We start from the raw sequence: 46009 nt of genomic DNA, 5'->3' as shown, positions 1-46009 counted from the left end.
AATCCACTTGTTTTCCAATCCTCTACATGAGAGTACATTATTTCTTGTTTGCTCATCTCTTTATTATTTCAAGCAAACTTACTACCTTACGTTAGCTTATGAAATATGGGCTTGGTCGGGTGGATACAAAGGAGCTAAAGTAGCTAGCTATTTTGAGAATTCGCGTAATTGGGGTAGTAAAAATTTATCAAAATCAACCAATCCAGATGAAGTGTATGTAAGAAACATCACCGCCTCTTTAAAAAACAAAAAAGCGGAAAAGGAATACTTGATGCAATTGATCAACCCAAGCTTTAGTAGTCAAATAGAAGTATATGCAGATCCAATGGCTTCTGAAACATCCTCTATTAGCTTTGGTGGAGGACCTAGCATCGGTGGGGGAGTAATTAAATCCTATTACGTTAAAAAAGGTGAGGAAGTGATTTGGCTTAAAAAAGGAGAATTTGAAGAACACTACAATTTCCTTTTTGGAGACAACCAAGAATTTCTACAGAAATTCCCATATAACTCAATCAAATGGGATCACTTAAGCTATTTAATCGCTGAGTACACAAAAATGGCAGAAGAGAAAAACGCATAAGCGAAGCAGCAAAGGATGTCCAATAGGGCATCCTTTTTGCTTTTAAAAAGGTGAGGTCATAGACATTGGGTTTTTCTGAACCCGTTTTTTTGCTTAGTTTTAAAAGGAACTATCCGCTCTTGTTCAGTGTACGTATAGAAGTTGAAGCAGCAAGTCTTAGAATTGGATGTGTTGTAATGTATTGATATATAGTTGTTTAATATAATTTTATTGCGCTATATTGATTTGTCCACCCTTTTGTCCACCCCGTATTTTTTCATTTTTTTAACTAAAGAGATAATTTTATAAAAATTTGGTTCTTCATTTTGACTGGATTGCCAATTAAACTCGATCTCTATCCTATGAAAAAAGCACCCCTTACTTTTTTACTTCCACTATTTTTGTTGTGGAATGTTGTTCTTCATGCACAAACCTATCAACCGCTAAGTCTAGATGGGTTTAATGAAGATGTGATTGCCAATGGAATTGGAACCGCTGTGTCGAGTACAACAAATGATATAGATGGTGTGTCCTATTGCCTTCGCAGTTTGGATTGGAAGTTAACCGCCGAATCACAACCAATGACAAGTGGCTTGCCAACGAATGGAAGCATTACTTCTCAAGACTCGACGACACCGAATTTGCTGTTTCAACTTCAAGATTACAGTAGTAATAATGTTATTCGGTTGAAAACTACTGTGAATACGATTACATCTAACGTAGGTGGGCAAGTAAAATCCCAAAATATCTACATTTTAGCTACTTCTACTTCTGGTTCTTCTGTTTTGGAATGTAAGGTGATTTTTGAAGATGATTCATTTCAAGTGATGAGCATTACTTTACCTGATTGGTACAATGGAACAAATCTGTCAGTTGCTTTTCAAGGATTTGGAAGAATCAATCGAATGAATAATATGTTGGAAAATTCAACAACCAACCCTAGATTGTATCAATTTCCGATACCTATTACGCTTGAAAATCAAACGAAAGCAATTAAGTCTATTGCGTTTTCGCATGTAGAAGGACAGGGAATTAGTAGTGTTTTTGGCGCCACAGCTGAGTTGGTTCCTTCTTGTCCGAATCCGACATCAATTATCATCAATCAAATTACTTCCTCTACGGCTAAGGCTAATATCACTCCACCGAACATAGCACCGGATAGAGGATATGATTTCCAAGTGAGAAGCTATGGAAATCCTAGCGATGGAAATACAGGATTCGTAGTAAGTGGATCTACTATTGCAAGCAATTTAACCGTTGAATTGCCGTTTTTAACTAGTGGAGAAACCTTCTATTTTTATGTGAGATCTAAATGTAGTACAACAGAATTTGGAGATTGGCTAGGTCCCTTTGTTTTCACTACCTTGTGTGAAACTCGAGGCGCTTTTATTGAAAACTTTGAGTCCCAACCTGTAGGGACAGTTAACAATGCTAGTTTGCCTGGGTGTTGGGGAAAAATCAGTACTGGTAATGGGTATCTATACACCAGTAGTGCTTCTGCTTATTCCGGAAATCACAGCTTATATTTATATAATAGCAACCAAAATACGGGTGATTTACTGGTGGTTTCTCCTCCAACAAATCATTTGGGTAATGGAGGGTATCGCGTTCGATTTCGAGCGAGGAGTACAGCTTCTGCTCTATCAACCTTAAACGTAGTTACCTTAGAAGATCCCAATACGACTGTCGGAATGCAATCTTTAGCAACCATACCATTGACTACGTCATTCAAAGAGTATTTCGTCAATTTTCCGGCTGGAACGGCTAATTACTTTGGATTAGCCCATGGTTTGAGCAGTGAGTATCAAGCAATCTATATGGATGATATTCGTTTTGAACCCATTCCTTCGTGCCTTGTACCAACTGATTTGACTGTTTCAGCTGTAGGTTTAAACACTGCAACGATCGCTTGGACAGCAACATCATCGCCCAATACGGAAGGATATACCTATGAAATACGAACTTCAGGAGAAGCGGGCAGTGGAACTACCGGCTTAGCTTTTTCAGCACAAGTAGATTCAAATACAAGGACAGTAAACCTGGCTAATCTAGTTGCAGGAACAACGTATCACGCTTATGTGAAAGCGAATTGTACGGCAACAGAGGAAAGCTATTGGACAGATGCAGCAACGTTCACTCCCAATTGGTGTACGCCAACCTATGTAAATGGATCCTCTAATCACCGAATTACCGTAGTGAATATTGATGAAATTAATTTTACCGACCAAATCCCTTCTTACACCCAAAGAGATCGAACAGCTGAGTCTATTCCAGATTTGACAGTTGGAAATACGTATACTTTTAATGTAACCACAACGGGGTATACGGGGATGGGAGTGGCTATTGATTTTAATAACGATGGCGTTTTTGATCAACAGACAGAAGTATCGGCGCTATCGGATTATATTCCTAACAATACCCAAGTATATACAGCTACTGTGACTATACCTAATACTATAGCTACGGGAAATTATCGCATGCGCATTTGGAATCGCATTGCGAATGCAGGAGGTATGGACGATGGAGCTGACCCTTGTGGCAGTTATAATTATGGAACATGGGCCGACTATACCGTAAAGATTCTAGAAGTGACACCACCTCCTGTGGCTGTTGATCAAGTGTTTTGTAAAAACGAAAATAAAAAAGTTAGCGATTTAACCGCTACTGGCGAAAACATCAAGTGGTATGCGAGTGAAACAGCAACTACTGCATTGCTACCGTCTACACTGCTCAGCAGTGGGACCTATTATGCGACTCAAACTATTGGAGGACAGGAGAGTGTGCGTCGAACTCCTATTCAAGTGGAAATAGAGGACCCTAAATTAAATTCGATTAGTGTATCTTCCTCTTTTCAATATAACACCCAGACCCAAGTGATACTAGTTGGTATTAGAAGTGTATTGGGACCATACGTTTTAACTTGGTATGAAGAGGAAACAGGTGGAGTGAGTATTCCTACACCCGATATAGCTGTGTTACCCGTAGGAACCCATGTATATTGGGTCAGTACGTTTAGTACAGCAGGCTGTGAAAGTAAAAGGAGTAAAATTACCTTGGTTGTTAACCCATTAACACTTTATGTTATTCCTACAGCCATAACCAAATACTATGGAGATGCCGATCCTGAGTTAAGGTATACGATTTATGGCGGCTATAGTGAGATACCATTAACAGGAAGTTTAGCTCGAGATCCAGGTGAAAATGTCGGTTCTTATGCGATTCGCCAAGGGACTCTAACTACCTCTTCGAATTATAGTTTGATTATGACTACGGCCACCTTGACGATTTCACCCGCTCCATTAACGGTAACTGCAGATGCAAAAACCAAAGAAATGGGGGCAGCCGATCCTATGTTGATTTATCAGGTTTCAGGACTCAAAAATGGGGAACTAGCAGAAGATGTATTGACTGGTACTTTAACGAGAGATCCGGGAGAAGAAACGGGGGTTTATCCTATTACGCAAGGAACATTAGCCTTGACTTCTGCGAATTATGCAATGCGGTACCAACCAGCTAATCTAACGATTCGAACAACCACTATTGTGGTTCAGGCAAATGACAAAACCAAAGTCTATGGAGATACGGATCCAACATTAACCTATACCGTATCAGGATTGGATCCTGCAGTTGATCCAAGTACGGTCTTGATGGGTAGTTTGTCTCGTGAACCAGGAGAAAATGTAAGTAGTTATGCCATCACCCAAGGTACATTGACAGCAGTAGCTGGGTATACGTTGCAATTTGAAGCTGCTGATTTAACCATTACACCTGCCACAGTTACCATAACCGCAGAAGCGAAAACCAAAGTATATGGAGATACGGATCCAACATTAACTTATACGGTTAATGGATTAAAGGGAACAGATACTCTTACAGGAAGCCTAGTTCGCGAAGTAGGAGAAACTGTAGGAACTTATGAAATTCAGCAGGGAAGTGTAGCTGCATCAACGGATTATACCCTCGTATATCAAGCCGCTGATTTAGATATTACCCCTGCCACAGTTACCATAACCGCAGAAGCAAAAACCAAAGTGTATGGAGATACGGATCCTTTGTTAACCTATACGGTTAATGGATTAAAAGGAACAGATACTCTTACAGGAAGCTTAGTTCGCGAAGGAGGAGAAACTGTAGGAACGTACGAAATCCAACAGGGAAGTGTAGCTGCATCAACGGATTATACCCTCGTATATCAAGCCGCTGATTTAGATATTACACCTGCCACAGTTACCATAACCGCAGAAGCAAAAACCAAAGTGTATGGAGATATAGATCCAATATTAACCTATACGGTTCGTGGATTAAAGGGAACAGATACTCTTACAGGAAGCTTAGTTCGCGAAGTAGGAGAGGCTGTAGGGACGTACGAAATCCAACAGGGAAGTGTAGCGGCAACAACGGATTATACGGTTGCGTATCAAGCCGCTGATTTAACCATTACACCTGCCACAGTAACCATAACCGCAGAAGCGAAAACCAAAGTGTATGGAGATACGGATCCTTTGTTAACCTATACGGTTCGTGGATTAAAGGGAACAGATACTCTTACAGGAAGCTTAGTTCGCGAAGTAGGAGAGGCTGTAGGAACTTACGAAATCCAACAGGGAAGTTTGGCTGCATCAACGGATTATACCCTCGTATATCAAGCCGCTGATTTAACCATTTTTCCCATTGAATTGGTTATTTATCCCCAACAAAACCAAGAAAAGGAATATGGAACTGATGATCCTACTCTTGCTTTTACTGTAGAGGGATTAAGAAATGGAGATACCATAGCAACAGCTTTACGCGGTGCCTTAGGTAGAAGTACAAGTGAAAATGTAGGTCGCTACCGATATACACTTGGAAGCTTGGAAAGCATCGCTAATAATTATGTATTGCGATTGAATACAGAAGAGCGCTTTGAGATTACCCCAGCGCCAGTTGCTATTGTTGTAGAAATAGGACAATACAAACATTATGGACAAGCAGATCCCGTATTGAGGTATGAGATTCAAGGATTGAGACGTGGAGATTATCCGGCTAACACCATGACGGGACAATTAAAACGCGAACCTGGTGAAGAAGTAGGTCAATATACCATTGTACAAGGTAGTCTCGCTCCACGCTCAAATTACACTATTCGCTCGTTTACAACAGCCTCTTTTGAAATTAAAAGAGGTGAAATACAAGGGCTTATCTTGCCTTCAAAAACGGTTGTTTACGATGGGGAACCTCAGTATTTACAGGTAGAGGGACCTTTGAGTCTTGGAGCAGTAGTAACCTATGAAAACAACGAACAAACCCAAGTAGGACGCTATACTGTAGTGGCTACGATTACAGATGAACCAAACTACGAACCCTTGCGTTTAGTGGGAACATTGACCATTACTCCGGCAGAACAACACATTCGCTTTGGAGCCGTTTCGACTGTTGTCTTAGAGGATACGCCATCCTTACCACTTCAAGCAGTGGCTAGTTCTGGTTTGGCTGTAACGTATACGATAGATGATCCTGCCGAGCAAGCCCTTGCTCAAGTGGATGCAGCAGGAGTTATTCACTTCCTACAACCAGGGGTTGTTACCGTAACAGCACATCAAGAAGGAAATGCCAATTACAAAGCGGCAGCCCCAGTTTCGCAAACCATTGAAATAAGCAGTAGAGATGCGAGCATTTGGAATCTCCTTGTCGATGGTGTTTCCCATGGAAAAATAGAAAAAGTAGTAGAATTAGTCTTAGACTGTTCGACTCCACAAGAAGAAGTGGTGTTGGAAATTATCACCCAAGTTGGTGCAGTAGTAAGTCCGTCAAACTATATCACAGTTCCCGTGACAACCTATGGAATCCACGAACAAGTCATAGTGGTACAATCGGCAAATGGACAAGTCACAACAACTTACACCATACGCATAGACAAGCGCATTCCAACAGAACGTATTGTATTCCAAAAATACGACAAAGTTTTATTGGTCAACAACAACAAGCAAACCAACGGAGGTTACGTATTCAGTGGGTATGAGTGGTTTAAAAATGGAATGTCACTTGGCAAAAAGCAATTCTATGCTGAGCAAGGCGATGCTGGTACAACCTTAGATGTTGACGCAGAATACCTCGTGGAGCTGACGCTACACAATGGACAAAAAATAAGAAGTTGTCCCATCTTTATTCAAGGGAAAACAACTGAGAATTGGGCTGTATATCCAAACCCTGTACAAAAGAGCGCTTGGTTGTATGTTCGACTAGAGGAGGAAGCTCGTCAAGAAGCTACAACATACAAGATCTACAACATCACAGGACAGCTAATTAAAAGTGGAGCATTGGATAAAGGGAAGATGGGAATTGAAATTCCGTCAACAGTGGCAGCAGGATCGTATTATCTAGTTTTGAATAGGGCAGGCAAACAACAGGGAATTCAATTTATTGTTCAATAACAAAGGCTAATGGAGATTTCTCTCTGTATTACAGCGGGATTTTAGTTCTGATGCAGGGGAATTTCAAAAATCAATAAGGATGAAACAAGACGTATATTTTTTTATAGGATTATTTTTAATGAGCTATGTGCCCGTGCAGGCGCAATACAAGCCATACTATTATAAGGATCACGAAGTAGGGGCAACAGTAAAAGTGGGAATGCACCAAAATTATGGTAGCTTACCCAATTCAATTGCGGCTGATTTAAAAGTAGCGACAGCGATTGGATTACAGTATGATTACTATTTAACACCCAATTGGAGTATGGGAGTTGGCATTCAATATGCCAGTCAAACTACTGATTTTACAGGGAGAAACCTCAAGGGAGCAAGTCAAGAAACCGATTGGGAAAACGAGGCTTTTACGTTTAGCTATGACGGAAAAAAGTACAAAGAACAATGGAAGGTTTCCCAACTCAATATTCCCTTAACCGTACACTATGTCGGAAAAGGAGAAACGGCACTGTATATTCGAACTGGGGTTCAGTATTCCTTGATGATGAATACCAAAGCTACCCTGACGTGGAATCAATTGCAGACTTCAGGATATTTTCCGCAATACAATTTACACCTCGATCACGATTTGTTGTATGCGGGATTTGGGTATCAAGAACAAGTGGAATACAAACCCGATGCAGAATTAAAAAATCGATGGGCTTGGATTGGAGAGTTTGGAGTCAGACACAACCTACGAGACAATCAAAACCTCTATATAGGGTTGTATGTTGACTTGGGGTTAAACAACCAAAAATCAAGTGGAAGTGAGAAACCCAAACAATTGGTAGCTTATCAGCCTGTTCGCGAGCAAGCTTTGACCTATCACAGTCTACAAGAAAGTACAACCACTGCTTTTAAAAATTACAATTTTGGGATTCAGTTGCGCTATAGCATCGGATTATAGGTGAGTGGTGAGTGGTAAGTGGTAAGTGGTAAGTGGTAAGTGGTAAGTGGTAAGTGGTAAGTGGTAAGTGGTAAGTGGTAAGTGGTAAGTGGTAAGTGGTAAGTGGTAAGTGGTAAGTGGTAAGTGGTGAGTGGTAAGTGGTACTCACTATTCACCACTCACTATTCACCACTCACCACTCACTATTCTAAAGAAAATCTAAAATCGCATGAGTTTAGCGCAATTCTCCGTAACTTTGCCTCTTAGTTTTTTTAAAATATGAAAAGAGTAGTAGTAGGACTTTCAGGGGGGGTAGACTCAAGTGTTGCCGCCTACTTATTGAAAGAACAAGGATACGAAGTGATCGGATTATTCATGAAAAATTGGCATGATGATACCGTTACCATTTCGAATGAGTGTCCCTGGCTAGAAGATAGCAATGACGCTCTGATGGTTGCTGAGAAATTAGGCATCCCTTTTCAAACTGTGGATTTAAGTGAACAATATAAGGAGAAGATTGTAGATTATATGTTTAAGGAGTACGAAAATGGTCGTACCCCAAATCCAGACGTACTGTGCAATAGAGAGATTAAGTTCGATGTTTTCATGAAAATTGCCTTAGAGTTAGGTGCGGATTATGTAGCGACAGGACACTATTGTAGAAAAGCGGAAGAAGAAGTGGTAGCTGCAGATGGCACAACCCAAACCGTATATAAATTATTAGCAGGCGTTGATCCGTCAAAAGATCAATCGTACTTCCTATGTCAATTGTCACAAGAGCAATTGGCAAAAGCCTTATTTCCCGTTGGAGAATTGTACAAATCAAAAGTAAGAGAAATTGCCACCGAGGCAGATTTAATTACCGCAGAGAAAAAAGATTCCCAAGGGTTGTGTTTTATTGGAAAAGTTCGCTTACCTGAATTTTTACAACAACAATTAAAACCCAAAGATGGTTTTATCTACGAGATTCCGAAAGATGCACCGATTTTTGCTAGTACAGGAGTAGCACCTACAACCTTAGCAGAAGAATTATATGCCGAAGCCAAAGCGTTTCAGTATACCCCAGAGATGGGTAAAAAAGTGGGAGATCACTATGGTGCGCATTATTTCACTACAGGACAACGCAAAGGGTTGAATGTTGGTGGAACAGTAGATCCCTTATTTGTTATTGCAACCGATGTAGAAAACAATATCATCTATACAGGACAAGGCAATACACATCCTGGTTTGTTCCATAAAACGCTTTTTGTACAAGAGGGTGAAATTCATTGGATTCGCGAAGATTTACAGCTAAAATCAGGTGAAACACTGCGTATAAAAGCGCGTATTCGCTACCGTCAACCCTTACAAGAAGCGACTTTACACAAAATGGATAGCGGTATGTATGTGCGTTTTGATGAGCCACAATCAGCGATTACTGAAGGACAATTCGTATCTTGGCATATCGGAGAAGAATTAATTGGCTCTGGTGTAATATCGAAAGTAAACTAAAAGAAAGATCAAAACAGATGGCAAAGAACAGCATTACCTCGCTTTTTAACATACAATACCCCATTATTCAAGGGGGAATGGTTTGGAATAGTGGCTATAAACTTGCCAGTGCCGTAAGCAATGCAGGAGGATTAGGACTAATTGGCGCAGGATCGATGTATCCAGAAGTTTTGAGAACGCATATCCAAAAGTGCAAGCAAGCGACGGATAAGCCGTTTGGTGTCAATGTATCCCTATTGTATCCGGACCTACAAGAAGTGATGGATATTATTGTAGAAGAAGGGGTTAAAATTGTGTTTACCTCTGCGGGTAATCCCAAATTGTGGACTCCTTTCTTAAAGTCACACGGGATCACAGTAGCCCATGTAGTTAGCTCGTCTAAATTTGCATTAAAAGCACAAGATGCAGGAGTCGATGCCCTTGTTGCAGAGGGGTTTGAAGCTGGGGGGCACAACGGAAGAGAGGAAACGACCACTTTTACGTTAATTCCCATGGTCAAAGAAAAGGTACAAATTCCCTTGATTGCTGCTGGGGGAATTGCAACAGGAAGTGGTATGTTAGCTGCGATGATTCTCGGTGCGGATGGGGTGCAAATGGGTACGCGTTTTATCGCGTCTACGGAAAGTTCAGCACACCAAGCGTTTAAGCATAAGGTGACCCAAGTAGAAGAAGGAGATACCATTCTAACCCTAAAAGAATTAGCGCCCGTTCGTTTGATAAAAAATGAGTTTTATCAAGGTATTGAAGAACTGTATCAAGCAGGAGCTAGCAAAGAAGATTTACGCGCTTACCTAAGCAAAGGACGATCGAAAAAAGGAATGTTCGAAGGCGATTTAGTAGAAGGAGAATTAGAAGCAGGACAAGTGGCAGGATTAATTCACCACATCGAGCCTGTAGCTGCTATTATCGCTACTATTATGCGCGAATTTGAACAAGCCAAACAGCGAATGTTTAATTTTTAACCAAAGTAAATGAATCCAACCTTTCATTAGTTTGAGAAGAGTGATTTATTTTTTTATATTAGAAGAGAAACCATGCGAATTTTAAATAAAAAGTTCGTATGGTTTTTTGCTATATACTAATAATCTTTTATTTTTATAGGAAGTAACATAAACGAAATAAAATAAAAACCACACACTACATATGAGTTATTATAAAATAGAGAATCTCGAACAGTATTTTAAGCATTATAAAAAATCTGTGCGAGAACCTAGAAAGTTTTGGAGCAAAATAGCAGAAGAAAACTTTGTATGGTATCAAGTTTGGGATAAGGTTTTTCAATTTGATATGGAAGAATCTAAGTTTGAGTGGTTTGTCAACGCAAAATTAAACATCGTAAAAAACTGCGTGGATAGACACCTAGCGAAAAGAGGAGAGAAGCCCGCTATTATCTTTGAACCGAACAATCCTGAGGAACATCCACAAATCATTACGTATAACGACTTGTTTAATCGCGTTTGCAAAATGGCAAACGTCTTAAAAGAACAAGGCGTTAAAAAAGGCGATCGCGTTTGTATTTATTTGCCAATGATTCCAGAATTAGCGGTGGCTATGTTGGCTTGTGCGCGAATTGGCGCAGTGCACAGTGTTATTTTTGCAGGATTTTCATCCTCAGCGGTTAGCAAGCGAATTAACGATGCTGCCTGTCAATTTGTTATTACCTCTGATGGAAGTTTTAGAGGAAGCAAGAGTATCCCCTTAAAACCCATTATTGATGAAGCGTTAAAATCGTGTCCTTCGGTTGAGCGTGTACTAGTTGTGCAGCGCACAGAAGCGGATATCGAGATGATGCCTGAACGCGACATTTGGTTAAACCCTTTATTAGATGCGGCTTCTACGAATCACGTCGCTCAAGTGATGGATGCTGAAGATCCTTTATTTATTCTGTATACTTCGGGTTCAACCGGAACACCAAAGGGGATGGTGCATACCACAGCAGGTTATATGGTACAAACGGCCTATTCATTTAAAAATATATTTGATTACAAAGACGATGATATTTTTTGGTGTACGGCAGACTGTGGATGGATTACAGGGCACTCCTATATTGTGTACGGTCCCTTGTTAAACGGGGCAACAACGATTATGTTTGAAGGAATACCTACCTATCCCAATCCGAGCCGTTTTTGGGATATCATCGACAAGTATAAAGTAACCCAATTCTATACAGCCCCAACGGCCATTCGCTCGTTGATGACAGAAGATTATAAGTATGTCAATGAACACGACTTATCGAGTCTACGCGTGATTGGATCCGTAGGAGAGCCAATTAACGAAGAGGCATGGCACTGGTACAATGATCATGTAGGAAAGAAAAAATGTCCCATTGTGGATACGTGGTGGCAAACAGAAACAGGAAGTATTTTAATCTCTCCTTTGCCGTTTATTACCCCAACAAAACCAACCTATGCTACGTTGCCATTGCCAGGTATTCAAGCCGTTTTAATGGATGAAAAGCGAAACGAAATTGACGACAACCAAATTGACGGTTCTCTTTGCATCAAATTCCCTTGGCCTTCGATGGCTCGTACCATTTGGGGGGATCACCAACGCTATAAAGACACCTACTTTAGCCAGTTCCCTGGAAAGTATTTTACAGGGGATGGCGCATTGAGAGACGAAGTAGGATACTACAGAATCACAGGACGCGCTGATGATGTTGTGATTGTTTCAGGACATAATTTAGGTACGGCACCTATTGAAGATGCGATCAACGAACATCCAGCTGTGGCAGAAAGTGCTGTCGTAGGATATAAACACGAAATCAAAGGAAATGCCCTCTATGGATTTATTACACTCAAAGTAGAAGGAGAGTACAGAGATCGAGAGAATGTTAAAAAAGAAATCAACCAATATATCAGCAGTCACATTGGACCAATTGCGAAGTTGGATAAAATTCAATTCGTGGATAGCTTGCCTAAAACACGTTCTGGAAAGATTATGCGCCGCATTTTACGATCCATTGCTGAAGGAGAAACCAAAGACTTTGGAGATGTATCAACCTTAATCAATCCAGAAGTGATTGAGAAAATTAGAGAAGAGAAATTGTAAGATTTTAAATTCGCAATACGTAGATATAACACCCCAAAAAGCATGCGCTTTTTGGGGTGTTTTTTTTGTCTTCCTTCGAGTGAAAAAACACCCTTTTTAGAAGTAAAAGTAATTATTGCTATATAGAATAAAGCTAATAGTTGTGGTTTTCAAAGGATTACGGGGGGTTGAGGCATTTAGATGAATCTAAAAAGGTGTTTATTATTTGTGTTTTTCGTTTTTACTATGGTGTTATTTATCTATATGCTTCCTAGGGGAAGGGAAGTAGTTAGGTGTTAATTACTCATTATCTTTCTTTTTTACTTATTTGATTTTTCATTTTTCGATTCAATATCCCTTAATTCTTATAGTTCTCAGCGTTTATTTTTAAATAAAAGTGCTTTTTGAGAACAATAAGTTGAGAATAAATCTCAAAATGAAGTTTAAAAATAGAGATAATTTAATGGAAGACTATAGTTTGCTTGTTGGTTTTATATTTTTTTGGTGTTTTTGATGGGGTAATTGTGTTTAAATTTAATAAAAAAATGAGTAAAATTTATTAAAAATTGTAATATGATTAGAAAAGTTATTCCATTGATGGCGTTGTTTGCAACTGGTTTTGTAACTGCCCAAGTTGGTATTGGAACTGTAACTCCAGCTAATTCAAGTCAACTAGATATCGTCTCTACAAATAAGGGGGTTTTATTTCCTAGAGTCATTTTAAACAGTGAAACGGATAAAGATGCTATTTCAGGTGATCTAACTGAAAGTTTATTCGTTTATAACCTTGGACACGAAGATTTTCCTTCTGGTTTTTACTACTGGAAAAAAGATAGATGGGTTCGCCTGTTAAATTCACAATCCTATGTGAATACAACCAACCAAAGCTTCACTTTAATTGATAATCACCTGACAATCACCGATTCTGATGGAAATACGGTATCGCTGTCGTTGGATGAAATTGTAAATAATTCAAACTTCATTACCGAAATTGTAAATAAATTAAAAGGCAAATACGGTAATGTTTACTACAATACGGAAGATCATAAGTTTTATTATCTCGATGACAACGGAGCACCTATCCTAATTACGTGGGAAGACCTCAATACTACAAACGTTAGTTTTACCTTAGAAGATGATTTCTTAATGATCACGGATCTTGATAATCGATCTGTTCGTTTGGCTGTGCAAGATATTGCTAGTAATTTGACTTTTGTAAATAAGTTAACTGAAAACCCTGCCTTCATCACAGAAATCATCAACAAATTAAAAGGCAAATACGGAAACGTATACTACAACATAGACGAGAACAGGTTCTACTACATCCAAGACGATGGAACCGAAGGTACTATTGATTGGTCGTCGATCAATACTACGAACGTAAGCTTTACCCTCGATGCGGATATGTTGACGGTGACTGATTCCGATGGGAACAAAGTACAGTTGGATGTTAAAGAGATTGCGAACAACTCTACCTTCATTGAGGAACTGACACAAAATCAAGAGTTTGTAACGAAAATTACAAGCAACAACGAGTTCATCACAGAAATCATCAACAAATTAAAAGGCAAATACGGAAACGTATACTACAATGTAGACGAGAATAGATTCTACTATATCCAAGACGATGGAACTGAAGGTACTATAGATTGGTCGTCAATCAATACGACTAACGTTAGCTTTACCCTCGATGCGGATATGTTGACAGTGACTGATTCCGATGGCAACAAAGTGCAACTGGATGTAAAAGAGATTGCCAACAACTCTACCTTTATTGAGGAGCTTACACAAAATCAAGAGTTTGTAACGAAAATTACAAGCAACAACGAGTTCATCACAGAGGTAATCAACAAGCTAAAAGGTAAATACGGAAACGTATACTACAACATTGACGAGAACAGGTTCTACTACATCCAAGACGATGGAACAGAAGGTACTATAGATTGGTCGTCAATCAATACGACTAACGTTAGCTTTACCCTCGATGCGGATATGTTGACAGTGACTGATTCCGATGGCAACAAAGTACAGTTAGACGTTAAAGAGATTGCGAACAACTCTACCTTCATTGAGGAACTTACACAAAATCAAGAGTTTGTAACGAAAATTACAAGCAATAACGAGTTCATCACAGAGGTAATCAACAAGCTAAAAGGTAAATACGGAAACGTATACTACAACATAGACGAGAACAGATTCTACTACATCCAAGACGATGGAACAGAGGGAACTATTGATTGGTCGTCGATCAATACTACGAACGTTAGCTTTACCCTCGATGCGGATATGTTGACGGTAACTGATTCCGATGGGAACAAAGTGCAGTTAGACGTTAAAGAGATTGCAAACAACTCTACCTTCATTGAGGAACTTACACAAAATCAAGAGTTTGTAACGAAAATTACAAGCAACAACGAGTTCATCACGGAGGTAATCAATAAATTAAAAGGCAAATACGGAAACGTATACTACAACATTGACGAGAACAGATTCTACTACATCCAAGACGATGGAACAGAGGGAACTATTGATTGGTCGTCGATCAATACGACTAACGTAAGCTTTACCCTTGATGCGGATATGTTGACGGTGACTGATTCCGATGGGAACAAAGTGCAACTGGATGTAAAAGAGATTGCCAATAACTCTACCTTCATTGAGGAACTTACACAAAATCAAGAGTTTGTAACGAAAATTACAAGCAATAACGAGTTCATCACAGAGGTAATCAACAAGCTAAAAGGCAAATACGGAAACGTTTACTACAACATTGACGAGAACAGGTTCTACTACATCCAAGACGATGGAACAGAGGGAACTATTGATTGGTCGTCGATTAATACGACTAACGTAAGCTTTACGTTAGATGCGGATATGTTGACGGTGACTGATTCCGATGGGAACAAAGTGCAACTGGATGTAAAAGAGATTGCCAATAACTCTACCTTCATTGAGGAACTTACACAAAATCAAGAGTTTGTAACGAAAATTACAAACAACAACGAGTTCATCACAGAGGTAATCAACAAGCTAAAAGGTAAATACGGAAACGTATACTACAACATTGACGAGAACAGATTCTACTACATCCAAGACGATGGAACCGAGGGAACTATAGATTGGTCGTCGATCAATACTACGAACGTAAGCTTTACCCTTGATGCGGATATGTTGACGGTGACTGATTCCGATGGCAACAAAGTGCAACTGGACGTTAAAGAGATTGCCAATAACTCTACCTTCATTGAGGAACTTACACAAAATCAAGAGTTTGTAACGAAAATTACAAGCAACAACGAGTTCATCACAGAAATCATCAACAAGCTAAAAGGCAAATACGGAAACGTATACTACAATGTAGATGAGAATAGATTCTACTACATCCAAGACGATGGAACTGAAGGTACTATAGATTGGTCGTCAATCAATACGACTAACGTAAGCTTTACGCTTGATGCAGATATGTTGACGGTAACTGATTCCGATGGGAACAAAGTGCAGTTAGACGTTAAAGAGATTGCCAATAACTCTACCTTTATTGAGGAACTTACACAAAATCAAGAGTTTGTAACGAAAATTACAAGCAACAACGAGTTCATCACAGAGGTAATCAACAAGCTAAAAGGCAAATACGGAAACGTATACTACAATGTAGACGAGAACAGATTCTACTACATCCAAGACGATGGAACCGAGGGAACTATTGATTGGTCTTCAATCAATACGACTAACGTAAGTTTTACGCTTGATGCAGATATGTTGACGGTGACTGATTCCGATGGGAACAAAGTGCAACTGGATGTAAAAGAGATTGCCAACAACTCTACCTTCATTGAGGAACTTACACAAAATCAAGAGTTTGTAACGAAAATTACAAGCAATAACGAGTTCATCACAGAAATTGTCAACAAGCTCAAAGGTAAATACGGAAATGTTTACTACAATGTAGACGAGAACAGATTCTACTACATCCAAGACGATGGAACAGAGGGAACTATTGATTGGTCGTCGATTAATACCACAAACGTAAGCTTTACCCTTGATGCGGATATGTTGACGGTAACTGATTCCGATGGGAACAAAGTGCAGCTGGATGTAAAAGAGATTGCCAATAACTCTACCTTTATTGAGTAACTTACACAAAATCAAGAGTTTGTAACGAAAATTACAAGCAACAACGTGTTCATCACAGAGGTAATCAACAAGCTAAAAGGCAAATACGGAAACGTTTACTACAATGTAGACGAGAATAGATTCTACTACATCCAAGACGATGGAACAGAGGGTACTATTGATTGGTCTTCGATCAATACGACTAACGTTAGCTTTACCCTTGATGCGGATATGTTGACGGTGACTGATTCCGATGGCAACAAAGTGCAGTTAGACGTTAAAGAGATTGCCAATAACTCTACCTTCATTGAGGAACTTACACAAAATCAAGAGTTTGTAACGAAAATTACAAGCAACAACGAGTTCATCACAGAAATCATCAACAAGCTAAAAGGCAAATACGGAAACGTATACTACAATGTAGATGAGAATAGATTCTACTACATCCAAGACGATGGAACTGAAGGTACTATAGATTGGTCGTCAATCAATACGACTAACGTAAGCTTTACGCTTGATGCAGATATGTTGACGGTAACTGATTCCGATGGGAACAAAGTGCAGTTAGACGTTAAAGAGATTGCCAATAACTCTACCTTTATTGAGGAACTTACACAAAATCAAGAGTTTGTAACTAAAATTACAAGCAATAACGAGTTCATCACAGAGGTAATCAACAAATTAAAAGGTAAATACGGAAACGTATACTACAATGTAGATGAGAACAGGTTCTACTATATCCAAGACGATGGAACCGAAGGTACTATTGATTGGTCTTCGATCAATACGACTAACGTAAGTTTTACGCTCGATGCGGATATGTTGACGGTGACTGATTCCGATGGGAACAAAGTGCAACTGGATGTAAAAGAGATTGCCAATAACTCCACCTTTATTGAGGAACTTACACAAAATCAAGAGTTTGTAACGAAAATTACAAGCAATAATGAGTTCATCACAGAGGTAATCAACAAGCTAAAAGGCAAATACGGAAACGTATACTACAACATAGACGAGAATAGATTCTACTACATCCAAGACGATGGAACTGAGGGTACTATTGATTGGTCTTCAATCAATACGACTAACGTAAGTTTTACGCTTGATGCGGATATGTTGACGGTGACTGATTCCGATGGGAACAAAGTGCAGCTGGATGTAAAAGAGATTGCCAACAACTCTACCTTTATTGAGGAACTTACACAAAATCAAGAGTTTGTGACGAAAATTACAAGCAATAACGAGTTCATCACAGAGGTAATCAACAAGCTCAAAGGCAAATACGGGAACGTATACTACAATGTAGATGAGAACAGATTCTACTACATCCAAGACGATGGAACCGAAGGTACTATTGATTGGTCGTCAATCAATACTACGAACGTAAGCTTTACCCTCGATGCGGATATGTTGACGGTAACTGATTCCGATGGAAATAAAGTGCAACTGGATGTAAAAGAGATTGCCAACAACTCTACCTTTATTGAGGAACTTACACAAAATCAAGAGTTTGTAACGAAAATTACCAACAATAACGAGTTCATCACAGAGGTAATCAACAAGCTAAAAGGCAAATACGGAAACGTATACTACAACATTGACGAGAATAGATTCTACTACATCCAAGACGATGGAACAGAGGGAACTATAGATTGGTCGTCAATTAATACTACAAACGTGAGCTTTACCCTTGATGCAGATATGTTGACGGTAACTGATTCCGATGGGAACAAAGTGCAGTTAGACGTTAAAGAGATTGCGAACAACTCTACCTTCATTGAGGAACTTACACAAAATCAAGAGTTTGTAACGAAAATTACAAGCAATAACGAGTTCATCACAGAAATTGTCAACAAGCTAAAAGGCAAATACGGGAACGTATACTACAATGTAGACGAGAATAGATTCTACTACATCCAAGACGATGGAACAGAGGGAACTATTGATTGGTCGTCAATCAATACTACAAACGTGAGCTTTACCCTCGATGCGGATATGTTGACGGTAACTGATTCCGATGGGAACAAAGTGCAGTTAGACGTTAAAGATATCGCTAGCAATTCTAGTTTTATCACTGAGTTGACAACTAATGACGAGTTTATTACCAATGTAGGGAATAACCAGACGTTGATTACCAACATTGTCAACAAGCTAAAAGGCAAATACGGAAACGTATACTACAATGTAGACGAGAACAGATTCTACTACATCCAAGACGATGGAACAGAGGGAACTATTGATTGGTCGTCAATTAATACGACAAACGTAAGCTTTACGCTCGATGCGGATATGTTGACGGTGACTGATTCAGATGGGAACAAAGTGCAGCTGGATGTAAAAGAGATTGCGAACAACTCTACCTTTATTGAGGAACTTACACAAAATCAAGAGTTTGTAACGAAAATTACAAACAACAATGAGTTCATCACAGAAATCATCAACAAGCTAAAAGGTAAATACGGAAACGTATATTACAATAGCGACGAGAATAGATTCTACTACATCCAAGACGATGGAACAGAGGGAACTATAGATTGGTCGTCGATTAATACCACAAACGTAAGCTTTACGTTAGATGCGGATATGTTGACGGTAACTGATTCCGATGGGAACAAAGTGCAGTTAGGCGTTAAAGAGATTGCAAGCAATTCTAGTTTTATCACTGAGTTGACCACTAATGACGAGTTTATTACCAATGTAGGGAATAACCAGACGTTGATTACCAACATTGTCAACAAGCTCAAAGGCAAATACGGAAATGTTTACTACAATGTAGACGAGAACAGGTTCTACTACATCCAAGAAGATGGAACAGAGGGAACTATAGATTGGTCGTCAATTAATACTACTAACGTAAGCTTTACGCTCGATGCAGATATGTTGACGGTGACTGATTCCGATGGGAACAAAGTGCAGTTAGACGTTAAAGAGATTGCGAACAACTCTACCTTTATTGAGGAACTTACACAAAATCAAGAGTTTGTAACGAAAATTACAAGCAATAACGAGTTCATCACAGAAATCATCAACAAGCTAAAAGGCAAATACGGAAACGTATACTACAATGTAGACGAGAACAGATTCTACTACATCCAAGACGATGGAACAGAGGGAACTATTGATTGGTCGTCGATCAATACCACAAACGTTAGCTTTACCCTCGATGCGGATATGTTGACGGTGACTGATTCCGATGGGAACAAAGTGCAGCTGGATGTAAAAGAGATTGCAAGCAATTCTAGTTTTATCACTGAGTTGACCACTAATGACGAGTTTATTACCAATGTAGGGAATAACCAGACGTTGATTACCAATATTGTCAACAAGCTAAAAGGCAAATACGGAAATGTTTACTACAATGTAGACGAGAATAGATTCTACTACATCCAAGACGATGGAACAGAGGGAACTATTGATTGGTCGTCGATTAATACGACTAACGTAAGCTTTACCCTCGATGCAGATATGTTGACGGTGACTGATTCCGATGGCAACAAAGTGCAACTGGACGTTAAAGAGATTGCGAACAACTCTACCTTCATTGAGGAACTTACACAAAATCAAGAGTTTGTAACGAAAATTACAAACAACAGTGAGTTCATCACAGAAATCATCAACAAGCTAAAAGGCAAATACGGAAACGTATACTACAATGTAGACGAGAACAGATTCTACTACATCCAAGACGATGGAACTGAGGGAACTATAGATTGGTCTTCGATTAATACGACTAACGTAAGTTTTACCCTCGATGCGGATATGTTGACGGTGACTGATTCTGATGGGAACAAAGTGCAGCTGGACGTTAAAGAGATTGCAAGCAATTCTAGTTTTATCACTGAGTTGACAACTAATGACGAGTTTATTACCAATGTAGGGAATAACCAGACGTTGATTACCAACATTGTCAACAAGCTCAAAGGCAAATACGGAAATGTTTACTACAATGTAGACGAGAACAGATTCTACTACATCCAAGACGATGGAACAGAGGGAACTATAGATTGGTCGTCGATTAATACGACTAACGTAAGCTTTACCCTTGATGCGGATATGTTGACGGTGACTGATTCCGATGGCAATAAAGTGCAGTTAGACGTTAAAGAGATCGCTAGCAATTCTAGTTTTATCACTGAGTTGACCACTAATGATGAGTTCATTACCAATGTAGGGAATAACCAGACGTTGATTACCAACATTGTCAACAAGCTAAAAGGCAAATACGGAAACGTATACTACAATGTAGACGAGAATAGATTCTACTACATCCAAGACGATGGAACAGAGGGAACTATAGATTGGTCGTCAATTAATACTACAAACGTAAGCTTTACGCTTGATGCGGATATGTTGACGGTAACTGATTCAGATGGGAACAAAGTGCAGTTAGACGTTAAAGAGATCGCTAGCAATTCTAGTTTTATCACTGAGTTGACAACTAATGACGAGTTTATTACCAATGTAGGGAATAATCAGACGTTGATTACTAATATTGTCAACAAGCTAAAAGGCAAATACGGAAACGTATACTACAATGTAGATGAGAACAGATTCTACTACATCCAAGACGATGGAACCGAGGGAACTATAGATTGGTCGTCGATCAATACTACGAACGTAAGCTTTACCCTCGATGCGGATATGTTGACGGTGACTGATTCTGATGGGAACAAAGTGCAGCTGGACGTTAAAGAGATTGCAAGCAATTCTAGTTTTATCACTGAGTTGACAACTAATGACGAGTTTATTACCAATGTAGGGAATAACCAGACGTTGATTACTAATATTGTCAACAAGCTAAAAGGCAAATACGGAAACGTTTACTACAATAGCGACGAGAATAGATTCTACTACATCCAAGACGATGGAACCGAAGGTACTATAGATTGGTCGTCGATCAATACGACAAACGTAAGCTTTACGCTTGATGCGGATATGTTGACGGTAACTGATTCAGATGGGAACAAAGTGCAGTTAGACGTTAAAGTGATTGCACAAAACACAGCCTTTATCACAGAAGTAGTAAATCAATTAGAAGGTAAATACGGAAACGTAGAATACAATAGTACAGAGAATAAGTACTACTATATCAAGGATGATGGGACGAAAGAAGAAGTTGATTTAGGCAGCGTAACCCTTGCTGGAGATATAACAGGAGCAACAGGATCAACAAGATTAGACAAGATTCAAGGAAATCCAGTAGTTGCCACAACAGTTACAGATGGACAAGCCTTGGTGTTTGATGGAACTTCTTGGATACCAGGCACACCAGATGTTGATGTAACTAAGGTTATATCTGGTAAAGAGCTGAAATCTGATGCGTCAATTACAGTAACAGATGGTTCTGCGACTTTATTAAAAGAAGCGAGTATTAAAGTGGCAGATGGAGGAGTAACATCGACACATATCAAAAATGGAACCATACTTCCAGAAGATATAGCTAATTCTCTATCACCGAATCAAATCTTGGTAACCGATGCTAGTAGTGTTCCAGGATGGGCAGATAAATCAGCAGTGGCACCTGCTTCGCCTTGGTTAGTTCAGGGATCGACAACAGTGGCTACATTAAACACAGAAAACATTTATCAAACAGGAACAGTTGCCATAGGGGCAAGTCAGATTCCAGCTACAGATCCAACGGCAAAATTATTTGTTGCAGGAGATGTAGTGACAACAGGTAAGTTTTTTACAACCAATGCAGTATATGCAGATTATGTATTTGAGAAATACTTTACTGGAAGTTCTGATATCAAACTGACGTATGAGTTTAATACGTTAACCGATATTGCGCGATTTGTCAAAGAAAATCACCACTTGCCAGGGGTAACTCCAATTAGTGATTTACGTAAAAATGAAGGAGGGTATGGTTTTGATTTAACAAACCTTTCCGTTGAATTACTAGAAAAAGTGGAAGAGTTATTCTTGCATACTATTGAGCAACAAGACCAAATAGATCAAATGAAAAAAGAACAAGAAGCGGTTTTAGAGCGATTAGAAAAACTAGAAAGATTAATGGAGAAAAAATAAGCAACATAAGTAACAATATCCTTGCTGAAAGTTGCTTTCAGCGAGGATTAAAAAAGAAAAATGTATGAAAAAAGTATATATAATAATGTTTTTCCTATGTTCTATGTTGGTTATGGCTCAAACCCCAGGAGGAATAAATGGGGTAACCATAGAATATTGGTTGAAAGCAGATGAGTTAACAAATACAACCGTACAAGATGGAGCTGATGTTTCTGTGTGGATGGATAAATCAGGAAATACGAGGCATTTTACAAATACCACAGGGTATTATCCTCGATATATCAAGTCTGCAATGAACTTCAATCCTGCTGTTGAGTTTTACAATGACGAAGATGTTTCCAGTTCCAACAATGAAAAACGAAGATTAGAAACGATTGGGAATTTTCAAATGGAGCCAAGTAAATCCTATTTTGTCATTTGGATTTCGCGCTTAGAGAATGAATCCTTTTCAGGATCTATAAAGTATGCGCCAGTTTTTACCTTAAACACAGCCTCAAATGGAGATAATTTTGGTTGGACAGCAGGAACAGGGTCGGGGGCACAGCGCTTATGGCATGAGATTCGCGGAACCTCCTATTCACATAGTGAGCAAGAAAGGATATATGGGATTGGTATGGCTATCTTGCCGAACAATTCCTCAACGCCTCAGAGTCAAATTCTAAATGGCTTGGCTAGTACGTCGACCATGGCTGGGCGCACTTTGACCACAGGACAAACGAAAAGTGTGATTGGAGGGGCCAGTTCAGGAACCACAAATCCATACTACTACTATGGGGAGATTATGGAAGTGGTTGTTTTATCCAAAGCTGCTGGATCAGTATTGACAGCCGATGAAATCCGCAAAATAAACACCCATTACGCAATTAAATATGGAATAAGTTTATCCACTGCTGCGCCAAACTATATCTTGTCCAACGGAACAGCCATATATAGTGGCATTTTACCAGGCTATACGGATTATAAACACGATGTTTTTGGTCTCGCACGCGATGATCAAAGTGGATTGTATCAGAAACAGGCGATGAGTACCGATAATGCTGCTTTAGCAGTATCTATTGGAGAATTTCAAGAAACCAATGCCGAAAATACATCCACCTTATCAAATAATACAGCCTTAATGATAGGCGGTAATGGACTAGAGGGCAACCAACCCTATAGTCATTTGACGGGAACTGCTTTTGCCAATTATACCCTGCAAATGTATACGGATCCCGCCACGGGCGTGGTTAAACAAGAAAAACTAACCACTTTGTTCAACTATAAGTTAAGAGCAAAAACAACAGGACAAAGCTCATTTATAGTGAATGCCCGTATCGGTATGGGAACCTGGTTGTTGGTGGGGGCTAATCCTAACTTCACACCAAGTCAGACTCGCATTTATAAAGTTGTAGATGGAGTTGCTCAGAATGTAGTGATTAACGATGGAGATTATATCGGTTTCACTTCCGAATTTGTGGCCCCAGGTGGAGTGAGTAATGGGTTGAGAATGTGGCTAAACGCCTCAAAGAAAAATACCATTACCCTAGACAGTAGAGGAGAAGTAGTAAACTGGGTGGATTACTCCGGAATGGGAACTACCTATCGAAAAAGAATGGCAAACGGTGCCGCTCCTTCATATGTAGAATACGAAGAAAAAACAAACTTCCATCCGACAGCTTATTTCCGCAAATGGGAAGACTATTTGATTACTGATAAAGCTGCCATGTCGAGGGCTGTACCCTCTGATGTCGCTTTTTATGCAGTTGTAAATCACGATTTCGAAAGTTCATCCCGCTCTTATTTTATTGGATTTGGACAACAAACAATAGGAACAAATGCACGCCGACCATCTTTTGGTGTGTATAGAGGGAGCTCAACAAATATTGATGGATTGGGACGTATTGGATCTTCTGGACTGACCAATAGTCCAAGTCGATTGTTCAACACTGGGGCAACTACAATTGCTGGTTATCACTGGAAAGTAGGATCGACCATTACATTCGAGTTTGACGGTGGACATTCTGAAACTGTAAACCATAAGTACGACAACGTCTTGATGAACGGGCCTGGAATGCTCGGTCTAGGGAGTTCTTCTAAAACCTATACCTTACAAGGGGCAATGCCTGAAGTTATACTCTATGAAGGCGTGTTGTCTAGCAATGAAAAGGAGAGAATTAATTCTTATCTCGGAATTAAATATGCCATTACCATTAAATTAGGTACTACAGCCTCTCCGAATTTTAACTACTTGCTATCTGACAATACCTCCATTTGGAATGGAAATAGCACTTGGAATAGAACCTACCATCACAATGTGGCATCCGTTGTTCGAGATGATGATGCCGATTTGTACAACTACCAAGCTAAATCAACCGATGTGGGGTCTATTGTCCATATGGGTGTGGGTACTAAATTAGGTAGTCATCCTGAGTTAGGTGGTATTCAACACGATAAAACTGCCCTAACTTGGGGACACAATAACGGACCACTAACCTTGTATTCTTTTGCAGGGAATCAAGAGATCTGTGGTGAAATAGACACTAAACTAAATGGCCGTGTTTGGATGGTTGACAATACAAATTTTAACCAAAGTATCCTAGTACGTGCTGCTGATGCCAACTTCCCTTACAATGGATCCAATTGGCAAGTGTTTTTATTAGTGGCTGATACGGCTGAAAAATTAGCGAATAATCAATGGGATCGCGTAATCCCTATGGATTATTTATTCGATGGTCACCAAGTGAATTACAAATTCCCAACGAATGAGTATACTTATTTTACTTTTGGAGCCAAAGCCTTACCTGGTATATGTGAATCTTGTGATTTTACAGGGGTAAAACGCTTGGAGTTTACCAAGACAAATTGGACAAAAGGGGCAACTGCACAGGTGTTTAACTTAGGAGACGGGTTTACTGCGGACGTAAATGTGACCGTAGAATCACCCTCAACAATGAGAAATCGCTATCCAAGACCTTCTACCTATCGCTCCTTACGAGAATACAGAAGGAGAGGGGATGGCACTAAAAAGATGGTGACGGAAGTGGTGCTCAAACAAAATGGTTCACCTAAAGCAGCCGCTAGTGCTTTTGAAATCTTTGAAGTCGATCGATACGGCAATCGCTTTAGCGAAATTGAAGTGTATGGCGTCTGTGGAAACGGAAGAGTTATCCCTAAGTTGAGTTACGGATCAACAAAACCTACCTACCGCATAACAGGAAATACAGCCAGGGGAAATAAATCTTCAAGCTATGCTTCTGCTAAAGGTAGAATGTATGTTGAATTCGACGTAGCTGTAGAAAAAATTTATATCGTTCATACCTATTCAGGTAGAAGCGGCTCAGGAAATATGCGCATTGGAATTGGACCTATGGACTTCTATTGTTTACCACCATTGCCAGAACCAAACGAACAAGGGTTAATCTTCACCAAACAAGGGCCTACAGAAATGCTCCTTTGTGAAGAAGCAACCTATACTTTCCGCATCGCCAATACAAACTGTGACCCGTATAAACTGAGTTTTAACGATGTGCTCCCAGCTGGGATGAAATGGGTGGGTGAGTCCCTGTCTATTGATGATGCCGCCATAGCTGAAGCAACAGTTAACGACTATGCACAAGGAGCTACTTTGGATATACAAGATCTAATCGTTCCAGGAACTTCAACACTAACTTTTAGAGCCAAAGCAATTTTTGATCTCAATGCACAACCTGGAGTCTATGAGAACCAAGGGAAATTGAGCTATAAGTTGAATAATGATCCTACGCAAACCGTTGAACTATGGAGCTGTGATCGCTTGTCTACTGGATGCGAACCAACGCGTACCCTTGCTACTGGTGATCCAACAGAAAGACCTTTGCCAATCGAATTGATCAGCGCTTTAACCGATAAAGGATGTTATGTCGAAAACGATGTAGTTACAGTATCAGTTAAAGTAAGAAATGCTAATGCATTTACTATTAGCGATATGGTGTCTGAGTTTACGTATAACGAAGAGTTTACCTACGTAAATAATTCCTTGTCCTCCCCAACGCTTAGCTTTGGTGGTTCGGTTGTTGTGGATACCTCAGAATTAGGTAGTTTGATTATTGAAGATTTCGTATTACCACCAGGTGAACACACCCTTACATTTAAAGTGAAAGCACCCGATCAAGCAGGAATAGTACTAGAAGATATTGATCCTAATGATCCATCTCTCGGTCAAAGAGAAACCCCTTTGTACCTTGATTTTGAAATGCTCAACGAATCCGATGACCTGTGTTTAAACACAACGACATCAGAATTGTACGGATCACTAGAAGTTGAATACTGTACTGTTTGTTACTACGACCCTGTAGAAGGAGATGGTGGAAACATCCTAGATTCATCCGGTTATTTGGCCGTTACAACGCTCAATCGACCAGATAAATCATGGATACCAAATCGCGGCAATGCCTTTGTTGTTTTAGAATCAAAAACAAAAGGTTTGGTCATCACTCGCTTGACAACGGCTCAAATTGAAAACCTAAGCCCAGTTGAGGGAATGCTGGTGTACGATACAACAGTAAACTGTCTGAAGATGTATAACGGAACCCAATGGGGCTGTTTAGATCAAGGATGTGTGGATGAATAGGTAATCACAGTGGAAAAAAGCATGGCACATGCTTTTTTCCACTAATCTAAATCAATTAGCAATGATAAATATGATATATAAACACTTTTTTTTCCTCACTGTAGTATCGTGCTTAGGCATTTTTTCAGCTGTAGGTCAAACCTCGATTGGAAAGAAAACAGTAGAAGGAACCGATGTAATCCTTGACTTTAAAGCCAATGACAATAGAGGAATTATATTGCCATGGGTGACAGGAGAACAGCAAGTTGTTTCCCCCGTTGGAGGAACCTTAGTTTTCGATGCTAACGACAAAAAAGTAAAATACTACAGAGCAGGTACAGCTGCCGCTTGGGTTGATTTATCAATCAATGCAGGCGATGTCGATGGGAGTATACAACAATCGGTGGACGAAAGTGAAACCGTTACACCTACCATTATTGGTAGTCGTACTTCAACCGCATCGGGGGTGTTGATTTTAGAATCGACATCAAAAGCCATGGTCTTACCTAAAATGGAAAGCCCCCACCTGAACATTTTAAGTCCAAAAGCAGGAACAATGGCCTTTGACACTGTGTCAAAAATGCTGTGTATTTTCAATGGTACGGAGTGGTCTTTTTGGAAAGTAAATTAAAATTCCAAAAATGAAATAAAATGATTAATTTACGGGTTAAAATAATTAGAAAAATGAAACACGCACATTATACTATAAGCCTTGTTATTGGTCTTTCTGGATGTATTGTACAAGCGCAAGAATCGGAGCAGTCAGTGCTTGCTAATACTGGGGTCATGTTCATTTCTCCCAATGAGATTCTATCGACACAGTTTGATTTTATCAATACAGAAAGTGCCGAAATGATTAATGATGGGACGGTCTACTATTTTCGAAATTTTAACAATGATGGCTTTTATTCGTTTACAAGTCATCGAAAAACGAGTAAAGCCGTTTTTACGCGTTATGGAAAAGAAGAAGGAAAGCAGCTCATTAGTGGACAATCACTTTCGGATTTTTTTGATGTAGAATTAAATAATTCAACGCCCATAGTGGCTTTCGATTTACAAAATAATATGGGGGTTTTCGGTACTTTAGATTTCCAAAATGGAATCGTCAAAGTAGACGAGACGGTTGATCCCATTCATCAAGTTTCAAAGGGGATGTTGAGCTTTCAGCAAGGCGCAAAAGCGCAGAATGTTAGCGATCAATCCCATGCAGAAGGCCTGGTGGAAAAATTAGGAAAAGAACATTTTGAGTATCCTATTGGTGATGAATCTCTTTTTCGACCTGCGATGATCAGTGCTCCTAAAGACATAAAAGATGCCGTAGTAGCGCAGTATCGCCTAAAAGATGATTCTTTTTTTGCTACGCGAAAAAATACAACAGGTGTCATTAAGCAAATTAACGAGGCAGAATATTGGAAACTAGATGCAAAACTAAAGGGAACGGAAACGGTAATTTTAAGTCTGACTTGGGATGATCGTACCACCCCGCCAGACTTGCTAAAAAATCCAGAAGATGAACTCCACATCATTCGATGGGATGAAAAACAACAGCTTTGGGTAGATGAAGGAGGGGTTGTCGATATGTCTGCAAAAACCATTACCACGCCAACAACGATCAAAGATTTTGGTTATTTTACCTTTGGAACAGTAAAAAAGGATTGGGTATTAGAAGGAGATGTGGTTATCTACAACTTAGTCACACCCGATGGCGATGGTAAAAACGACTATTTTATCATTGACAATATCAACAAATATCCAAACAACCGCGTTGAAATATACAACCGTTGGGGGGTAAAAGTATTCGAAACAACGGGTTACGACCCGCATGGAAATGGAAGTAGTAACGTATTTACAGGCTACTCCGAAGGTAAGGTTACAGTAGACAAAAAGAAAAAATTACCAAGTGGAACCTATTACTACATTGTAACGTACGAATACAAAGATGCGAATGGTAGCCGAATGATTAAGAAAGCGGCTAACTTACACTTAGAGACCAATTAAACCACGAGAATATGAAAGTAAGAAACACAATAAAAACGATAGTTCTTGGGGGGGTAGGTTTGTTTTGTATCGCACCAACATATGGACAACAAGATCCACAGTACACCCAATATATGTATAACCATTCCAATATTAATCCTGCGTATGCAGGAAGCAGAGAAGGACTGAATATTTTTGGACTGTATCGCACCCAATGGGTAGGCTTGAAAGGCGCACCTAAAACAGCGACAATCTCTATGAATACGCCTTTGGGAGAATCCGGATTAGGCTTGGGCGTTAACTTTACGAATGATCACCTCGGCGTGATGGATGACAATACTCTATCCGTGGACTTATCCTATGCCATTGATTTGAATTACAACTATAAGTTGGCCTTTGGATTGAAAGGATCAGCGAATCTATTGGATGTGAATTACAGCAAATTGGATATTTACAACCCATTAGACCCTGTAGCCAAGGAGGATATCAGCAATGAGTTTACCCCAAATATTGGCGCGGGATTGTTCTTGTATTCCGACAAAGCGTATGTGGGAATATCTGCACCTAATTTGCTGACCAGGACGCGGTATGACGACAATGAAGTAGAAACACTCCGTCAAAAATTACATCTATACCTAACAGGAGGATATGTATTTGAACTGAATCCCAGTTTAAAATTCAAACCCGCAGCCATGGTCAAAATGGAACAAGGTTCTCCACTGCAAGTAGACGTTTCGGCAAACTTTATGTTTGTAGATAAGTTTACCGTTGGCGCTGCCTATCGCTGGGATGCATCCGTTAGTGGATTGGTTGGTTTTCAAGCGTCAGAAAATATTTTTGTCGGATATAGTTACGATGCAGAAACAAGTAAGTTAGCCCGTTATAATTCAGGTTCGCACGAAATATTTCTGCGTTTTAGTTTGTTTAATGGATTTAAGCGCGTTGCCGCGCCAAGGTTCTTCTAAAAGCGTTTATTATGGTAAAACAATGGATACAAATTGGAATACTAACCCTAAGCCTTGGTTTAGGATGTAGTGGATACAGTCAAATTAAACAAGAAAAAAAAGCAGATAAAAGCTTTGATCAAACGGCCTATATCAACGCCATTGAAATCTATGAACGAATGGCTGCAAATGGGTATACCAACAGCTCTATGCTGCAAAATTTAGCCGATGCATACTATTTCAATGGAAAATTGGTCGAGGCAAACAAGTGGTATACCGAACTTTTTGAAGGTAGTTATGACGATAAAAACCTCGGTGAATTGCCTTCGGAATACTTTTATCGCTACAGTCAAACTCTTCGCGCCGTACAAAATTACGACAAAGCACAAGAGGTGATGAATCAGTTCGCCCTCTTGGAAAAAGAAGATATTCGTGTTGCGGAATACAATAAGAATCGAGAGTATCTCTCTCATATTGAACATCACTCCAATCGCTACGACATTCGATTGCTAAATATCAATAGTCCCTATTCTGATTATGGCGGAACCATCCTTGGAAACAAAATGGTCTTTACTTCAGCAAGGGATACCGATCGCCAAAACAAAAATAAAATTCACTCCTGGACCAATGAACGCTATACGCTCTTGTATACTGCCGTAATTGATAAAAATGGTGTAGCTACCCCTGAATTGCTTCCCATGGGAGACAACCGCGATGTAAATGATGCTACCGCAGTTTTCACCAAAGACGGTAAAACCATGTACTTTACGCGAAATAACAGTAAACCAAGCGGTAAAAGCAAGCAAAATAAAGCCCATAACTCTTCGCTTAAGATATACAAGGTTGTAAAGCAAACGGATGGGTCGTGGGGACAAGTAGAGGAATTGCCGATTAATTCGGATAATTTCAATACTGCCCATCCGGCTTTAACACCAGATGAAAAATGGTTGTACTTCGCTTCAGATCGAAAGGGAACCTTAGGACAATCTGACTTATTTCGCGTAGCGCTTTATCCCAATGGGGGATATGGCCCTGTCGAAAATCTAGGCAAAGGTATTAATACCGAAGGACGCGAAAGCTTTCCATTTATCTCTTCCGAAAATCAACTGTACTTTGCTTCTGATGGACATCCAGGACTTGGGGGAATGGACGTTTTTGTCGCCCAACTCTATCCAAACGGAAGTTTTGGCCCTGTAATTAATATGGGAGAACCTATTAACAGCAGTATGGACGATTTTGCGTTTTTCTATGACCCCAAAGAGAAAAAAGGCTTCGTTAGTTCTAATCGCCCTGGAGGTAAAGGCGCTGATGACATCTATTTATTTGCAGAAAAACAGTGTAATCAAACCATACAAGGAAAGGTGTACGACTTAGATACGAATGAAATCTTATCCGATGCGCGCATGATTTTCTCTGATGCATACTATCAAAAAATGGATACTCTTTACACCAATAGCCAAGGAGAATACCAAATTACAGGTTTGGCATGTGGAGTGAAGTACCGCATTAAAGCCGAAAAACAACACTATAACACCGTAGAGCTCGCTTTTTCTATCAAAGAACAAACAGAGCCAAAAACAATTGACATTGGCTTAGAACGCACAGAAAAGCCATTACAAGTAAATGACGACTTGTTCAAGCGTCTACAATTAAAGCCTATTTATTTCGACTTTGATAAAGCTACGATTAGATGGGATGCAGCTATAGAACTGATGAAAATCGTCGAAGTAATGCGACAATATCCAACGATGAAAATTGATGTCCGCTCTCATACAGACAGCAGAGGAAACGACAGCTATAATTTGAGCCTCTCGGATCGCCGTGTCCAAGCAACCATAGCCTGGATGCAACAACAAGGTATTGAGGCGAATCGCTTGACAGGCCGTGGCTATGGAGAAAGCCAGTTGCTCAACCATTGTAGTAATGGTACTCCTTGCTCTGAGGCAGATCACCAAGTCAATCGTCGAAGCGAATTTATTATTGTGGCCATGTAATACGCACAAAATAAGCGACGTTTAGTCACAACACTATGCAAGTACTACTAAAAAACAATTCAGCTGCTCTACCTCTTTGAACAGCTGAATTGTTTTTTTTTTAGCACCACCATTTCGCCATACATCACACGGCTACAACCTAGCATTCGCTTGCATTTGGCTGAACGCTTAAGCTATTTTATAAATATATACCTTTGTATAATTAACTTAATTAAGTTGATTTTGTTTGTATTAGGTTTATAAATTCAGATATTTTGTTTAAATTTATGTAAAAAATTGCTTTATAATGAAAAATACCCCTTTTGATGATTTCGCGTTATTTGATAGCTATGGAAATAAATATGACTTTATATTGCTCGAGATTGAACAAGCCATACAGCTCGGAAGTTCCTATAGTAAAGAATTGAGCAAACAAGATTTTCTAAAGGTCATTTATATTACGGAGGGCGAAGGCATTTACTATGCCGACCTAGAAGCTTTTGAAGTAAAAAAAGGCGATGTGTGTTTCGTGAGTAATTTTCATCATCACCATTGGAATTTTAGCAAGAGTATTAAAGGCTATGTCATCAATTTCAAATCGGCCTTCCTCACTAAATTTATCACAAACCATATGTTTCTGCAAGAGCTCGCCTTTTTTAATCGCTTTACCACGCACAACATTTTGGAGAACAACTTTTCTGGCAATCGGGTAGAAAGCGCCATTCAAAGTATTTTACATGAACTAAAAATTGAGATTAACAAGGATATCAACTTGATTCGTATCTATTTACTAGAAATACTTTTTGTGTGTAAGCGCAAAATGGACCGAAAGAATGAAAGTAGAAGCGAGAGTGTAAACTCCAATATCATCATTGATCAATTTGAACAATTAATTGAGAATCACTTTTACGAATACAAATTTCCAAAAGAATACGCCAAGCACCTTGTAGTAACCCCAAATTACCTCAATAGTGTTTGCCGAAAGATGAGGGGAAAGTCGGCTGGTGATATGATTCGCGATCGCATTTTGTTGGAGAGTAAACGCTTGTTGATTTCGACCAACTTATCTGCCAGTGAAATTGCCTATAGACTTAATTTTAAAGACAGTTCTTATTTCACTCGATTTTTTAAAAAATACGTATACACTACCCCCGATGAATTTAGACGAAATAATTAGATCGATCGTCAGGCCCGTCAGTACGGACAACGAGATAAATAAAAAGCGAAACCCATGAGCATGCGTTTCGCTTTTTTATGTAGTAGTGTTGCTAACTCTAATTGTTGGATTGGAATACACTTAGGCTTATTCTTCCTCTTCTGCTAAAAATGAGAGGAGTTGCGCTTGCATCTCATCAAGTGAAACAATTTGCGTATCGGGGTGTTGCTTCAACCAATCGCCGTTTAGCTGAATCAAGTCCTCCATAGGAAAACTGCGGTCATCTAGCAATTGTGCAATCTCTTTTCCCTTCTCCAACGGATGTTGTAAGAATTTAGCAAGCTTTACTTTGCTAAAGAGCTTCATTTGACGCATCTGCTTTTCAAAATAGGCCAAGTGATCTACTGAACCAATGGCAGTTAACCCTGCTTGGATAATTTCAATTATATCCAAATCCCATTTCGTCTTGTGGATGAAAGAAGCTAATCCCTCTTCTTTTACCGTATTATAGTAGTAATCTACGCAATAACTCGCAAATGCATCGGGATGTAATTCATCATCACCCACATCAGAATGACGCAAATAATTGACTACAGAGATATTGGACTGGATTACAGCTAGTGCCGTATTCGTGGCTAGGGCATCTTCAGACAATAAAATAGAAGGAAATTCTCTCATGTTTATTCGGATTAAAACGCAAAGGTAAAGCAATTGAAAAGCATATCATAACCGTTTGAACCGATTTTGTGGAATGTGGATGATTTCCACACCATTTCTACACTCCTAACAAACTGTTGAAGGAAAAAAAACAGCTCTACCTAGGATTATAGGGTGTTTTTTGTTAAAAAATGGTTGATTAGTATAAAAAAGAATGGTTTTTGTATTATTACTATCAACTTAAAAAACATAATATGATGAGAAAAGAAACAAGACACACAGGAAAAACAAGCGCAAAAGCTATGATTAGCAGCGCAAGCAGAAGTGCAGTTAGGAGAGTAGCGAGTATGATGTTCGTTTTTAGTTTACTTGCTTTTGTATCACTAGCGTGTAGTAAAGATGATGATCCCGTTGACAATGATCTCTTTGTAGGGCAGTACAAAGGACACATCACTTACACAAAAGGGGAAACGCATATTGATGCCAAAGATGGAAAAGTAGAGGTAGTCAAGGTAGGAAAGAATTACAACTTTATTTTCTCTGATGACATACCTAATTTAACAGGTGTTCAATTTGAAAAAGAAGGTGAAAATACAGTGATCAATATTGGATCCGATGAGGCCCACTTGATAAAAATAGACGAAAGTACCTTGTTTATCGCCTATACAAAAGACGGCGAAATTTGGTCTGCCAACTGTAGTAGATAAATCGTATTACAACAAGTTGATTTTAATTAGCTCATGAAAAGAGGGTGTTCCATAGGGGCACTCTCTTTTTTTTAGTTAGGGGAGCGGCTTGTTGTAGTATTGTTTTAGTGTAGCATACCGCATAAAAAATGCCCCAAAAAGGATCTAACTTTTTGGAGCATTTAAATAGGTATAGGATTGTTAGGCTATTTTGATAGCCTTATTTTTATACTGATGCAACTTAGAGGTTGCGTCGTTTCATTTCTGTTTCAATTAGATCTAACTCGCGATTTGTTTGACCTTTAACCGAGGTGTTCTCTTGTGCACGGCGGATTAAATAAGGAATTACGTCGCGAACAGGACCAAACGGAAGATATTTGGCTACGTTGTAATTGGCTTTGGCTAAGTTGAAACTAATATTATCACTCATTCCATATAATTGACCAAAGAAAAGGCGTTTATCATGGTGAGCGATTTGGTGTTTCTCCATTAAATCCATCACCAATTTAGAACTGTTTTCGTTATGTGTTCCAGCGAATAAAGCCATGCAGTCCATGTTTTCCAACATATAGGTTACACCCGCATCGTAGTTGATGTCTGTCGCTTGTTTGTCTACACAAATAGGCGATTTATACCCTTTTTGCGCAGCGCGTTCTCTTTCAATTTCCATATAGGCACCGCGAACAACCTTCATTCCAATGTGAAAGCCTTCTGCTTTTGCAATCAGGTGCAAGTCTTTTAAAAACTGCAAACGATCCCAACGGTACATTTGTGCAGTATTGTAAATCAACGCTTTCTCCTTGTTGTACTTGCGCATCATATCCAATACAATTGCATCTGCTGCATCTTGCATCCAGCTGTGCTCAGCGTCAATCAACAATAATACATCATGGTCATAAGCAAATTTACAAGCCATGTTAAAACGGTACACAATGCGTTCCCATTCTTTTTCTTCCTCAGCAGTAAATGGTTTGCCTTCTCCCTTTTTTACAAACATATCAAAACGCCCAAAACCTGTTGGCTTGAATACAGCAAATGGAATTGCATCTGGTCTTCCTTTTGCTAATTCAATCGTTTTGATCGTCATGTTTAATGCCGCATCAAACTGTTCTTCGGTTTCTTTTCCCTCTACAGAATAGTCCAACACGGAGGCAACACCACCTTGTTTGTACATTTTATCCACTACACCCAAACAATCCACTTCGTTGATTCCACCACAGAAATGGTCGAATACCGTTGACCGGATTAATCCTGTTACAGGTAAATGGGTTTTGATGGCAAAATTAGCAAGAGATGATCCCATTTTTACAAGAACGGGTTTGCTAATCATTTTGAATAAAAAATGAGCTCTCTTTAACTCCTTATTATTCTTAAGTGCAAATGCTACTTCTGTATTGTTAAATAAGTTTTTCATTATGTAGTAATGATAAATGTTGGGCAAATATACTGACTCTTTTACTTTTAATTCAATTTTTTCTCCTTTACTTTGTGTGGAAATTGAAAGTAAATGATAAAAGTAGAAACACCAGATTATCCGATCTATTTTGGCGTAGAGGGTTATGCTGTTTTAGGAGAGCAGCTCAATGAAAAAAACTACAGTAAGCTGTTGATTCTTACAGACTCCACGTGTAATGAACTTTGTTTGCCTCATTTTTTAGCTCATTTGCCCACAACTGTTCCCTTTGAAATCGTAGAAATTGAAGCAGGGGAGACGGCCAAAAACCTAACGACATGTGAAGGCGTTTGGGCAGCAATGTTGGAGCTAGGCCTCGACCGTTATAGCGCCCTAATCACCGTGGGTGGTGGTGTGGTCTCTGATTTAGGCGGATTTGTCGCTTCTGTTTATATGAGGGGAATCGACTGTTATATCGTACCTACTACTTTATTGGCCATGGTCGATGCATCCATTGGTGGGAAAACAGGCGTAGACCTCGATGGAGCTAAAAATTGTATCGGTTCTTTTGCCATGCCCAAAATGGTTGTCATCGATGCTCAATACCTAGAAACACTTGAGGCAAGAGAACTCAAATCGGGCTATGCGGAAATGCTCAAACACGGATTAATCTACGATGAAAGCTATTTTAATCACTTAAAAGATATTGCTCAAGTCGATTTTGGCGATATTGAAACCCTCATCTATCACGGGGTTGCTATCAAAAGTCAAATCGTTCAACAAGACCCCCAAGAGCAAGGATTGCGCAAAATATTGAACTTTGGACACAGCATCGGCCATGCCGTTGAGAGTTATTATTTGACAAATCCAAATAAAGAACGTATGTTACACGGAGAAGCAATTGCCATCGGAATGATCATTGAATCTTATATATCAACTGTTACTTTGGGGTTAAATCAATCAATATATCAAGGAATAAAAGAATCAATTCAGTATATTTATGGAAAACAAATATTTTCCGAAACAGAGATAGAAGAAATCCTGTCCTGGCTAAAGTTTGACAAGAAAAATAGAGCTGGCGAGATTCGAATGGTTTTATTGTCGAAAATAGGGGAGGCATCCTATGATGTGGAGGTCACTAAAGATTTGATATTTAGTGGGTTTGTGGATTATTTAAAATAGTAATTATTTTAAGTGTCTTTTTACTATTTCGATTTAATATTTTGTTACATTTGCCCTCGTGAAAATAGATGTTTTATATATTAGATTGTGTGTTTCATCTCGAAGAAACATCAAGCGTTTTGTAAGAAAACAAAAGGCTAATTTTGTATATACGATTATTAAATATTCAAAGGAAGCGTTGAACTCTTTTCGTTTTCGACATAAGCTGCCCATTGTATTTGCCAATATTAGAGTTTGAAAAGCGGTTTAATCACCGTTTAGATTAAAATAATTAATAACTTTTAAAATTGACTTTTCAAATGAACACAAAATACGTTGATCTAATCAATCAAACTTTTTATTTCCCCCAAGAGGAGTTTAAACTAAATAAGGACAATCTTCAATTTCACAATATTGATTTAATGGGGTTAGTTGAAAAATACGGTACACCCTTAAAATTCACTTATTTACCAAAGATTTCAGATAATATTGCTAAGGCTAAAGGTATCTTTAGAAAAGCAATGGAGAAAAATAAATACAAAGGGAATTATTACTACTGCTATTGTACGAAGAGTTCGCATTTTTCTTATGTCTTAAACGAAGCCTTCAAAAATGATATTCACGTAGAAACATCGTCTGCTTTTGACGTAAATATCGTGGAGAACTTGTTGGAAACAGGTAAGATTAACAAAGATACTTTCGTTATTTGTAACGGTTTCAAACGCAGCCAATACATTGACAATATTGCGAATTTAATCAACAACAAGCACGACAATACTATTCCAATTATCGACAATTACGAAGAGCTAGAGCTGTTGCAAGACCAAATTGAAAAGAAATTCAAGATCGGTATCCGCATCGCTTCGGAAGAATCTCCAAAGTTCGAATTCTATACCTCTCGTTTGGGAATTGGATATAAGAGCATTTTGCCTTTCTACAGAAAGCAAATCGCAGATAATCCAAAGGTAGAATTGAAAATGCTTCACTTCTTTATCAACACAGGTATACGTGATACAGCCTATTACTGGAATGAATTGGTGAAGTGTTTGAAAGTGTATATCACCCTGAAAAAAGAATGTCCAACGTTAGACAGCTTGAATATCGGTGGTGGTTTCCCAATCAAAGATTCCTTGGCTTTTGAATTCGACTACCAGTACATGGTAGATGAAATCATCAACCAAATTAAAATCGTTTGCGAGGAAGCAGAAGTAGACGTGCCAAATATCTTTACTGAATTTGGATCTTATACCGTTGGAGAAAGTGGAGGGGCTATATACGAAATCCTATACCAAAAACAACAAAATGACAGAGAGAAGTGGAATATGATCGACTCTTCTTTTATCACAACATTACCAGATTCTTGGGCAATTAATAAAAGATTCATTATGTTGCCAATTAATCGTTGGAATGATGCGTATGAGCGTATTTTGTTAGGAGGATTAACCTGTGATAGTGATGACTACTATAACTCGGAGCAAAACTTAAACGCCATCTATTTGCCGAAGTACAACAAAGAAAAGCCGTTGTATATTGGATTCTTTAATACGGGAGCATACCAAGATACAATCGGAGGATTTGGTGGTATTCACCACTGTTTAATTCCGCAGCCGAAACACATCTTGATTGACAAGGATGAAAACGGAATCATCGCATCGGAGTTGTTCTCTGAACAGCAAACAGCAGAGGAAGTATTAGAAATATTAGGTTACAACAGAAATAAATAAACACATAACAGTAAAAGATTAATAAAATGAGTAAAGGACCAATTAGTCAGTTTATTGAGCATCAATATAGACACTTTAATGCAGCTGCATTAGTAGATGCTGCAAAAGGATACGAATTGCATTTAGCAGAAGGTGGAAAAATGTTAATCTCTATGGGAGGAGCAATGAGTACTGCAGAATTAGGTATTTCATTAGCTGAAATGATCCGTCAAGATAAAGTTCACTTTATTTCTTGTACAGGAGCTAACTTAGAGGAAGACGTAATGAACTTAGTAGCTCACTCACACTACAAACGAGTGCCAAACTATAGAGATTTAACGCCAGAGCAAGAAAGAGAATTATTAGACAATCACTATAACCGCGTAACGGATACTTGTATCCCTGAAGAAGAAGCATTCCGTCGTTTGCAAAAACACTTAGAAGATGTATGGCATGCTGCTGAAGCTAAAGGTGAGCGCTATTTCCCACACGAATTCTTATATCAAGTAGTGAATTCAGGTGTGTTAGAGCAATACTACGAAATCGACCCTAAAGATTCTTGGATTGTGGCAGCAGCAGAGAAAAACTTGCCTATCGTTGTTCCAGGATGGGAAGATTCAACTTGTGGTAATATCTTTACTTCAAACGTTATTAAAGGAAAATTAAACGTACACACTGTAAAATCAGGAATTGAGTACATGATTTACTTGACAGAGTGGTACCGTGCTAATTCTGGTGGTAAAGGAGTTGGATTCTTCCAAATCGCAGGAGGTATCTCTGGAGATTTCCCTATCTGTGTTGTGCCAATGATGTACCAAGATTTAGAGTGGGAAGACGTTCCTTTCTGGGCGTATTTCTGTCAAATCTCTGACTCTACTACTTCGTATGGTTCATACTCAGGTGCAGTGCCAAATGAGAAAATTACGTGGGGTAAATTGGATGTAGATACACCAAAATATGTAATTGAGTCGGATGCAACAATTGTGGCTCCATTGGTATTTGCCTACATTCTAGGTCATTAATGAATAGACAAAAAATCTTAATAAAATATCCGTATTTTATTTGTTAATTAGGATTTAGCTATTACATTTGAAAACGAAATAAAGCAATAAATATAAAATGAAGAGAGTAATTGTTGATTACGCGAAATTAACAAACGAAATTTTGACACTTTTAGTGGAAAAGTTTCCTGATGGTTATGACGACTCAGATATTATTCGTTTTAAAAATATTAAAAACGAAACTGTTGAAGCTGTAGAGGTAAGAACAGAAGACACCATCTATTTAGTTAAAGTAAGTACTAAGTTAGCAGATCGTATCGAAAACTTCGACGACGAAGATGAGGATGATTTTGTAGATCCTGCAGATGATTCATTAGATGCATTGAAAGACTTAGAAATTGCTGACGAAGAAGATTAACAGTTTCAAGACATATTATACAAAGAGCTACCGCAATGCGGTAGCTCTTTTTTTTTAGTCTTGATCTACTTCCCATTTCAGTAAAACCATATCTACTAACTGTCTGCCATTTTCAAAAATAGGCTCGGGATAATAGTCGATAAAAAAGTTTTTGCGCTTGTCAAAAAGGACAAAGCCATTGCGCTGGTAAAAGCGAATTTGGGCATCGCCTGTATCGCCCGTCCCCACAATTAAAGTCTTGTAGTTTTGCTCTTTGGCTAGCACTTTAATATAATCGAGTAAAAAACTACCGATCTGCTTGTTTTGAAAGGCTTCTGCAACCGCTATATTTTTTATTTCCAGCGTATCTGCAGTAAGTGGATACAAACAAAAAACGGCCATTTCCTCTTGTTGGTAGCAAACGCTATACACTCGGCTGTCGTCTATATAGCGCCCTATAGCTTCGACCGTCTCATCTGCTAAGAGTAGCAGCGACATCGGGTAGGCTTTATCTTTAATTTCAGTAATTTGAAGAGATTCTCCTAACATAAAAGGTGTGTTTTAAACCTACAAAATTAACAAGTTCGAAGCAGTTGTACTAAAAGAATGACCATAGATTGTGTATTTAGCGGTAGATAGGCTTTTTATGTGGTTTAGAAAAGAAGTTTTTCTGTAAAATTTGAATATATTTGCAAACATTATAAAAAGACAATAAGTTACTAAAAATATGAAAGCAGGTATTGTAGGATTGCCTAATGTTGGAAAATCAACACTATTCAATTGTTTGTCAAACGCTAAAGCGCAAAGTGCTAACTTCCCATTCTGTACAATTGAGCCCAATGTTGGGGTTGTAAACGTGCCAGATCCGCGTTTATTGAAATTAGAAGAATTGGTAAACCCTGAGCGCGTTTTGCCAGCAACAGTTGAAATCGTAGATATCGCCGGATTGGTAAAAGGAGCGAGTAAAGGTGAAGGATTGGGTAATCAATTCCTCGGAAATATTCGCGAGTGTAATGCGATTATTCATGTTTTGCGTTGTTTTGATAACGACAATATCGTTCACGTTGATGGTAAAGTAAACCCAATTCGCGACAAAGAAACAATCGACATCGAATTGCAGTTGAAAGACCTAGAAACCGTTGAAAAACGCTTAGAAAAAGTAAAAAAAGCAGCTAAAACAGGAAATAAAGAAGCACAAGTAGAAGCAGATTTATTAGAGCGTATTAGAGAGACCTTATTAGCGGGAAAATCCGCTCGTGTGGTAGAGGCAAAAAACCAAGACGAAGAGGAATTGTTGGAAGCTTTTCAATTAATTACCACTAAACCGGTGTTATACGTGTGTAACGTTGACGAAGGTGCTGCAGTTCATGGAAATGCCTATGTGGAGCAGGTAAGAGAATTGGTGAAAGACGAAAATGCAGAAGTAATTGTATTGGCTGTCGGAACCGAAGCGGATATCACAGAACTTGAAACCTTTGAAGAACGTCAAATGTTCTTGGAAGATTTAGGTCTTGAAGAGCCAGGTTCGTCAAAATTGATCCGTTCAGCATATAAGCTTTTGAAATTGCAAACGTATTTTACCGCAGGTGTAAAAGAAGTGAGAGCATGGACAATTAACGTGGGAGATACAGCGCCTCAAGCAGCAGGAGTAATCCATACTGATTTCGAAAAAGGATTCATCCGCGCGGAAGTGATCGCCTACGATGACTATGTAACTTTTGGTTCTGAAGCTAAAGTTAAAGAAGCAGGTAAACTTAGAGTAGAAGGAAAAGAATACATTGTAAAAGATGGTGATGTGATGCATTTCCGTTTCAATGTATAAGACATAAAAAAGAGAAGAATCAAGAAAGAGAGGCCTTAATAACCTCTCTTTTTTTGTATATTTAAGTTTTTATTTATCAGATTAAGGTCATTTATGCTAAAAAAAATAGCACGATTTGTAAAGGTGATTATCTTGTGTTTTTTTACATTTGTCATCGTTTACCTTGGGGTATTTTATATCTTATCACTCTGGCCCTATCAGCAAGACGCAGCAAGAGAAAAGCCTGGTGGACAAGAGATAACCATCTATTTGTCCACTAATGGAGTTCATACTGATTTTGTGCTTCCTGTAACCACAACGGTTATAGATTGGCAATCAACGTTTGATTTTCAAAGTCGTACCGTTCGCTGGGTGGCCTTTGGTTGGGGAGATAGGGGATTTTATATTGATACGCCTACATGGAGTGATTTGCGCATGAGTACAGCACTTCAGGCGCTTTCAGGTGTCGGTGCTTCAGCCATGCACGTAACGGCCTATTCGGCTTTTGCAGCAGGCGATCAGGCAATAAAGCTCACCTTAACCCCAGCGGAATATCAAACCCTCGTTCATTATATTCAGGCGAGTTTTGTCGAGGACCATGGGGAGTATCAACGCATAAATGTTCCAGGGTATGAAGCATCTGATGCGTTCTATGAAGCAAAAGGAAGTTATAGTTTATTTTATACGTGTAATACCTGGGTGAATCAAGGATTGAAACAATGCAATCAAAAAGCCGCCCTATGGGCCTTACACGATCAAGGAATTTTAAGGCATTATAAATAAATATGATTCAGAAAATACCATATAAGAAAATAGGAAAGTTATTGAAACAGTCAGTGGTTGATTTCTTAGACGATCGTGCGACAACCTTTAGCGCGGCCTTGTCTTACTATACTATTTTTGCACTGCCCCCTTTAATTATTTTAATTATATCGGCTTCGGGATTTTTCTTAGAAGAAAAGGACGTTTCCTCTTTTTTCTACCAGCAAGTTGGAGATTTAGTCGGTCCTAATACGGCCAAAGAAGTGGAAAATGCCATGAATAATGTGACCCTCAATCGCTCAGGAGTCTTGCCTACGATTATTGGGGTAGTTATGTTGCTGTTTACCGCCTCGGGTGTTTTTGCAGAAATACAAAGCTCACTCAATTATATTTGGGGATTTGTAGCAAAACCCGAAAAAAGCGTTATTCGGTTAATTAAAAATCGACTGTTGTCGTTTGCTATGATTGGGTCGGTTGGTTTTCTCTTGTTAGTGAGCTTGTTAATCAATTCTATCGCTAGTATTCTTTTTGAGTATTTAACAACCTATTTCGCAGAGTCCACGATTTATTTGGTTCAACTAGTCAATAATATTATAGTGTTTTTGATTATTACCCTCTTGTTTGCAGTTATTTTTAAAACCTTACCCAATGGGATAATCCGCCTAAAAGATGCCTTTATAGGGGCTGCTTTTACAGCCATACTGTTTATGGTAGGTAAATTTGGCATTGGTCTTTATTTGGGTACTACAGCTAAATCCTCTCTTTACGGTGCCGCAGGTTCAATTATTGTTATGCTAATTTGGGTCTATTACTCTGCCATGATTTTGTATTTTGGCGCTGAATTTACCAAAAATTATGCTTTGTTGTTTGGTCAGCGAATCAGACCTGGAGCATTTTCTTTAGAAATTGATAAAAATGCCATCAAAAAGACGGAAGAATAGAAAGTTTAACATGCAAAAAAACGGTATTTACAAATTTTTATCATTTTTATTTTACCTTAAATAGTAGTATTTTAGCACAAATTCCAACAATTTATATGCAAAATCAAAATCAGTATACTGAAGACAATATTCGTTCTTTAGATTGGAAAGAACATATCCGTATGCGTCCGGGTATGTATATCGGTAAGCTTGGTGATGGATCGTCTCCTGATGATGGGATTTACATCCTGATCAAAGAGGTAATTGACAATAGTATTGATGAGTTTGTGATGGGCACAGGAAAAACTATTGAAGTTACCCTAAAAGACAAAATGGTTACGGTTCGTGACTTCGGACGTGGTATTCCATTGGGAAAGGTGATCGATGTAGTGTCAAAAATGAACACAGGAGGAAAGTACGACTCAAAAGCATTTAAAAAATCAGTTGGTCTTAACGGAGTAGGTACGAAAGCAGTCAACGCACTGTCCACGTATTTTCGCGTGGTTTCTGTTCGCGATAACCAACAAAAAGCCGCAGACTTCTCAGCTGGGAACTTGGTCAATGAAGAAGAGTTAATCGAAACAACCAAGCGCAAAGGAACCAAAGTGTCCTTTATCGCAGATGAAAAGATTTTTAAAAACTACAAGTACCGCAAGGAGTATATTGAGCGCATGCTCAAAAACTACTGTTACCTGAACAAAGGACTGACGATCATCTTTAACGGAGAAAAGTTCTACTCAGAAAACGGATTGAAAGACTTGCTCAATGAAAATATCGATCTAGAGGATCAAGTGTACCCAATCATTCACTTGACAGGAGATGATATTGAAGTGGCAATTACACACAGTAAAAGTCAGTACTCCGAAGAGTACTATTCCTTTGTCAACGGGCAAAATACCACACAAGGAGGAACGCATTTAGGCGCTTTTAGAGAGGCTTTGGTGCGTACATTAAAGGAGTTCTACAACAAAAACTTTGAAGCTTCAGATATTCGAAAGTCGATTGTAGCCGCAATTTCAGTAAAAGTTGAAGAACCTGTATTTGAATCCCAAACCAAAACAAAATTGGGATCAACTGATATGGGCCCCGATTTGCCAACAGTGCGTACCTTTGTGAACGATTTTGTTAAAACACAACTCGATAACTACCTTCATAAGAATCCAGAAATTGCAGATGCGCTGTTGCGCAAAATTTTGCAAGCTGAACGCGAACGCAAAGAATTGTCAGGTATTCGAAAAATAGCAAAAGAACGCGCCAAAAAAGCGAGTTTACACAACCGTAAACTACGCGACTGTCGCGTGCACTTAACGGATATTAAAAACCCGAGATACCTCGAAAGTACCTTGTTTATTACCGAGGGAGATTCAGCGTCGGGATCAATCACCAAGTCAAGAGATGTCAACACACAAGCCGTATTTAGTTTGCGTGGAAAGCCTCTGAACTCCTACGGGATGACGAAGAAGATTGTTTACGAAAACGAAGAGTTTAACTTACTACAAGCCGCACTCGATATTGAAGAGGATTTCGAAAGCCTGCGCTACAACAACATCGTAATCGCTACCGATGCCGATGTCGATGGAATGCACATCCGCTTGTTGTTAATTACTTTCTTCTTGCAATTCTTCCCAGAACTTATCAAAGAAGGTCACTTATATATTTTGCAAACGCCTTTGTTCCGCGTTCGAAACAAAAAAGAAACCATCTATTGCTATAGCGAAGAAGAACGCGTAGCGGCAATTGAAAAGCTTAAACCTAAACCCGAAATCACGCGATTTAAAGGATTGGGAGAAATTTCACCAGATGAATTTCAACACTTCATCGGAGAAAGTATTCGCCTAGATCCCGTGATGTTGGACAAATCCATGTCTATCGAAAAGATGTTAGAGTTTTATATGGGTAAAAATACCCCGGATAGACAAGAATTTATCATTGATAATTTGAAAGTTGAACTTGATGTTGTAGAAGAATAGACTATGAGCACTGAAGATAATTTGAAGGACGATAATTTGAAGGACGATATCCAATCAAATAACCTAGATAATGGGGAATTTGTTGAAGATCATACAGCGTTACAAGAAGAAGAAGAGGAAAAAGAAACCATTACCAAAGTTACGGGTATGTACAAAGAGTGGTTCTTGGACTATGCTTCGTACGTAATTTTGGAACGTGCTGTACCGGCGATTGAGGATGGGTTTAAACCCGTACAACGCCGTATCATGCACTCAATGAAAGAATTGGATGACGGTCGATACAATAAAGTAGCGAATATCGTTGGACATACCATGCAGTATCACCCACACGGTGATGCGAGTATTGGTGACGCCATGGTACAGCTAGGACAAAAGGAGTTGTTGATCGATAT

At 39.0% G+C, this 46009-nt stretch carries 25 protein-coding genes and 2 pseudogenes (1 of these 27 only partly in view); 24 read left to right on the top strand and 3 right to left on the bottom strand.

Annotated features, from left to right (window positions below; genetic code table 11):
* The 14 genes and pseudogenes from H4K35_RS10540 to H4K35_RS10475 form a co-directional block, all read left to right on the top strand.
* A pseudogene (locus H4K35_RS10540) lies at positions 1 to 580 on the top strand (hypothetical protein); the annotation flags it as partial.
* Positions 581 to 921: 341 nt separating this feature from the next.
* Complete coding sequence (locus H4K35_RS10535; protein WP_182627730.1) at positions 922 to 6969, top strand: MBG domain-containing protein; 6048 nt, start codon at positions 922 to 924, stop codon at positions 6967 to 6969.
* A gap of 79 nt (positions 6970 to 7048) precedes the next feature.
* A complete protein-coding gene (locus tag H4K35_RS10530; protein WP_182627728.1) occupies positions 7049 to 7909 on the top strand; it encodes an outer membrane beta-barrel protein in 861 nt (286 codons plus the stop codon).
* A gap of 258 nt (positions 7910 to 8167) precedes the next feature.
* Positions 8168 to 9379 (top strand): tRNA 2-thiouridine(34) synthase MnmA, encoded by a 1212-nt coding sequence (gene mnmA / locus H4K35_RS10525; RefSeq protein ID WP_182627727.1) that lies wholly within the window; start codon positions 8168 to 8170, stop codon positions 9377 to 9379.
* A gap of 17 nt (positions 9380 to 9396) precedes the next feature.
* Entirely contained in the window at positions 9397 to 10341 is a 945-nt protein-coding gene (locus tag H4K35_RS10520; RefSeq protein WP_182627724.1) for a nitronate monooxygenase family protein, read from the top strand.
* Positions 10342 to 10522: 181 nt separating this feature from the next.
* Positions 10523 to 12430 (top strand): acetate--CoA ligase, encoded by a 1908-nt coding sequence (gene acs, locus H4K35_RS10515; protein ID WP_182627722.1) that lies wholly within the window; start codon positions 10523 to 10525, stop codon positions 12428 to 12430.
* A 552-nt stretch (positions 12431 to 12982) separates the two neighbouring features.
* On the top strand, positions 12983 to 16543 hold the full coding sequence (locus H4K35_RS10510) for a hypothetical protein (protein ID WP_182627720.1): 3561 nt from the start codon (positions 12983 to 12985) through the stop codon (positions 16541 to 16543).
* Between the two features lie 45 nt (positions 16544 to 16588).
* On the top strand, positions 16589 to 22549 hold the full coding sequence (locus H4K35_RS15805; RefSeq protein ID WP_255492429.1) for a hypothetical protein: 5961 nt from the start codon (positions 16589 to 16591) through the stop codon (positions 22547 to 22549).
* A 64-nt stretch (positions 22550 to 22613) separates the two neighbouring features.
* Positions 22614 to 27137, top strand: coding sequence for a hypothetical protein (locus H4K35_RS10500; RefSeq protein ID WP_182627718.1), 4524 nt, complete (start codon positions 22614 to 22616; stop codon positions 27135 to 27137).
* A 61-nt stretch (positions 27138 to 27198) separates the two neighbouring features.
* On the top strand, positions 27199 to 27747 hold the full coding sequence (locus tag H4K35_RS10495; RefSeq protein WP_182627716.1) for a hypothetical protein: 549 nt from the start codon (positions 27199 to 27201) through the stop codon (positions 27745 to 27747).
* 53 nt (positions 27748 to 27800) lie between these two features.
* Positions 27801 to 29114 (top strand): gliding motility-associated C-terminal domain-containing protein, encoded by a 1314-nt coding sequence (locus tag H4K35_RS10490; protein WP_182627714.1) that lies wholly within the window; start codon positions 27801 to 27803, stop codon positions 29112 to 29114.
* Positions 29115 to 29125: 11 nt separating this feature from the next.
* A complete protein-coding gene (locus H4K35_RS10485) occupies positions 29126 to 30058 on the top strand; it encodes a type IX secretion system membrane protein PorP/SprF (protein ID WP_182627712.1) in 933 nt (310 codons plus the stop codon).
* Positions 30059 to 30069: 11 nt separating this feature from the next.
* Positions 30070 to 32031: an OmpA family protein gene (locus tag H4K35_RS10480; protein WP_182627710.1), complete on the top strand. Its 1962-nt coding sequence runs from the start codon at positions 30070 to 30072 to the stop codon at positions 32029 to 32031.
* Positions 32032 to 32317: 286 nt separating this feature from the next.
* On the top strand, positions 32318 to 33187 hold the full coding sequence (locus H4K35_RS10475) for an AraC family transcriptional regulator (RefSeq protein ID WP_182627708.1): 870 nt from the start codon (positions 32318 to 32320) through the stop codon (positions 33185 to 33187).
* Between the two features lie 126 nt (positions 33188 to 33313).
* On the opposite strand, the gene H4K35_RS10470 is transcribed toward H4K35_RS10475, so the two are convergent.
* Complete coding sequence (locus H4K35_RS10470; protein ID WP_182627706.1) at positions 33314 to 33844, bottom strand: hypothetical protein; 531 nt, start codon at positions 33842 to 33844, stop codon at positions 33314 to 33316.
* Positions 33845 to 34077: 233 nt separating this feature from the next.
* On the opposite strand from H4K35_RS10470, the gene H4K35_RS10465 reads away from it, so the two are divergent.
* Positions 34078 to 34530, top strand: a complete 453-nt coding sequence (locus H4K35_RS10465) for a hypothetical protein (protein ID WP_255492428.1) — start codon at positions 34078 to 34080, stop codon at positions 34528 to 34530.
* Between the two features lie 220 nt (positions 34531 to 34750).
* Here H4K35_RS10465 and H4K35_RS10460 read toward each other — a convergent pair whose 3' ends face one another.
* On the bottom strand, positions 34751 to 35923 hold the full coding sequence (locus H4K35_RS10460; RefSeq protein ID WP_182627704.1) for a proline dehydrogenase family protein: 1173 nt from the start codon (positions 35921 to 35923) through the stop codon (positions 34751 to 34753).
* Positions 35924 to 36016: 93 nt separating this feature from the next.
* Between H4K35_RS10460 and aroB the strand changes: the two genes are divergently transcribed.
* The 4 genes and pseudogenes from aroB to H4K35_RS10440 form a co-directional block, all read left to right on the top strand.
* Complete coding sequence (gene aroB, locus H4K35_RS10455; RefSeq protein ID WP_182627702.1) at positions 36017 to 37084, top strand: 3-dehydroquinate synthase; 1068 nt, start codon at positions 36017 to 36019, stop codon at positions 37082 to 37084.
* A gap of 299 nt (positions 37085 to 37383) precedes the next feature.
* Positions 37384 to 38787 carry an arginine decarboxylase gene (locus tag H4K35_RS10450; protein ID WP_182627699.1) on the top strand — a complete coding sequence of 468 codons (1404 nt, stop codon included), beginning with the start codon at positions 37384 to 37386 and terminating at the stop codon, positions 38785 to 38787.
* A 26-nt stretch (positions 38788 to 38813) separates the two neighbouring features.
* Positions 38814 to 39788, top strand: coding sequence for a deoxyhypusine synthase family protein (locus H4K35_RS10445; protein WP_182627697.1), 975 nt, complete (start codon positions 38814 to 38816; stop codon positions 39786 to 39788).
* 97 nt (positions 39789 to 39885) lie between these two features.
* Positions 39886 to 40182, top strand: a pseudogene (locus H4K35_RS10440) (DNA primase); the annotation flags it as partial.
* 57 nt (positions 40183 to 40239) lie between these two features.
* On the opposite strand, the gene H4K35_RS10435 reads toward H4K35_RS10440, so the two are convergent.
* Complete coding sequence (locus H4K35_RS10435) at positions 40240 to 40713, bottom strand: GNAT family N-acetyltransferase (protein ID WP_182627695.1); 474 nt, start codon at positions 40711 to 40713, stop codon at positions 40240 to 40242.
* Between the two features lie 178 nt (positions 40714 to 40891).
* Here H4K35_RS10435 and ychF point away from each other — a divergent pair, with 178 nt between their 5' ends.
* From ychF to H4K35_RS10410, 5 genes are all read left to right on the top strand, one after another.
* On the top strand, positions 40892 to 41986 hold the full coding sequence (ychF, locus tag H4K35_RS10430; protein WP_182627693.1) for a redox-regulated ATPase YchF: 1095 nt from the start codon (positions 40892 to 40894) through the stop codon (positions 41984 to 41986).
* 93 nt (positions 41987 to 42079) lie between these two features.
* Complete coding sequence (locus tag H4K35_RS10425; protein ID WP_182627691.1) at positions 42080 to 42748, top strand: TIGR02117 family protein; 669 nt, start codon at positions 42080 to 42082, stop codon at positions 42746 to 42748.
* Between the two features lie 5 nt (positions 42749 to 42753).
* Positions 42754 to 43668 (top strand): YihY/virulence factor BrkB family protein, encoded by a 915-nt coding sequence (locus H4K35_RS10420; protein ID WP_182627744.1) that lies wholly within the window; start codon positions 42754 to 42756, stop codon positions 43666 to 43668.
* A gap of 95 nt (positions 43669 to 43763) precedes the next feature.
* Positions 43764 to 45617 carry a DNA topoisomerase IV subunit B gene (locus H4K35_RS10415; protein WP_182627689.1) on the top strand — a complete coding sequence of 618 codons (1854 nt, stop codon included), beginning with the start codon at positions 43764 to 43766 and terminating at the stop codon, positions 45615 to 45617.
* A 3-nt stretch (positions 45618 to 45620) separates the two neighbouring features.
* Positions 45621 to 46009, top strand: partial view of a DNA gyrase/topoisomerase IV subunit A gene (locus H4K35_RS10410; protein ID WP_182627687.1) — the 5' portion only. Its footprint extends 2278 nt past the window's final position; only the first 389 of its 2667 coding nucleotides appear in the window; its start codon is at positions 45621 to 45623; the stop codon falls past the right edge of the window.

Origin of the sequence: Myroides sp. NP-2, assembly GCF_014145665.1 — a bacterium.
GTDB lineage: Bacteria > Bacteroidota > Bacteroidia > Flavobacteriales > Flavobacteriaceae > Flavobacterium.
This window is presented reverse-complemented; position numbering and strand designations above follow the sequence as displayed.

Bases quoted from the DNA above. Each gene is read 5' to 3' on its own strand.
- H4K35_RS10530 (WP_182627728.1), top strand. From the start codon at position 7,049: ATGAAACAAGACGTATATTTTTTTATAGGATTATTTTTAATGAGCTAT.
- H4K35_RS10465 (WP_255492428.1), top strand. From the start codon at position 34,078: ATGATGAGAAAAGAAACAAGACACACAGGAAAAACAAGCGCAAAAGCT.
- H4K35_RS10495 (WP_182627716.1), top strand. From the start codon at position 27,199: ATGATAAATATGATATATAAACACTTTTTTTTCCTCACTGTAGTATCG.
- H4K35_RS10485 (WP_182627712.1), top strand. From the start codon at position 29,126: ATGAAAGTAAGAAACACAATAAAAACGATAGTTCTTGGGGGGGTAGGT.
- H4K35_RS10460 (WP_182627704.1), bottom strand. From the start codon at position 35,923: ATGAAAAACTTATTTAACAATACAGAAGTAGCATTTGCACTTAAGAAT.
- H4K35_RS10535 (WP_182627730.1), top strand. From the start codon at position 922: ATGAAAAAAGCACCCCTTACTTTTTTACTTCCACTATTTTTGTTGTGG.
- H4K35_RS10480 (WP_182627710.1), top strand. From the start codon at position 30,070: ATGGTAAAACAATGGATACAAATTGGAATACTAACCCTAAGCCTTGGT.
- H4K35_RS10475 (WP_182627708.1), top strand. From the start codon at position 32,318: ATGAAAAATACCCCTTTTGATGATTTCGCGTTATTTGATAGCTATGGA.
- H4K35_RS10490 (WP_182627714.1), top strand. From the start codon at position 27,801: ATGAAACACGCACATTATACTATAAGCCTTGTTATTGGTCTTTCTGGA.
- H4K35_RS10500 (WP_182627718.1), top strand. From the start codon at position 22,614: ATGAAAAAAGTATATATAATAATGTTTTTCCTATGTTCTATGTTGGTT.
- mnmA (WP_182627727.1), top strand. From the start codon at position 8,168: ATGAAAAGAGTAGTAGTAGGACTTTCAGGGGGGGTAGACTCAAGTGTT.
- H4K35_RS10425 (WP_182627691.1), top strand. From the start codon at position 42,080: ATGCTAAAAAAAATAGCACGATTTGTAAAGGTGATTATCTTGTGTTTT.
- aroB (WP_182627702.1), top strand. From the start codon at position 36,017: ATGATAAAAGTAGAAACACCAGATTATCCGATCTATTTTGGCGTAGAG.
- ychF (WP_182627693.1), top strand. From the start codon at position 40,892: ATGAAAGCAGGTATTGTAGGATTGCCTAATGTTGGAAAATCAACACTA.
- H4K35_RS10415 (WP_182627689.1), top strand. From the start codon at position 43,764: ATGCAAAATCAAAATCAGTATACTGAAGACAATATTCGTTCTTTAGAT.
- H4K35_RS10445 (WP_182627697.1), top strand. From the start codon at position 38,814: ATGAGTAAAGGACCAATTAGTCAGTTTATTGAGCATCAATATAGACAC.
- acs (WP_182627722.1), top strand. From the start codon at position 10,523: ATGAGTTATTATAAAATAGAGAATCTCGAACAGTATTTTAAGCATTAT.
- H4K35_RS10470 (WP_182627706.1), bottom strand. From the start codon at position 33,844: ATGAGAGAATTTCCTTCTATTTTATTGTCTGAAGATGCCCTAGCCACG.
- H4K35_RS10435 (WP_182627695.1), bottom strand. From the start codon at position 40,713: ATGTTAGGAGAATCTCTTCAAATTACTGAAATTAAAGATAAAGCCTAC.
- H4K35_RS10450 (WP_182627699.1), top strand. From the start codon at position 37,384: ATGAACACAAAATACGTTGATCTAATCAATCAAACTTTTTATTTCCCC.
- H4K35_RS10510 (WP_182627720.1), top strand. From the start codon at position 12,983: ATGATTAGAAAAGTTATTCCATTGATGGCGTTGTTTGCAACTGGTTTT.
- H4K35_RS10520 (WP_182627724.1), top strand. From the start codon at position 9,397: ATGGCAAAGAACAGCATTACCTCGCTTTTTAACATACAATACCCCATT.